Below are 57,406 nucleotides of genomic sequence, written 5' to 3'. Positions count from 1 at the left end.
CTTGCTTGCTCAAGTGAGACCAGGCGCGGGTGAGCCTGGGCAGGCTGTATTGCAACCGTGCGAGATCGACCTGCAACCGCGCTTCCTTCGTGTGCGCACGGGCGTTGAAAATATCCAGAATCACTTCCTGCCGGTCGATCACAGCCATGCCGGTGAGTTTTTCCAGATTACGCTGCTGGGCGGGAGTGAGTTCGTTGTCGAAAATAATGACGTCGAGTTCGTGTGCCTTGGCCTTGTCGGCGATCTCCTGCGCTTTGCCGGTGCCGATATACATGTGGGCCTGCGGCTTGAGGATGCGCACGAGCATTTTCTCCAGCACGGGCACGCCGAGCGTATCGACGAGCGCCTCTAATTCCTCCAGCAGGCTCTCCGCCTCGGTGGCGCTTTCGCGTGCGGTAAACACGCTCACGAGCATGGCGCGGGTGACTTTGTCGGGCTTGGCAACGATGTCGTGCATAGGGCCAAATAGACCACAAAATCGCTGCCAGCGACATGAGGAAATCCACTGAAAGGGTTGTCATCCGTGGTGGCCTCGATAACTTTTAAGGGGTGTCCCACTCTCCGCCAACCATTCTGGAAACGATTCGCGCCTGGACTGTGGAGACACCGGACCAGGAGGCGCTCGTCTTTCTGGCAGCGAATGGAAACGTCGAACGACTCACCTACGCCGAGTTGCAGTCGCATGTGGAAACGCGCGCCGTGCTCCTGCGCGAGCTTCCCTTGCAAAGCCGGGTGGGACTGCTCGCGCCACACGGACCGGAGTTTTTGCTGGAAGCGCTGGCCATTCTCACAGCGGGTCATTGCCTGGTGCCGATCAGCCGTCAGCTCACCAGAAGCCAACGCGATGAACTCGCTGAACGCGCCGGAATTCATGCCTGGCGCGATGTGGAAAAAGACGGTCTGATCATTGACTCCGGCAAACCCATCGATCTGGCGGCGGACGAGGATTTTCGCGCACTGTCACCGGCGTATCTGCGGTTCACTTCCGGCAGCACCGGGCAGCGAAAAGGCGTGCTTCTGAGCCATCCGACGATTCTGGAGCGCACGGCGGCTGCGAATACGCGGCTACAAATTTCCCCCGCCGACCGTGTGCTTTGCCTGCTGCCGATGGTGGATCATTTCGTCGTCTCGATCCTGCTTTATCTGCGTTACGGCGCGACGATTCTGCTGGTGGAAAATGACGCCGGCGCCGCTGATTTCGCTCAAACTCAAATGGCGACTGTCCTCTACGGCTCGCCCGCGCAGTATCGGGAATTTCACTCGCCGCTGCCACAGGTGCGGCTGGCTGTTTCAACCACCCAAGGGCTGTCCGAACCCGCCGCCCATTCGTTTCTAACTCAAACCGGGCAACCGCTCACGCAGGCGCTCGGCATCATCGAAGCGGGTTTGCTGACGCTGAATGAGGACCGCGCGCGCACCGAACCGCTCCTTGCTGGAGTGCCCATGCCGGATTACCAGCTCACGATCGTCGGAGATCTCGGCGGGGAAATCCATGTCGCCGGTCCCGGTCTGCTCGACGCCTACGTTTCCCCGTGGCGTCCACGCGCCTCGCTGATGACTCTGCACGGATTCCCAACCGGAGATCACGGCTGGCTCGATGAAGCGGGTTGCCTGCATCTGGTCGGTCGTGAAAAAAACCGGATCGAACTTCATGGAGTTCGGTTTTACTGCGAAGAAATCGAGACCTGCGTCAACCAGCATCCCAATGTTTCCGAGAGCCTTGTCTTCCTCAAAGGCAGCGAGTTGCTTGTCCAAGTCGTGACGCAAAATGAAGCCGCGCCAGAGTCGCTCGCGCACGAGATCCACGAGCGACTGGCTCATCTGCGCACCCCAATACGAATCGAAGTCGTCCCTGAACTGCCCCGCACTCCGACTGGGAAAATCGCCCGTCCGCGTCCGGTTTCCTGAATCTATTTCAACACCATTTTCCGCAGGCGCGACGCATCGGTGGCAAACGGATAGCTCATGTTTTTGAGGAAAGTCATGCTGAGATCGCTGCGGCAGACATTTGTATAGGCATACATCAGTTGGAAGCGCGGCGGAATGGCGTTGCGGCTGCCGTAGTGGAAGCAGCGGCTCGAATCGATGAAGAGCACCGAGCCGCGCGGACAGGAAAACACAACGCGTTCGTCCGGTGAAATGTGCCGGTACATTTCCTCATCGGAAACGCGATACGACATGCCGCGTTTGCCGTAATTCATCGCGCGGCAGGCCCGCTCCGAGACGGAATCCGGCAGAAACGTCCACGGGCCGCTCTCCGGTGCGATGTCGCGCACGGCGACGAGCACATAGACGAGCGGAGTGCCATGGATATCGAGGTGATAAAGCTGGCTCTCGCGAAACGGGCCGTTCGCACCGGGGTCGAGGGCGGCATTCGATTCCATGAGGCGGATGCCGCCGGGACGCGTCTTGGCCAATACGGGGACAGTGCCGAGGTAGCGCATGACCGGCTCGAGCACAGCCGACGACGTGATGAAATCCAACACGGCGGGCACCTTTTCGGCGTCCTCGTTAAACCAAAGATTGCGCAGGAAAGGCTGCTGCACGCCACTGAAAGTGCGCCCGCTGCGTTCCTCCACAAGCGCGTCGGCCTGCTCCAGCAAGGCATCGAGATGCGGCAGGCTGAGCGAGGTGTCGAGCGCATACCCGTCTTTGATTTCGATGTGCGACGGACCGGTGGCGCCGTTTTCCCGGAGGAGCGACGCGAGCTTGGTTCGATACGCCTCGGCGTGACGCTCGGCGCGCTCCGCATAACGCCAGCCGTTGTAACGCCGCGCGGCTCCCATGATCGCGTGGGTACCGAAACGTTTCATCGCCTCGTCGGTGATGAAATACCGGCCGGGGCGCTGCAACCACTTGTCCACGGAGCGGCCAAAGCGTTTGGCGAGAGTGGGTCGCGCAGGCGGTTTTACTGGTACTAGCAGGGAAACTGGAGCGCTCATAAAGGCTTGCTGCGGAAACGATGGAACCGCCATCGCCGGGGGAGAAATCTTCCTTATTTTCGGCGGACGGCTTGCCGGGGGAAGCTGTTATCGATCACGTCGCGGACGCGCTCGCCGCTGGTGAGTTGATTCGTGATCAGGTCCATGTTGCGGTCGGGTCCGATGACGATCAGCTCAAATTTTTCCCCATTCAATCCGTAACTCGCGGCCACAGCCTGCGGATCGCGCACGTAGAGAAATGGGATGTCGGATTCCACCACGCCGGGCTCGCTGGTGAAGGCGGCCACGAAGAGCGCCTCGCGTCCGGCATACTGGCGGTAGAGCGGCGCCATTTTCTTGAGCTGCTTTTTGAAAACTTTGGACTTCGGCGATGGCGCGATGATCAGGATCACCGGCTGATTTTTTAGGCCGCTGAGAGCTTTGGAAGTCCCATTGAAGCTTTCCCAGGAAAAATCTGGAGCGAGGCGAACGGCTTCCCCGCGGACTGTGGCAAGCGCAAAAATGAATGTCAGGAAAGTGAGGAAAAGTTTCATAAAATCAGACCCGCATGATCTCGGCTTCCTTCGAGTCGGTGTGCTGGTCGATGGAGGCGACGTATTTGTTGGTGAGTTCCTGGATTTCCTTCTCCATATCGCGCTGCTGGTCCTCGGTAATGTCGCCGCTGGATTTGAGTTTTTTTACTTCGGCGATGCCGTCGCGGCGATTGGAGCGCACGCGGACTCGGGCTTCCTCGGCCATTTGCTTGATGGATTTCACCAGGTCGCGGCGGCGTTCCTCGGAGAGCTCGGGAATGGGCAGGCGAATGAGTTTACCGTCGGAAATGGGGTTGATGCCGAGCTTGGATTCCTTGATGCCGCGCTCGCAGTCCTTCAGGGTGGAGGCGTCGAAGGGCTGGACTACGAGCAGGCGCGGCTCGGGGGTGCTGATGAGGGCGAGTTGCTTGAGTTTCATCATGGTGCCGTAGGCTTCGACATCGACGTTTTCCACGAGGGCGGGCGAGGCTTTTCCAGTGCGGACGCTGGAAAATTCGTGGATCATGTAGTCCACGCTTTTGTCCATGGCGGCCTCGGTTTCAAAGGTGACTTCTTCGGCATTCATAAAGTAGATTACGCTTCTCCGGTGACGAGTGTGCCGATTTTTTCCCCGGCAACGACGCGACGGATGTTTTCGGGCTGGGTCATGTCGAAGACGATGATGGGCACCTTGTTATCCATGCAGAGGCTGAACGCGGTGGAATCCATCACGGACAGCCGTTTGGCGAGGCATTCGGAGTAGGTGACGGTCTGATATTTGACGGCGTCGGGATTTTTCTTCGGGTCGCTGTCGTAGATGCCATCGACTTTGGTGGCCTTGAGAATGACCTCGGCGCGGATCTCGCTGGCGCGCAGGGCGGCGGTGGTGTCGGTGGAGAAAAAGGGGTTTCCGGTGCCGGCTCCGAAGATGACGATGTGACCGTCCTCGAGCTGGCGAATGGCGCGGCGCAAGATGTAGGGCTCAGCGACGTTTTTCATCTCGATGGCGGTGTGCACGCGGGTCGGCACGCCGAGTTGTTCGAGGCTGGACTGGAGCGCGAGGCTGTTAATTACGGTCGCGAGCATGCCCATGAAGTCGGCGGTGGTGCGGTCCATGCCGCGATGGCTGGCGCTGAGGCCGCGCCAGATGTTGCCGCCGCCGATGACGACGGCGATCTCGACGCCGAGGTCGCGCACGGCCTTAATCTGGGTGGCGATGGCGGTGACGATCTGCGGGGAAATATTGTCGCCGCTGCCGGTCTCGCGCAGGGCCTCGCCGCTGACTTTGAGAACAATCCGTTTGTAAATCGAGGAAGCGGGTAACGTCATAAGTTGGGAGAGTGAACTCGAAAAAAAGGAATCAGGAAATCACAAAATCAGGAAAGGCAGGTGTGCGGCCGGAGCGGGTGGCCACGGGTGAAATCGGCCGCTTTCATGCGGGCGCGGCCTTCGAGTTGGATTTCGTTCAGGCAGATGGCGTTTTCGCCGGCGGCGATGATGAGTTGATGGCTCGCCTGTAGGATTTCTCCCGGCCGCCCAGAGTCGAATGCAACTCCGGCCTGGTGGATTTTTAGTTTCTTTCCGTTGGGCAAAAAGGTGAACGCGCCGGGCCAGGGATGCATCGCCCGAATCTGGCGCTCAATAGAAACTGCATCGGAGTTCCAATCGATTCTGCCGGAGTCGCGGTCAAGTTTGCCAGAGACGGTGACGAGTTCGGGCGTTTGCGGCGTGCGGGTGGCACGGTTTTCGGCAAATTGGGCGAGGCCTTCCTCCAGAACGAGCGGGCTGAGAGCGGCGAGCCGGTCGTGCAAAAGGCCGGCGGTGTCGGTGCTGGCGATGGGGATTTCTTTGGCTAGCACCATGTCGCCGGTGTCGAGGCCGACGTCCATGTGCATGAGGGTGATCCCGGTTTTTTCGTCCCCTGCGAGAATGGCGGCGTGGATGGGCGACGCGCCGCGATGTCGGGGAAGGAGCGAGGCGTGGAGGTTGAGGCAGGCGATTTTCGGCAAATCCAGGAGCACTTTGGGCAGGATCTGACCGTAAGCCATGACGATGATAAAGTCGGGGTTGAACGCGGCAAGCGTTTCGATAATTTGCAGCTCACGGATTTTCACGGGCTGCAAAACTGGAATCTGCGCGTCGAGCGCGGTTTGTTTGATGGCCGAAGCCGTCAGAATTTGATGGCGGCCGACGGGTTTATCAGGCTGGGTGACGACGGCGACGACGTCATTTTCCGAGGCGATGAGCCATTGCAGCGAGGGCAGTGCGATCTCGCCGGAGCCCATAAAGAGAACGCGCATGGGATGGCAGAGTGGAATGGAACTCGAACCTTAGATTTTCGGGATGAAAATGCTTTCCGATTCGATGATGTGCAGGATGTCGTAGAGCACTTTGAAGGGTGATTGGTTGGCGTCGATTTTGCGGACGAGCTCAGGCCCGTAATGCTCCAAAAGGGGACGGCTTTCCGCGACATAGGTCTCCAAGCGCTTGCGGATCACGTCCTCATTGGCGTCGTCGAGGCGGTTGTCTTTGAGGGCGCGTTTTCGGAGGCGTTTCGAGAGCTCGTCGTAGTTTCCGATAGACAAATGAAAGACGCGGACGACTTCGATCATGTCCTCCATGATGACGGCCTGCTCGACGTTGCGCGGTATGCCGTCGAGGACGAGGAAGTCGATGTCGGGCTTGAAAGCGTGCGCGCTGACGGCGTCCTTGATGCGGGCTTCCCAAAGTTTGACGGTGACTTCTGCGGGAACCAACTGGCCTTTGCTGGAGTATTCCAGAAATCGCTGGCCAAGTGGCGTGCGGGTGTCGAGGGAGCGAAAAACGTCTCCGCAGGCACAGTGAAAAAATCGCGGGATGGATCCCAAGGTTTTGCCTTGAGTACCTTTGCCGCTGCCGGGAGCACCGAAGATGAGGAATGTTTTATAGCGCATAGTTTAAGGGGGATAGGAAACATTCTCACACCACGGACACCCGAGAAAGAAAAAAGCCCCGCCAGCGAACCGGCGGGGCTTTTTCTTTAAGTGAGGTTTAGCTTAGAACGAGAAACCAAGCTTACCACCGCCGAAGACTTCGTAGTCGTTCGCGAGACCTTCGTCAGTCAACGCGTCGAGAGCCACGGAAACGGCTGCATAAGCGGAGATGGTGACGTTTTTGGTCAGGTGGTAAGGAACGTTCACGCCAGCTTGGAAGTGGTTCCAGTCGTTGGTCGTGCTGTTGTATTCGAAGTCATAGGAAACCAAAGCATACGGATCGATGCTGAGTTTGTCCGCGATGACTGGAATGGAGCTGGCCAGCTTGAATTCGAGGTAGCCACCGTCAAACAGATCCACGTCGTAGTAGAAAGTGAGAGATGGGGTGACGAATGGGATGACGCTGGTGGAGATGCCCACGTTGAACTCGTGAGTGTCTTTGTTGGAGTCAACGCCGTTCGCGTCTGGGAACAAGTAGTAAATGTAACCAGCGCTGAGGGTGACTGGGCCAACGGTCCGGGCGTAGCTCAGATACAGATCGAGCTCGGTGTAGGTGCCGTCTTGCGCACCGTGGCTGCCACGGCCGTTCGGAGTCTCATTGATGGAACTGGCGTACCAGCCACCGATGGTGAATCCGTATTTGTTGTAGTTGATGTCGGCGCTGACGAGGCTGCCGCCTTCAGTGGCACCTGAGCCAGGTCCGCCGCCAAGGATGTTAACGCCACGGAAAATGTACTGGCTGTCATAAGCCAAGGTGACATTTAGGCCGAACGGCTCGCAGGTTTTTTCTTCTACTTTGACCACTTCTTTCGAAGCAGGCGCCTCACCGGCATAGGCCGACGTGGTAAAGCCGAGTGCGGTAAACACGCTGGCTAATGCGATCACTTTCGATGCATTGTTGAATTTCATAGTTTCTCCTAGTTTAGCTATTGTTTAGTTGGTTAAGTTACTCCCGCAAAGGGGGTCCTATACGAGAGTGGGGTTAGTTTTGCCGCGTCAGTAAACACGGTCAAGAATAAATTTTACGGCCAAAAATCGGCCTCCATCCGTATTTGCCGCCGTCGTTACGGCTTTTGGAGCACGCAATTCCCGAGCGAAACCTGCCGCCGGGTCACGTTTTCGAAGAATCCGGAAATGATCACGCTCTCATTCAAAGCTGTGAGCGTGTAACGGCCGCGACGCTCGTCATCGATCACCATTTCGCTGCCGTCTTCCGCCGTAAAAGTGCTTTTCACCGAGCTTGGCGGATGGAACGCCGCACCGATTTGCATGGTACTCCCACCGGTGTTCAGAAACACCTTGAAGCCGCGACCCAAGCCTTCGGAAAACCGGTTTACGGTGCCGGTGACCGAGATGACTTTTCCTTTCAATTGCTGCCTCACCGCCGCTGGATCGTGCGCGCCATAGGCAGCCAGCTCGTCGGCGGTGACGATCGGATGCGCCACGCCCAAAGCCTGCTCCAATGGGCGCGTCGGAGGCAGAGAATGCGCCTGCTGGACTTGCATCGCGGTGAGCTTCGACTTGAGGCTTTCGATTTCAGCCTGAGCCGCCTGGAGCTTTTGCTGGAGCTGGGCCTCCGTCTCGGCGCGCCCAGTTCCAGCCAGCAACACAGCAGCCAAAATGATGGCAAAGATTTTCATGCGAGTGAGAGTCGAATGGCGTGATCACCATCGAACTCGATTGGCGCGTCAGAATTTCTTCGTCACCGAGACGAACGCGAACCGGCCTTCCGACGAGTAGATGTAGCCCGGATAGCCATTTGAGTTGCCCGCAAAACCACTTGCGAATGGCGGTTTTTCATCCGTCACATTGCGCACGCCGAGACTGAGCGTCGTGTCGGCATACCAAGGCTTCGCCCTCAGCTCCGAAGAGCCGCTGGCGATGGCTTTGCCATCTTTGTCGTAGCCGCCGCCTGTCTGCGAAGTCTCCTCCTGGGCATCTTTGCCGAAGGTGTAGGAAAACAGCAGATCCAGCGTGGTCAGCGAATTCACCTCGAACGGAATTCCATTCGGATCCAAGTCCTCGAAGCCGTCGGTGAAGTTCACCGTGGCCACGGCGGAAAAGCTCTTGTAATCGTAAGTCAGCGAGCCGATGCCTTTCCATTTCAGGTAGCCGTCGTCGCCGGTGCCGGTGCTGTCGGTTCCCGAAACCTCGGTCATCGGCAGCGAGCCGTCGGACAAGGTCGTCTTAAAGGAATCGATGTAAGTCGCATTCATCGCGATGGTAAACTTCCCGTATTTCTCCGTTGGAATGACGTATTCCAGCCCAAAGTCGTAACCGCGCACGATGTCGCGCTCGGCGTTGGAATACTGCACATAGATCGTATCGATGTCGTTCGGGTCGTTATTATTCGGATTGTTGTCCGAGTAGCTGGAACCGGGGAAAACCGCGACATTGTCGGTCGGCAGCGGCGATCCCTTGATGAACCGGTTGTAGGCATCCTGTGCGTCGCCCACCACGACTCCAGAACGCTCGATCTGGAAGAAATCCGCCGTGATGGTCAGCCCCGGAATAAACCTCGGCGTGTAAGTGAAACCAGCCGTAAACGCCTCCGAATCCTCGGGATGCAAATCCGGATTTCCCAAGACTGCGACGTTCACCTCGGACGCTTGAATCTTGGAATTTGAATCGCTAACCGGTGTCAGCGAGAAGACGCCCGGCCCGTAGAGTTGATACAAACTCGGCTGTTTGTAGCCCTTGCCGTAGGTTCCGCGAATCGTCAGGTCGTCGAACGTCTGCCAGCGAATGGAAGTGCTCGGCACAAGCACATTGTCCGGCGTGTTGAGGACTTCCTCGTAGCGAAACGAGCCGGTGACTTCCAATGCTTTCACGCCGGGGATTTTGTTTTCCTCGCCGACGATGGGCACGCGGATTTCACCGTAATAGGACGCCGTTTTACGTCCCGCATTGGTCGCAATGGTCGTCGAACCGCCGACCGAGCCGCCAGCCAGATTCAACGCATCGGGCTGCTGGCCGAGGTCCTCGCGGCGAAATTGAGCTCCGAAAGCCACCCCCAGATCGCCGCCGGGCAGCTTGATGAGTTCCGGGTTATTGATGGCCAGATCGGTCGTCCAGAGTTCCGAGGAACCGGTATCCTTCGTCACCGCGCGGGCATAATCAATCGTGGAAGACGCATTCAAAGCTCCGCCGCGACCGCCAAACGGATTGTAAGGCACGGCCACAACTCCGCTGGAGGCGTCGAGAATTTCATTGAACTTCGTCGCGTCAGTCACCCGCGCGGTCGAGGTGGTTTTCACCCGGCTGTAATTCGCGCTCAGGTCGTAGCCCCAGTTGCCCGGAAGATTGCGGCCCTTGATGCCGCCTTGGAAAATAACCGCGTCGGTTTCGTCCTCGTAAACGCGATTGCCAAACTCCGCGAGGCGGAACCGGCTGCTACCCGAGATGTCCTGGTTAAAAGGATTATTCGGGTTGTAAGCGCCCGGCTTGGCGAGGCGGCTCACGGTGCCATCGGCGTTCACGACTGTGCCCGGTCCGGCGAATTGATTCGGACCCGCCACTGTGCCGGGCGCGACCTGCGACGCAGCACCCGTGTCTCCGTCGATCAACGTCAGAATAGGATTCGTCGTGCGCCCTGGGATAACGATACTAATGCCACTCGGATTGGCGAAATTTCCCGTGGCACCAGGGGCGAGTTCATTGCGACTGTAGGAATAATTGTAGCCGCCGGAGCCGTAGAGCGTGGCGGTGTCCTTCAGCAGATCGTGCTCAAAGGTAAACGTGCCGCCGTATTGCTCCTTCTCCGGAAAAGCACCGGCGGTCTGGTTGAAATTGTAGAACGACTGGTTGCCGTCGCCGTAGCGATAAGCTCCGGCGGGCGTCTTGCCAGTGGAGGAATCGGGCGGCGCGGCGATTCCGCTGGAGGCACCCAGAAGCGGATCACCACCTCCAGTGGCCTCGGCGGCGGCAGGACCGGAGATTTCAAAGTTGCCCGGCAATGAATTGGAACTCAAAAACGGCGGCACGCGGGAGTAATCCCGGTCGCGGGCAAAGATGGAGTTGCGATGGTAGTAGCTCACCACGCCGGTGATCCGCGTTTTTTCGGTGACCGTTCCGAAGGCCATGCTGGAAGTGAACTCACTGGAATCCTTGTTCGTGGTATTGCCGTAGGTGCTGTTGATCTCGACACCCTCGAAGTCCTTGCGCAGGTGAATGTTCACTACGCCGGCCACCGCATCGGCTCCGTAAATCGTAGAAGCGCCATCCTTCAAAATCTCGATCGAATCCACTGCCGCCGCCGGAATGGTATTCAAGTCCACGAAACCAATGTCGCCATTCTGCCCAATGGGATAATTGGCCACGCGCCGTCCGTTGATAAGAACCAAAGTCGCATCGGGCCCGAGTCCGCGCAGGGAAACGGAGGTCGCGCCCGGAGTGAAACCGGTGGCGTTGTTGGAAATGGGAACGCCTCCCGCGTTGGCAACGGGAAGCGTTTTCAGGATTTCCGCCGCTGTGCGGTAGGTCGAGCGCTCGATCTCTGCGCGGGTGATGGTTTGCACCGGACGCGGTCCGGCTTCCTCGGCAGTCGGGATGTTTGAGCCGGTCACAATCATGGTGTCCAGCGTGGTTTCATTTCCCGTGTCGGGTGCGGCTGGAGTCTGTGAATGGACCGGAACGATGGTGGCTCCGATGGCCACGGCGAGCGCCAGGCCTGCTAATGGTCGTGTCTTATTTGTCATGTTTTTCCCCTTGGTTTCCCTAACATTGACCTCCGAATGGCTTCGGAAGATTTGGTTAATAGCGTTTCCCGCAACGCCAACCTCTGACTCGATGGCCAAAGATTTGGCTGCGATATCTTTTGTCCGATAAAGACTTCGTCGAACACGCTAGCTCTTATCTTTTATTTCAGATCTGGCCTAACACTAATTGCCGATGTGGCGAAGTTTTTCCGATCAACAGTTTAAGTCAGATCATTCCCCGTGGAATTCCAAGATACTTCGTCTCGACGATCCGAGATTTTCGTCTAAAACAGAGAGACCCCACTTCTTATGAAAAAGCATCCCCTGCCCACCACGATCTATCTCCTCGCCAACGGTGACCTGCGCACCTCCGCCAACCAAAAATGCCAGGCCGCCCAGGCCGCGATGGAGGCGCAGATCATTTCCGCAGTAGAAAACGAGGGTCATGTCGTCCTACGTGCGCACGATTTTGATCCCGAAAAAGGCCACGGCTTCATCGACAGCCAGAAATACGGCATGGAGGTCTTTCGCCACATTCCAAAGGAGGCCCCGCTGATCGTTGCCGAGGCGGTCTGGCAATATTCGCACCATATTTTGCACGGTCTGCTCACGCACAAGGGACCGATTTTGACTCTCGCCAACTGGAGCGGCACCTGGCCCGGACTCGTCGGAATGCTCAATCTCAACGGCTCGCTGACAAAGGCTGGTGTGAAATACAGCACGCTCTGGAGCGAGAACTTTGACGACGAATTTTTCCTCCACGGCCTGCGCCAATGGCTGAAAAAAGGCCACGTCAAGCATCACACCGACCACGTGACGAGCTATCACAAGGCGACCATTCCTGAGGGCGCGAAAAAGATTGGCAAGAAATTCGCCGAACGCCTCCAGCACGAAAAAGCCATCATGGGCATCTTCGACGAGGGCTGCATGGGCATGTACAACGCCATTATTCCCGACGAATTGCTCCACCAGACCGGCGTCTTTAAGGAGCGCCTCAGCCAGTCGGCGCTGTATGCGAAAATGCTCACTGTCACCGACGATGAAGCGCGGAAAGTCTATCTGTGGTACGTCAAAAAAGGAGTGAAATTCCAGTTCGGCAAAAATGAGGAAACCGACCTCACCGAGAAACAAGTCCTGCAGCAGTGCAAAATGTATATCGCCGCCATGCGCATCGCCGACGAATTTGGCTGCGACACCATCGGCATCCAATATCAGCAGGGCCTCAAGGACCTCGCCCCCGCCTCCGATCTCGTCGAGGGCACGCTAAACAACCGAGAGCGTCCGCCCGTTTTCCGCGAGGGGACCAAGATCGAACTCTACCCCGGCGAGGCGCTCCCGCATTTCAACGAGGTGGACGAATGCGCCGGCCTCGACGGGCTCATCACTTACAAGCTCTGGCGTGAACTCGGTTTCCCGGCGGAAAACACCCTGCACGACATCCGTTGGGGCCGCCAATACACCGGACCCGGCAGAAAAGACCTCAACGCCTACGTCTGGGTCTTTCTCATTTCCGGAGCGGCACCGCCCGAGCATTTCGTCGGCGGCTGGAGCGGCACGAGCAGCGAACGCCAGCCCTCTATGTATTTCCGTCTCGGCGGCGGGACGGTCAAAGGCATCAGCAAACCCGGCTGGATCGTCTGGAGCCGCGTCTTCGTGGCCGATGGAAAACTCAAATACGACACCGGCCTCGCGGAGGTCGTCACCTTGCCACCCGAGGAAACGCAGGACCGTTGGAAGCTCACCACGTCGCAATGGCCGATCATGCACACGGTTTTGAAAGGCATCACCCGCGACCAAATGATGGCGCGCCACCAGTCCAATCACATTCAAGTCGTCTATGCGCCCGACAAAAAAGGCGCGATCAAAGGCCTCCACGCCAAAGCCTCCGCAATGCACGAACTCGGCCTCGAAGTCGCCTACTGCGGCGACATTTGATTGGAACTCCCATGACCAAAAACGACATCAAAGACGCCGTCCTCGGTTTGTCCCACGCCGTCGGGCTCGACTCACGCGGACTCGCCATCCTCGGCGAAGGCAACACCTCTGGAAAAATCAGCGACGACTCCTTTTGGGTCAAAGCCAGCGGCACCAATCTGGCCACCCTCAGCGACGCTGGCTTGGTCGAGTGCTCCACCAGCCGCATCCTCCAACTTCTCGAGGAAACCACCCTCAGCGACGAGCAAATCGAGGAGCGCCTGCTCGATTGCCGCGTCGATGCCACCGCCAAAAAACCCAGCGTCGAATGCGTCTTCCACGGCTATCTGCTCACCCTCCCCGGCATCCGCTACGTCGCCCACACCCACCCGATCACGGTCAACCAAATCCTCTGCTCGCCCCACGCCGAGCGCTTCGCCACCACCCGCCTTTTCCCCGATGAAATCGTCTGTTGCGGCAGCGAATCCGTCCTCGTTCCCTACACCGACCCCGGCACCGTGCTCGCCCGCACCATTCGAGAAAAAACCGATGCCTTTCTCCAAAAACACGGCCTGCCACCCCGCGTCATCCTCCTGCAAAACCACGGCGCGATTACTATCGGACCCAGCCCGCAAGCCGCCGAGGCCGCCATGCTCATGCTCGAAAAATCCGCCAAAATCTTCGTCGGAGCAGCCACCATGGGCGGCCCTGTTTCCCTCACCCCGGAAAACGTCCACCGCATCGCCAACCGCATCGACGAGCACTATCGCCAGAAGCAGTTGAACCTCTGAGTCGCCGTCCGTTTTCGGCCAACCAAAGGCGAGTTCGATGCGTTTCTGGGTCATCATTCTTATGTCACTCGCCTCTTTTTCCGACGCAGCCGAGTTGCGCATCTATCTTGGCTGCGAGAAAACGCCCGCCTCGCCTGCGGGTATTTTCCTGAGCGCGCTCAACACGGAAACCGGCGCGCTCCAGCCGCCGAAGCGCGTCGCCACCGCCGACAATCCGAGTTTCATCGCAATCAAGGACGACCACCTCTACTCGGTTTCCGAGGGAAAAACCGGTGCCGTCGTCTCTTGGAGTGTAGGCTCCGACGGCTCCCTTACCCGACTCAACGAGCAATCCACTGGCGGCGAAGGCCCATGTCACGTCTCCATTTCCCCGAGCGGTCGCGTGCTCTTCGCGGCAAATTATTCCAGCGGCAGCCTGGCGGCATTTCCCCTCGAAAAAGATGGCTCCATCGGCGCTCGCTCTGCGTTTATCCAACTCACCGGCTCGGGTCCGAATCCGAAGCGTCAAACCAGCCCGCACGCCCACGGAATCTACTGCGACCCGGCGGAAAAATTCGTTTACGTCACCGACCTCGGCACCGACAGAGTCTGGATTTATCGCCTGAACGCCGACGATGCGACTTTGATTCCACTGGAACCCGGCACCTTGCCGCCCGGCAGTGGACCGCGCCACCTCGCCTTTGCTGGCAACCGAATCTACGTCAATGGCGAGATGGGCCTCGGCGTCACCCTGCTCCAGCGCGATGCCGACACCGGCACGCTGCAAACCGGCCCCACCACCGCCGCGTTTCCGAGTGGAATGGAAGTCCCATCTAACGCTGACACCGCTGAAGTCGTTGTTCATCCCAACGGGAAATTTCTCTATCTGTCCACGCGCGGCTACAGCAGCTTTTCCAGCTTCGCCATTGCGCCGGACGGCTTGCTCACGCTTCTCCAAAACATTCCATCTCCGGTGCAAGGCCCGCGTCATTTCTCCCTCTCTCCTGATGGACGATGGCTGATCGCTGCCGGTCAGCGCGACCACCGCGCAGCCGTCTGTTCCATCGATCCGGCGACGGGAAAAATCCAGCCCCCCGAACACGCCATCGAAGTCCCCGGCCCGGTCTGCGCGATCTTCGCGCCTTAAGCCAACGCGATGGAATCCACCGCCAGCGCCGCGCAGCCGATGATGCCCGCGTCATGGCCCAAAGCCGCCGGAACAATCGTCAGATTATGATGGAAGACGACTCCGGTGCGCCCGGCAATTGCCTGGCGGATCGGAGCAAAAATGAGTTCGCCCGCCTTTGCCACGCCACCGCCGATGACAATGGCATCCGGGTTGAGCAGCCAGACGACGTCGCTTAGAACGACACCGATTTCGGTGCCGATCTCGTGCCAGAGCGCCTGTGCGCGGGTATCGCCAGAGTTGGCGAGTTCTGTCAGTTTTGCCGGCGAGGCATCGGGAAACGCGTCGCCATAAATCGCCTCCATGCGGGCGACAATCTCCCGGTTGCCGACGATTTTTTCAATCGCGCCGGTATTGCCGTAAATTGCCGCCGGCCCCTGCGGATCGTAGTGCATGTGGCCGATTTCACCCGCACCCAGATTCGCCCCGCGATAAAGCTGACCATTCAGAATCAATCCTCCACCGACTCCCGTGCCGAGTGTGATGCAAATCACGTGCGATTTGCCTCGGGCCGCGCCGTATTTCCACTCCCCGTAAGCCATCGCGTTGGCGTCGTTTTCAATGATCGTCGGCAATCCACTGGCGTCCGCAATAATCTGCCGCAGAGGCACTTCGGTCCAGCCGGGCACGTTGGAAAGCTCGTGGACGATGCCGTTCACGCTATCGACGATTCCAGGGAGTCCCATTCCAATGGCGGCGATCTCGGGATGGCTCTGGCGGATGACGGAAATGCCTTCAATGATCGCCGCCGTGATCGCCGCCGGACCGGAGAAATTCTGCGTTTCGATGGGCGCGCCATACGCAACGATGCGCCCTCCGTCGGTGATGCCGGGTTTTACGCTGGTGCCGCCGAAGTCGATGCCGAGTGAGATCATAATGGGTTGCGCAATGCAATGATGCGAAGGCCCTCGAGTGTCAGGTCGGGGTTGACGATTTTCAAGGCGGGAAGTCGTGCGGCGATGAGATTGGCGTAGCCGCCGGTCGCAATGACGTGGAGTTTTTTTGAGCCGAGTTCCATCCGTATCTGGGCGAGAATTTCTTTGACCAAGCCGCGATAACCGTGGATCGCCCCGGCCAGCATGGCGTCGCGCGTGGTGCGTCCGATGGCGGAGACGGGTTCCAGCAAATCGATGCGCGGCAGGAGTGCGGTGCGGTCGTAAAGGTAATCGGTCATGACTTCGAGTCCGGGCGCAATCACGCCGCCGAGATATTTTTTTCCAGACGAAATGATGTCAAAGGTGACGGCTGTTCCGAAGTCCACCACGACGGCGGGAGCTCCATAGATATCGGCAGCGGCGACAGCATTGGCGAGCCGGTCGGCCCCGATGCTGGCGGGTCGCGGGTAATCGATGCCGATGCCAAGCGCGACCTTGTGCGAGAGCTGGAGAATGGGTTGTGAAAAGGTGGTGGTAACGACGGCATTTTTCGCTGGAACGACCGAGCAGAGAACGACGCGGGAGAACTTCCAGCGTGCGACCAGCTTCGACAGTGAGGCTACTTCCAATGCATTCGTGGCGATTTTTTTTCGCTGCAACAGCCGCGTTTCATCCGCCAGCGCGAGCTTGGTGAAGGAGTTGCTAATGTCGATGAGAAGAAGTCTCTGGGGCATGGCGGGGCGTCGGAGTATCAGACGAAGTGGTGAAAAGTTTCACGCTTTATTTCCAGCGAAGCGGCAGATAGAGAGACGCGTGGCATTTGCTGATCTCCCTTTGAAACGCTGGATCCTGCTGGCGACGAACCTCGGTTTTCCCATCGGGCAGGCCATTTTCGGCGCATCGTCGCTGGGGCTCGCGGTGGAAATGGTCGCGCATGGTCTGATGTTTTACGCGTTTGTGGCACCGGGGTGCGGCTGGCTGGTGCCGGTGATAACGCGATTTCGACCAGAAGGAAAGCAGCTCTGGCTGACCATAGACGACGGCCCCATTGACGAAAAAACGAGCCGACTTGCATTGGAATTGTCCCGACGTGGAGCGCGGGCGACTTTCTTTGTCATCGGTCAGCGGCTGGCGAATTATCCTGAAATTGCGCAATCCGTGGCCGGGGCAGGACACACGCTGGCAAACCACACCATGACGCATCCGCTGGCATCGTTTTTTTACCTGTTTCCCCAGGCGCTTGCGCAGGAAATTGATTCGTGCGCCGCGCTTTTGCCCAAGACCGATTCAGCCGAAGGAATGTGGTTTCGCTCTCCGTTTGGGATTAAAAATCTGTTTCTCGAACGCATGCTGGTCGCTCGCAAACTGCGCATGATCGCCTGGTCACTCCGCGCTCACGACGGCTTGATCTGCCGAACAGCTTCCGTCATCCAGAGAATCGTGAATGCGGTACGAACTGGAGATATTATCTTGATGCACGAGCGCGGCTCAGAGAATCTGGACGCGATCCTCGGCGTGGTGGACGAACTGCAACGTCGGGGCTTTTCCTTCGTGATTCCGACCGACGCACAACTGATTCAAGGCTAAATGTTTTACTGGGTTCTCCGATTTTTCAGCCAGGTGGTTTTTTGCCAGACAATGCGCATCAAACACGTCCGTCTGGAGCAAACGCTCAATGCCAGCGGCTGCGTGCTTGCCTGCAGCCATGTGAGCCATCTTGATCCGGTCTGTTTGAGCGTGAAAATGGGGCAGAAAATTTCCTGGATGGCGCGTAAGGAGTTTTATCGAAATCCATTCAGCGCCCGACTGATGAAGGCCGTGGACGCCTTCCCGGTGAATCGTCAGGGCGTAGCCACGAGCGCGATTAAGACAGCTATTTCACGGGTTAAGAATGGAGAGGTCGTTGGCATTTTTCCAGAGGGAGAGGTCAAACAGGGCGGTGAATCCGTCCTGCGCGGCGGCCCCATCAAACAAGGCGTCTGCCTTATTTCCCAACGGACAAATTGCCCGGTGCTGCCCTGCGTCATTCTGGGCACCGACAAGCTCAGCACTTTGCCGCCCTGGCTCCCGATGCTGCGTGGCCGACTTTGGATGATTTACGGCGATCCGATTCATCCCGTTCCCGATCTGCCTCGCCGAGCGCAGCGCGAGCGCATGGCGCTCGACCTAAAAGCTTCATTCGAGTCGCTTTATGCTGAGGCCCGCGAACACTTCCGTCTGCCCGACACCATTCTGCCGTGAATTTTCAGCCCCGATCAATCTACTAACAAGCGATGCCCGACCTACTCATTTTAGAAAATGAACTCGTCCTACTGATTCAGGAACGATTGCTGGAAACCACTCCAGACTTTTCCGCAGCAAGCAATCTCTACGATGCGGGACTCGACTCCATGGCGCTCATGCAGCTTCTCCTGCTCCTCGAAGAAAAATATGGTGTGATGCTGCCCGACACGGATCTCTCGAAGGAGAATTTCAGCACGACGCATCACCTCGCGTCACTGCTGCAAAAGCGGCTTTCCAACTCATAATCAACATGGCACCCGCTGCTGAAGGAACCACCCGCATTCCGGTAAAAATCGCCGACTGCTTCCTGCTCGCTCTGGACGCATTCATGCGCCGAACGGGCCAAGGCGCGCATTTCAGCCAGTCGGTGATTGAGCTTTCTTCCTGCCCGGATTTAATCCGCGTGCGTTCGACTTTGAGTCGATTCACAAAAAAGCACCCGCTGCTTTTTGCGCGACTGAGACGCGATTGGAAAACCTGGCTGCCCTACTGGGAAATCGTTTCCGAAAACAAACGCCCGCCGCTCCCTTTTGGAGTCTGGCACGAGAGCGGATCGGAAGGCCTGCTGGGATTGAAAGTTCCCGAAATCGAAGACGGCGCCACCTTCTTGGAAGACCGTCTCAGCCAATCCGTCAGTGCAGATGGCCTGCCCTTCAATGCAAGACTCGACATCGTCGAAAAGCGAGACGGTCGATACTTGGTAGCGTTCACTTGGTCGCATCGAGTGATTGATGGCAAAGGCGCGGAATTGCTCCTGACGGAGTTTGGCAAATTGTGTGACGGAGTGGATGAAGCTTACGATTACAAGGAAACACCGCGCTCCAAAACCACACTCACGGAAAAACGCCAGCACGCGCACGCGTTGCTCGTCCGCTTCGATGAACTGGCCGCCCTGGGTGTCCATTCCCTGGGCGGACCAGAACCGAAACCGGGCGCGTGCCGATTTCAAGTTTTGACGCTGAATTCATCTGACTCAGCGAAAGTTCGAACACGAGCCGACCAACTTTGCGGCCCGCTTTTTTCACTTCCATACTACCTCGCCTGCGCGAGTCGTGCCCATGCCACTGTCTTCCGAAGCCGTGGAAAAGATCCGAGCTGCTATGTTTCAGGCGTGCCGATCCAAGCTCGAAAACGCGGTGCGCGCGGTCCGCTTTTCCACAACCAGGTCAGCGTCTTTTTCTTCGCCTGCCTGCGCCAGGACATCAGCTCCATGGAGTTGGCCGCAGCGGCGTTGAAAAAGCAGTTCACCGAAATGACGCGTCAAAAACTGGATGAATCATTCACCACCATGCTCGAGATCATGATGCGAATGCCGTCCTGGCTTTTCATGCGAATTGTTCGCTGGCAATTCCAGGGTGAGATCAATTCCTTCTTTTATTCGCACACCGGCGTATTCGCGCCCGAGATGACTACTTTTGCCGGGGCTGGCATTGAAAACGCCTGGCATTTGCCCTGTCTCGGACGTCCCCCTGGAACTGGTGTCTTCTTTAGCGAGCGGAATGAAAAACTAACCATCACCCTTTCCTGGCGAGAAGGTTGTTTGAGTGAGCAGGAGCGTGTTTTGATGACAACGCAAATAATTGAGGATCTGCTGGGATCCCCTCAACCAAGACTAGCGAATGCAGTGTGACGTGCTGGTTGCAGGCGGTGGTAGCGCAGGTCTGGCTGCTGCAATCTCCGCCGCGCGCGCAGGAGCGAAAACCCTGCTCGTCGAGCACGGTGGTTCGCTTGGAGGAATGGCGACGGCCTCGCTCGTGCATTCCATTTGCGGCCTTTATCGCATCACATCCGAGAAGGAGACTGCCTGGGCCAATCCAGGCTTTCCCAAAGAATTTGCGGTGAGTCTCATTGAAATGGGGGGCGCGCGCGGTCCGATTCAGATGGGGCGGGTCGATGTTTTGTTGACTGATCCAACCGCGTTTTCTCTGCTGGCTGACACACTTGTTTTGGCAACTCCCAATTTGCAAATGCGCCTCCACAGCACCATAATCCGGGCTGATTCGAACCTAACTCAACTGGAGATGCATACTCGGGGGCGCACGGAAATCATCCGCCCTCAAGCTGTCGTGGACGCCACCGGCGACGGAACGGTGGCCTCCCTGGCCGGTGCCGCCTTCGAGCAAACGTCTGCGGAAAAAATGCAGCGTTCCGCATTCATTTTTGGCCTCCAAGGTATTGCGGATAATTTTCTCACTGACGATGCACGCCTCAAAATTTCCCGCAATATTGCCGCCGCTGTGCAAGCTGGAAATCTAACTCAAACGGCACTGGGAGCCACTCTTCGATCCTCTGGACGTAGAGCCGAAGCTTATGTTAGCATCGACCTGCCGGGATTGCCGAATTACGATCCTCTGGATGCCGCTTGCCTGACCCAACTGGAAATCGAAGGTCGGTTAACAGCCGCTGCGTTAGCGCTCTTTTTAAAAGAACACGTAGCAGGATTTGGTGAAAGTTTTATCTCCCTTTTTCCACTTCGAGTCGGAGTTCGAGAGAGCCGAAGAATCACCGGGCGCTATTGTCTCGAAGCCGCCGACCTGGAGAATGGCGCGACCTTTTCTGACGCTGTTGCGCTGGCCACCTGGCCCATGGAGCTCCGCGAAACAGCCACCGGTCCCCGGCTGCGTTATCATGCCGGCAATCGTCCATGTGAGATTCCACTTCGGGCCCTGCAAGCACGGGATCGCGCCAACCTTTTTATGGCTGGACGATGCATCTCCGCGAGCCATGAGGCGCAAGCTTCCATCCGCGTAATCGGCACCTGTCTAGCCACCGGAGAAGCGGCCGGGATTGCCGCCGCAAAACTCGTGCGATGAATATTGTTGAGCATATATTTCAGAACGCAGCCGGCGACTCCGTTGCCCTAATTTCTGAATCTCAAGAAATTACCTACGCACAACTCGCTAATTTGGTTGATGTCGCCGCCTGCAACTTTCGGCTCATTACAGCACAACGCATTGGCTTGGATTGCCCCAATGGAATCGCTCATGTCGTTCTCGCCCTAGCCATTGTTAAAGCCGGAAAGTGTCTCGTGCCGCTGGCCAGCGAATTAGTTCAGCGCGAGCGCGAGGACCTCATTCAGAAAACAGGAGTTGGAGCCATCGTAAAAGCAAATGGAAGCATCCAGAAATTGGAAATCCAGCACCCGCTGGGATTTGACGAGGAGGAGCTGGCCAAGCTAAATCCGGCCTTCATTCGTTTCAGCTCCGGCACCACGGGCAATAGCAAAGGCATCGTTCTTTCGCACCAAAGTTTGTTGGAGCGCATCACCGCAGCTAATGCTGGATTGGAAATTCAGTCAACGGATCGCATTGTCTGGATTCTTCCGATGGCGCATCATTTTGCCGTATCGATTATCCTCTACCTTTGGCGAGGAGCGACGACGATCATAGTGTCATCGCATCTCGCTGAAGATGTTCTTTCCGCTGCCATACAACATAGGGGCACAGTGATCTACGGTGCGCCATTTCATCATGCCTTGCTGGCTGCCGAGACTTCCGGACGCCCCTGGCCGAGTTTGCGACTGGCCGTTTCCACCGCTGCCGCTTTGCCGCTGGGGACTGCTGAAGCTTTCCAGCAACGCTACGGCGTTCCGTTGTCCCAAGGTCTCGGCGTGATCGAAATCGGACTGCCATTTTTGAACCGCCGCGCGGCAGCCAGCAAGCCCGACTCCATTGGACTTCCATTGCCCTCTTACTCGGCTGAACTGCGTGACGGGCAGCTTTTCGTTCGGGGCCCAGGCATGCTCGATGCATATCTGACTCCGTGGCGCACGCGCTGCGAAATTCTCGAAGACGGATGGTTCTGCACAGGCGATCTCGCACGGGTGGATGCCGAAGGTGATTTTCATCTGGAAGGCCGCTCCCAATCTGTGATTAACGTGGCGGGCATGAAATGTTTTCCAGAAGAAATCGAAGCGGTGTTGAGTTCTCATTCTGAAGTGCGCGCTGTCCGGGTTTCAGGCCGAGTTCATCCCAAGGTTGGTGCGGTGCCCGTCGCAGAAATTGTTCCTAAATTTCTCGAGCGACCACCGTCCGTTGCGACACTGGCCTCACTATGTCGCAGTTCGCTGGCACGCTATAAAGTGCCAGTGGAGTTTCGTTTCGTGGAAGAAATCCCGCTCACCGCGAGTGGCAAAGTCAAACGTGGGGAAGTCTCGTGAAAAAAACGATTGCGATCATCGGCGGCGGCCCGTCCGGCTCGGCTCTGGCAACCTTTTTGGTTCAGGCGGGACATCGTGTAACACTCTTCGACGACGGAAAACGTCCCAACTTAATTGTAGGCGAATCGCTCATTCCGGCGCTCGTTCCAATTCTTAGAAAACTCGGAGTCGAAGAAAACGTTGCCGCCATCGGCATGGTGAAGCCGGGTGTCTCCTTTCTCCTAAACCACGGGGAAAGCATCAATTTCTGTTTCGATCCCGTGAAGAAATGCGGCCTGCCTACTTATGCTTACAACGTGCCCAGGGCGGAGTTTGATCGCATTCTGGCGGATCACGCCGTCGAAGCTGGTGCCATCCGTATTCCGCAGCGGGTGAAACTGGAAATCACCAAGCCCGATCATCTCACTCTCGATGCCGCCACCATTGCTGCCGCTCCTTCTCTGGAAGGAAAACAGCCGGACCTGCTGGTCGATGCCACGGGCCGCAGCCGTCTCTTTGCGCGCAGTTTGGATATTCCTTCCAGGGTGGGTCCTCGCAAAGACGTTGCCTACTTCGCGCATTATGAAAATTGCGAGCAGGAAGGTCCATTGGGCCAGGTGCTGATTGGGCGCATGAAAGCGGGTTGGTCCTGGCGCATTCCACTGCCTGGCCGTCTGTCGATTGGGATTGTTCTCAACAGAGAAGACGCGACCCAGCTTGGCGAGAGTGCGGAGGAACGTCTTGCCAATACCTTGCGCACCGATCCTCATCTTTCTGCTGTAACTAAAAACGCCATCCGCACCACTGAAGTGGCAACTTATTCCAATTATCAACTCGTCTCCGAACGAACTCACGGTCCCGGTTGGGTGATGGCAGGCGACGCTTTCGGCTTTGTCGATCCGATGCTTTCACCGGGTATGTATCTGGCTTTGCGTTCCGCCGAACTGCTTGCGGAAAATCTGAATGATCTGCCCAAGTATTCGGCGCAAATCCATCAGCTTCTCGAAGCTTGGATCGATCTTATTTCCTATTATTACGATGGCCGCATGTTCGCCATGTATCACACGGGTCAGGACATTATCCGTAAATACGATTCCCCGATCACCCGATTATTTAACCGTCATTTGGAATCGAATATCGCGTGCATGGCTTCTGGCGGAACCACCGCTTCCCGCTACGGTCGGAGTCTCATTCAATTCATGGCGCGTCACGGAATCTGGCAAATCGATCCAGCCACACTGGCCATCCATTGATGCAAGCCTGTGCCATTATCGAGAGGATTGCCCGCCGGTATCCCAGCCGGTGGATGCAAGGTTATGTGCGTGGGAAAATCCGCACCGATCCTGCCTACCACATCGCATTGAGCACATTGCGCAATTCACATTTACCCGTGCTGGACATCGGCTGCGGTATGGGATTCCTCTCTTTTTTTCTTCGTGAATGCGGCTTCGCTCCACCCATTATTGGCGTGGATTTCGATGCCCCGAAAATCGCCAGTGCACGAGAAATCGCACACGCCCATTATGAAGATCTGGACTTTCGAGTGGAAGACGCTGCGTCCGTGCAAGACTTTCAGGGAAACGTCGTTCTCCTGGACGTGCTTCAATATCTCCCTCCCGAAAAACAGCACGATCTCTTACGATTACTCCCCAGCCTCATTGCTCCCGGTGGACAATGCATCATTCGCGGAACCCCCAAAGATAGTAGCTGGCGGTTCCGGTTTACCCAATGGGATGACCGGGCCATGCATGCCATTCGCTGGATTAAAAGCCCGGCACTGTATTACCTGAGCAAGGATGAAATCACCGGCCCTTTTCTCCTGCCAGGATTTCGTTCAGAGGTCCGTCCGCTCTGGGGCAGAACCCCATTTAACAGTCATCTCTTTGTATTTGAGCGAACGACTGAGTCGGTTAGCTGCGTGTGATGGCCAGACCTGTTTGCGAAATGCCAAACTCCACGAATCGCGCAGTTGCATTCGGTGGGCGCGTGGTTAAATCCATTCGTAGTGCCTGGGCTGCAGACGCGTCATTGGCAAAGAAAAGCAGGTAACCCCCGCCGCCGGCTCCAAGTAATTTTGCGGCTGAGATGTGCGGCTGCGCACGCACCAAGATGGCCTGCACTTGGGGCGGATTGGTGCCTGCGTCGAGTGCTTGATTTAATTCCCAACTATGGCGAACTGCCGCGCAGAGAGTGTCCCAATTTCCTGATTGCAGCGCATCGAAAGTCTGATGACCATGAGTACGAATGGCATCGAGTTGATCCAGATGTTTGCGTGAGTTGAGGAACATTCCGCGAACAATTTCCTGGAGGATGTTTTTGGCCATACGCGTGATCCCGGTGTAATAAAGCAGGATCGTATTGTTTCGCAGGCCTTGCTCGAAAAGGTGCTCCGGCAGCCAGCGAATGCCCGGCCGCTGCATGATTCCGGGCTCTGTCTCTATGATTTTAATCCCGCGATGCAAGCCTCCTGCCTGATCCTGCCAACCACCGCCGGTCGTGAGGAGTTGCTCAAGTGCCAGACTACGCTGAAAGAGAGTCTGGCGATCCCAGCCGAGTCCGCAGAGCTCACTGAGAGCCCCTAAAGTGGTGGCCGAAAGAATGCTGCTAGTGCCCAGTCCAGAACCCTTTGGAGCGGCGGAAAGAAAGGTCAACTCGATGCCGCCGCCGAAATCTCGGAGCTGTTCTCGAAGACTTGAATACTGCCCTGTGGAATGAAATTTCGGCAGGAAACCAGCCAGAGCGAGAGCAGCCTTGGCGAGGGAAAAATCCGCTTGAGGCTGGTCGAACTCCGATATTTCCTCATAAGTCGAAAGCCTTCTTTCGATGCCTAGATCGATCGATCTCAAAATAATTGCCAGCGTCGGTGAAAGCTTGGCAAAGACTTGGATGGGAGGTTGCCCATTCAAATTGACAGCCACATTTACAACGGCCCCACCATATTCGAGGCAGTAGGGCGGCGTGTCGCTCCAGCCGCCTGCCAGATCGAGCCGCACCGGACTTCGAGCCCAAATGATTTGGTCATCGAGAATATTCCGCACGGGAGCTGCGGGACTTAGAAGCGACTCTTCCACGACCAAGTCGCGCATCGTTTGAAAAGCCGCTCTTTCATGCGACTGCCAGTCGTCATTACCTTGGCGTCGAAGAACAGCGGCGCGAAAACTTTTCTCGTGAATGGCATCCATCGCATCGAGTTGTGGGGATTCCGGAATGCTTGGCAAATACTGTGCGAACGTGGCTGCAGTCGAATCCAGGTCGAGTTTGAAAAAAGAGTTCCAGCGGTTGTTCTGAATAAAGGCACCGAGCACCTGGCTTAGGTTTTGCTGCCGTTGCAAATAGACACGATGTAGCGCTGCCACATTACAAATGGCTTCAGCAGAAAGACGCTGGCTGGCCAGATAGGCTGCGCGTTGTGTAGCGCGCGTTTTCCGGTTGGGATCGAAAAGCCACTGAATGAAATCACTGTCGATTTGCTCCTCTTTCACAACTGGAAAAAGGGCCGTCTGCTGAATGTCGGATCTAGGTGATATGCCGGCATCTGCTAGAGAAATGCCGCGATCCTCAAACCATTTTCCAGCCGACTCACCCAGCCAGCAGGTCTGCGGATCGGAGACAGTTCCCTTAAATGGATCGTCAATATGATAGGGCCTAATAGCGAAGTGCTCCTCTCCAATGGGCACCATATCCAGACATTGTCCGCGCTGAAGTGTCAGGCTCCAAGCATTCGGAGGAATCCCAGTTAGGACGTGCTCGCTCGATATTTTCCAAGTCGATGGGATTGTCGCATTCTCCACCCATAGAGTGTGATTTTCCTGCCTCCGCAGGGGCATGGAAAAATGCGAATTGAGGACGTGCTGATCGGGATGCGGTTGGCGGCCATTCCAGCCGGGTTGGCTGCCGGCTTGCTCCCTGTTTTCAATGGCGGAGACGGATTCAATCAACTGACGGCCAGTGCCGAGATGATAAAATTCTGCGCCGGGCAATGCGACCACTGCACTGCTCAACGAATTGATCTTCGTATCTTGCACAGTTGGATTTTTACCGAGGGCCAGACCCATGCCGGCATAGAGTTCATAAAAATCTGGATGACCTGCCGGGAATATCTGCCCGTCCCATCCGCAGCATTCAAAGAGCACTTCCACAGTACGTTGGCTCAAGAGCCACATGCCTGTATCGACCAGATAAAAATGCTCGGCTGAACGTGCTTGAATTTCGTCTGCGGTCGGTTTTTGCAGAAAGAAATCCAGCACACCCGGCTGGTCGCGTCGGCTAAAGAAAACCCCGAAATCCGACGCAACCTCTGGGCGCACCCACATGCCCAATCCCAAAACATCCACTTCGGGAAATGGCGGTAAGGTTTTGTCAAATCGCAGATGCACATCCCCACTCGTCACCAGCACCCGGTGGCCGGCAGGCGCATGAGTCAGCACGCTCTCATAGGCCGGAAGCTGCACATCCAGCAGGGTCTGGTCGAGACGCTGACCGGGGACGCCGCGTAGTGCCTTAAAAGGCAGCATTATCTTGCCCACCGCAGCGTAGGCGGGCAGACGGCGGCTTTGTCCGCCAGCCATCAGGAGAAGTTTTTTCGACTGATTTAGCCAGGAAGAAAAATCGACTGACCCGTGATTTTGCGCCCACGCGTTCTGCAAAAGATGAGCCACTCCGCCACCCGAGCCGAGTTTGCTATTCGCCGGGTCCGCAGCAGCGATCCATTGTGGCGCCGCTTTGTTTTCCAAGTCCGCAAAAGCCGCTGCCATGGCTGGTGGCAAGGACAGCAGATATTGCAGCGGGCTCGATTGCGGCACGATCATTACATCGAGAGACCACCGTCAACCGTCAGCACTTGGCCCGTGATGTAGCGCGCCTCGGCGGATGCTAAAAACGCTACTGCGCTGGCGATGTCGTCCGGCTCTCCAAAGCTGGCCAATGGGATCTGCGTTTGCACCATTTTTTTCAAATCGTCCGTTAACACATCGGTCATGTCGGTGGTGATGAATCCCGGAGCGATCACGTTCACAGTCACTCCGCGGCTGGCCACTTCGCGTGCGAGTGATTTGCTGAGTCCGATCAAACCCGCCTTGCTCGCACCGTAATTCACCTGGCCGGCAGTGCCCATCAGACCGCTAACACTGCTGATATTAATGATACGTCCCTTGCCAGATTTCATGATCGGGCGGAGCAGCGGCTGGATAAAATTAAAAGCGCCTTTCAGATTTGTATCGAGCACCACATCCCAGTCTTCCTCGGACAGACGCAAGGCCAGCCGGTCGCGAGTCACTCCGGCATTATTTACGAGCACATCGACCTGACCGAAATCTTTGGCGATCTGTTGGGCGGCGGCGGCGCTGGCGGCATGATCAGCCACATCGACCGCGTAGGCACGAGCGGCTTCGGGAAACTGCGCATTGATCGCGTCGGCGACTTTTTGTGAGTTGGCTTCCGTTCGACTGACGACCGCGACTTTCGCACCCTCGGAAGCGAGACGTTGGGCAATGGCGGCACCGATTCCTCGGCCCGCTCCAGTGATGACGGCGACTGTGTTGGTAAATCTCATAGGTTGAAATTCTAATCACGAACTGTCCGTCATGGACACGAATAATTTCCGGCCAGTCAGACCCACGGACACGCCTGCAAAGCCTCGGCCACTCCCAGTCCGGCAATCTGACTCGCAATGTGACCGCCCGCAGTTTTCACCGTGGCCTTCACTTCCGGGATCGAGTTTGATGGACATGCAACCCAGCGCGCAGCGCTGCCGTCGAGCATGGGCAGGTCGTTGTGATTATCGCCTGCGGCAAAGGTTCCTTCACGGCTGATGCCGAGCAACCGCGCGAGTTCGAGCAGCGCACTGCCTTTGTCGTAATCGACGTGACAAAAACGAAGATAAACGCTGTTTCGCTGCCAGTTGACATCGGGCAGATTCACCCGCAATTTTTCCAACCAGGCGACCGCCTCATCCATCTGGCTTTCATTCAGCGCAATGATGCCTTCGATATCGTTGTCGGTCCTTTGCAGCATCATGCCGCGCTGACGAGATGCGTAGGTGCTGAGTTGCGAATAAATCTCCCGCGCCTCCATGTGCAGTCGGGCATGAGCCTCAGCGCAGCGACGATTCCAATCTCCAAAATCCTCCCAAGAATTCACACCGCGCCGGTGTACCGCGCGTTCCGTCGTGATGATGTAATTTGGCTGAATGGGAAAATTAGGAGCTGTCAGTGCATCCTCTAGTTGTGGAATGGAGCGGCCCGTATTGATCGCCCAGATGAGTCCTCTTTTTTGCCAGTCTCCCACCAGATCGAAGAAGGGCTGCGCAGATTCGACGTCGAGCCCCCAGTCAAGAATTGTGCCGTCGAAGTCGGTGCTGAGAAGCTGGATCGGCAGGGACATACGCGTGTTATTCGCCGCCAAGCTGGAAGTTGATATTGATGATGTATTCCTTGCCGGTAGGCGGAGCGGGGAAACGTTTGATCGTCCCGAGAAACGCTTTCACCGACTCATCGACGATCTCGTTACCGGAGGAATTTTTCACGGTGTAGCTCTCCAGCGTACCAGTTTTGGAAATCGTCAAAGTCATCGTAGTGACGAATTTTTGATCCACTTTAAGTTGCGAGACTGGCTGCTCCCACGTGTCGCATTTCATTTTAATCGCTTGGTTATAAGCGTCCAGCAAACCGGGGTCTGTGCCGGAGCCGGACCCAGCACCCTTTCCAGTTCCCACGCCATCTCCCTCACCGCCTCCACTGCCGGTGCCTTTACCGGGGCCAGTTCCAGAACCCTCGCCAGCACCTTTTCCATTGGATTTGGACTCGCCTGTGACTGCATCCGCGCCGGACTTCTCTCCGGGTGTTTTCTCCTCTCCAGAATCACCACGCAATGCTTTTAACGCCGCTGTTTTTTTGGTCGCCGTTTCAGGATCATCGACGATGGGCTTTTTCACTGCTTTTGGCAAAGGCGACTTCTTTGGTTTGGTCTCAGAATCCTCCGCTGGAGTGGGTTTCTTCTTAGGAGTTGGACTGGGCGATTTCTTGGGAGTTGGTGACGGGGTTTTCTTTGGCGTTGGGCTTGAAGTGACGCTCGGCTTTGGTTTGGGCGTTGCCGTTGGCTTCGGAGTCAGCTTGGGTGTTGGAGTTGGAGTGGAAAGATTCAGCCCATCGTCCACGGGTGGCGGAGTCGCAGGCGGGGGCGTCGGTTCGGGAGTGGCCGGTTCAGGGGTGGGAATGGGCGTCGGCTCTGGCGTGGACTTTTCCTGGTCGGGAGTGGAATCCTTTTTGGCGAATGCCGCAGGATCAACCCACGTAACCTTGTCTCCACCACCACCGCCTCCAGAATTTCCTTCCCGACCGAAATGGAAGATCAGAAAAACGGCTGCCAAGTGAGCCAGTGCGATAAGAACCAGGTTGCGTCGGAAACGCCATTTATCACTCATTGGGGCTGGGTGACGACGCCAACTTTGCTGATTTTTAGCTTCTGCAAAACGTCCATTACATCGACGAATTTTTGCACCGGCAATTCTTTGTGCGGGCGGACGACGACAGCGATGTTGGGTTTCTTGGCCATGATTTCGCGCAACGCATCTGGCAGACTGTCGAGGCTCACTGCGGTGTTATTCAATTTCACCACGCTGTTTTTATCGATGGAAATGGTCTGCACCTGGCTGGGCTCGATGGCTTTGCTGGCCGTGGCGGAAGTCGGCACGACTAGATCGATGCTGTTCTCGAGCAGCGGCGTGGTGACCATGAAAATGACCAGCAGCACGAAGCACAGATCGAGCATGGGCGTGACGTTGATCTCGCTCAGCGTGTGGAAGCTGTTTTTGTCGGAATAACGACGCATGGCCTGTTAGCGGTGCGGGATAAACGGCAGCGAACGCGATCCATGGTCCACGTAACGATGCTCAAACTCAGAGGCGAGTTCAGCGGAAAAATTATCCATTTCCACGGTGAGCCCGCGGATGCTGGTGACTAAAAAATTGTAGCCAAACATGGCTGGAATCGCGACAAGCAATCCAGTCACCGTCGTGATCAGCGCACCCGAAACACCCGGGGCCATAGCGGCCAAAGTGGCCGAGCCAGCTTCGGCGACTCCGGTAAAAGTATCCATCACGCCCCAGACCGTGCCGAGAAGACCGAGGAACGGCGCACCGGAAACAGCCGTCGCCAGTAAAATCATCTGCGACTCGATTTTTAGGGCGGTTTCGCCAACGGCGCGCTCCATCGCGCTGGTGACAACGCGCATTTGAGCAGGAGTGACTTTGTCGGCGTTTTCGAGGCGGGCGCGAAAAGTTTCATCGACCTCGGCGGACCCTAGCAATTGGAAGGTCATTTCTTTGCAACCCGCCTTGTAAACAGCAAAAACCGGCGCTCCCTCGAACTTCAGCCGAGCCTCGAAAATATTCAGCGGAGCACGGTTGGACCGAAAGAGATCGAGGAATTTTCCGCTCTGCTTTTTGGCGAAAACAATCGTTCTCAGCTTGGTGATCATGATCGACCAACTGAAGATCGATCCGATAAAAAGCGCCGCCAGCACGGCCTTGCCAGCGGGGTTGGATTCCTGCAAAGCGAACTCCAAGGCGTTTGCGGCTAACAAGATGGACATCAGCGGATTCAATACGTCACCGAGCCAGAAAATGCGACGAAGATTTTAGGAAACGGGATAGGAAGCCATCGTTTGCTGGTGCCGATTGACATGAAGGTTTCCCGACAATGCAAAGTCAGGAAGTGGCTGGAGAGGGATTTGAACCCCCGACACGAGGATTTTCAGTCCTCTGCTCTACCAACTGAGCTATCCAGCCGTTGAAGGACCATTAGAAAAGGGCAGACCAGCCTCTTCCGCAAGTTCTTTTTCGGAAACACTCCGATAAACATCCAACTCCCACTTGGCCACACAGATAAACCTTGTCTTTCACTGGCTGATCTACCAACCATCACATATTTTATGAAACTCGCCGCCAACATCGCCGGAGCCCTTCTGGGACTCGCTTTCATCGCCTTCTCCCTCATGTTTCTCCTTAACATGATGCCCCAACAACCAGCCCCACCGTTAGGGTCGCCTGTCGCTTTGTTCATGGGCGCACTGGTGCCGACTGGCTACTTTGCGCTTGTGAAAGTGGTCGAACTGATTGGCGGCATCCTAGTCGCCATCCCACGCACGCGTAACTTCGGGCTGCTTTTCCTTGGCCCAGTCATTGTTAACATCCTAGCCTTCCACATTTTCCTGACGAACTGCGCCCAGCTCTTCGATCCCGTGCTGATCCTCATCGTCGTGCTCACCGCGTTCTTGCTCTGGGCAGGACGTAAAGAATTTGCTGGTCTGGTAAATCGAAACTAAGCGGCTTCCAAGGGAGTGAGACTCCGCTTGTGCGGGTTAGCGGCGGATTTTTTTTTCTTCCCCAGCCGTTGCTGGAAATTTTCCAGATACAGATAAAGCAACGGGGTGATGTAGAGGGTGACCATTTGGGAAATGACCAGCCCGCCGACCACAGCCAAGCCCAGCGGACGGCGAACGTCGCCGCCGGCACCGAGTCCGAGCGCTATCGGCAGAGTTCCGGCCATCGCGGCAAGAGTGGTCATGAGGATCGGACGAAACCGGGTGAGGCAGGCTTCGAAAATGGCTTCGGAGGGCGATTTGTTGCCGTTGCGCTGCGCCTCAAGGGCGAAGTCGATCATCATGATGGCGTTTTTCTTCACAATGCCGATGAGCATGAGGAGACCGACGAAGCCATAAACATTTAACTCAGCACGAAAAATGAGCAGCGTCAGGAGCGCGCCGAATCCGGCTGACGGCAACCCCGACAGGATTGTAATCGGATGAATGAAACTTTCGTAGAGGACTCCCAGAATGATGTAGATGAGCAAAAATGCTGCCACCAATAATAATCCAAGTCCGGCCAGGGAGCTGGTAAACGCCTGCGCGGTGCCTTGAAACTGACTGCTAATTTGTGGGTCGAGTTGCTGCTGCGCCGTGCGTTCGATTTGTGGCACCACATCACCCAAAGACACGCCGGGGGCCAAGTCGAATGACAAAGTGACAGCTGGCAATTGCCCCAGATGCTGCACCGAGAGCGGTCCCACTTCTGTGCGAAGTTGTGTGAACGCGCTGAGTGGAATCAGGCGTCCGCTGGTCGAGTTCACATAAAGCCGGGTGAGATCGACCGCGTCGCGTTTGTAAGGATCGGCGAGTTCGAGGATCACACGGTATTGATCATTCGGAGTGTAGATCGTGGAAATCTGGCGCGCGCCATAAGCACTGCCGAGGGTGGTTTCAATCTGCGCCGCGCTCACGCCCAGAGTCGCGGCACGATCCCGATCTATGGAGACCAGAACTTGCGGACTGGAAATCTGCAGGTCAGTCGTCACATCCACCAAACCGGAAATCTGGCGCATGGCGGCTTCCATTTTTCCGGCCGCGCCATAGAGTTGGCCGAGGTCGGGTCCAAAGAGTGTGAATTGATAAAGGCTCTTCGTCTGCGCACCGCCAATACGAATCGTGGGCGGGTTTTGTGGAAAGACTTTCAGGCCAACAATGCCGGCAAATTCTTTGCGCATTTGCCGGATGATTTCATCAACCTTGGGTCGTTCGTGACGGTCCTTCAACGTGATGATGAGACGACCGGTATTTACCGAGCCACCCGAGCCACCGCCAATGCGCGAGAGATAGGCGGCAACCGCTGGATTGCGACCCACGATGTCGGCGGCTTGCTGCTGCAACTCGATAAGCTTTTCAAATGAGACGCCTTGTTCCGCTTCCGTGGAAATTGTAATGCGACCCGTGTCTTCGGTAGGAAGAAATCCCTTGGGCACCAGCGTGAAAAGCCACGCGGTGGCCAGCGCCATCAAGATCGCCACGACGGCGACGATCATTTGATTTTTGAAGGCCCAATGCAGCGTCGATTCGTATCGGGAGACGAGTCCATCGAAGACATTTTCAAACCAATTGTAGAGTCGGTTGTGCTTTTCGTTTTCTGGATGCGGTTTTAAAAACCGGCTGCACAACATTGGCGTCAGAGAGAGAGAAATAAATCCCGACAGGAGAATGGCGACTGCAATGGTGACTGCAAATTCGTTCAGCAGTCGTCCCAAAATTCCGCCCATGAAAAGCACGGGAATAAACACAGCGGCCAGCGAAAGCGTCATCGACAAAATCGTGAAGCCAATCTCCCGTCCGCCCTTTAATGCGGCATCCATCGGGGGGTCTCCTTGCTCGATGTAGCGAACAATATTTTCCAGCACCACGATGGCATCATCCACCACAAAACCGACGGCAAGAATTACCGCCATCAGCGAGAAGTTGTTCATGCTAAACCCCAGCAGATACATCACCGCAAAAGTCCCGATGATGGACAACGGAATGGCGGTGCTCGGAATGAGCGTCGCGCGCAAGTTGCGGAGAAAAAGAAATATGACCAAGACCACCAAAACAATGGCGAGGATGAGGGTGAATTGCACGTCGTGGAGCGACTCACGGATGGCAATGGATCGGTCTTGAAGGATCTCAAGATGAACTCCGGCTGGGAGTTGTTTTTGAAACGTCGGAAGCAACTTACGGATTTCGTCGATGAGTTGCACCGTGTTGGCACCGGGCTGGCGTTGCACGGCTAAAACGATGCCGCGAGTTTTGTTATACCAGCTTAGATTTTTATCGTTCTCGACTCCGTCCGTGACATGCGCCACTTCCTCCAAACGAACGGGGAGTCCGCCACGATAGGCGACGATCAGCTTGCGATATTGTCCCGCTGTGGTGAGCTGACCGTTGGTCTTGATCGTTCTGGATTTAACACCCGCATCCAGTTCACCGGTGGCCAGGTTTGAATTTCCGCCGCGGATGGATTGCTCAATCGTATCCAGTGCCAGGCCTCGGGTGGCGAGCTGGCGTGGGTCGAGTTCCACTCGAACAGCAAATTTTTGCTCACCATAAACATCCACCTGCGCAACACCAGACACCGTCGAAAGTCGTTGCCCCACCAGCGTCTCGGCATATTCGTTGACCTTGGTCAGCGGCAATGTTTCCGAGTAGGCCGCAAGCAGTAAAACTGGAAAATCCGCTGGGTTCACCTTGCGATAGGAAGGCGGGCTGGTAAGATCCGTGGGCAAGTCGCGCTGGGCTTGGGAAATGGCCGACTGCACATCCTGCGCGGCTGCATCGATGTCGCGCGAAAGGTTGAATTGAATTGTGATCGTCGTGCTGCCGAGCGCGCTTGAGGACGTCATGGAATCGATTCCGGGAATGGCGGAAAATCGTTTTTCCAATGGAGTCGCGACCGATGAAGCCATCGTCTCAGGACTCGCGCCGGGCAGATTGGCCGAGACGCTAATCGTCGGAAAATCCACGCTCGGCAGATCGCTCACCGGCAGCTTCACATACGAGAGCAACCCGAATCCAAGTATGGCCAGCATTACCAAAGTGGTGGCGATGGGACGTCGGACAAAAAGTTCGGTCAGGTTCATCCGTGTCGAAAATTACGAATTTGTGGCCGTGTTCGGCGCTGTGGCGAGAACCGGCACTTCGCTGGGAGCAGCCACTTCTTTGGGGGCCACTTTCGCACCCGGATTCACGCGAAGCTGCCCATTAGAGATGACCATTTCTCCAGCCTTCAAACCGCTGCGGACAATGGTGAGATTTCCGTAAGTGCGGGTGACGTCGACCTTTCGGAGCGACACTTTATTCTCCTGCACCACGAGAACTTGGGATCCGTTTTGCGCGTCCATGATCGCGGTCGTGGGCACCACGAGGCAGTCTTTTTCCTCCCTCAAGCGCAGGGCCAGATCGACAAATTGACCGGGCCAGATTTTCTCACTTTCGTTGGTCAACCGCGCTTTCAAAGCAATCGTCCCCGTGTCGCGGTCCACCATGTTGTCAATGAAATCCAGAGCACCTCGGCCGAGTTCCTCGTTGGTTTGAGAATTCCGGACGATCACTGTTAGGGAGCCTTTCTGCGCAGCATTACGCACTTCGGGCAAATCGCTTTCAGGAAGAGAAAACGTCACGTGTATCGGCTGAATTTGGTTGATGACCGCCAGCATGTCCGTGTTGGCCTGAATGATGTTTCCCTCCTTAAAAAGCGCCGCGCCAATCCGGCCAGTGATGGGCGATTTGACCTCTGTCCATTCGCGGGAAAGTTTGGCCTCGTCCAGATCGGCCTTACGCGCCTGCAAGTCGGCCTTGAGCGAATTGGCGGTCGTCCGATACTGGGCGAGCTGCTCCTTGGATGCCGCCCCCTGACCGGTAAGACCCGAGTAACGTTCGAGCTGCAATTCAGCGTTGGCCGCGTTCACCTGGGTCGAGGCGAGGTTGGCTTGTGCCCGATCAATCGCCACATCGAACGGTCTCGGATCAATGGAAAAAAGCACATCGCCTTGCTGAACCACCGCGCCTTCGGTAAAATGAACTTTCGTAATTTCTCCCAGCACGCGCGCCTTGAGCTGCACCGTGGCGAGCGCTTGCGCAGATCCGATGGCAGGCAGATCGAGCGGCACCGTTTCCTGCAGAACCCGCGTGACCTCGACCGGAACAGGCGGCGCTCCCATTGGTTTATTCTCGGGAGAACATCCTGCGGCGAAACAAACAAGGATGGCTAGGAAGCGGGATCGTTTCGTCATGTGCAGTATCTACGTTTAACCCTTGGACGCGGGATGTGTTGCAGCTAAATTCCGTTGAAATGGGCAAGACTCTAAATCGTCTCATCGTCGCTTCCAGCGAAACCTCCGCCGATCTCCGATATGTGACGAAATTTCTGGTCAGCGATCCGGTTATTTTCCTGGAGCAAGGCGGCAGGCGCACCTTGGTGCTCAGCGATCTGGAGATCGACCGTGGAAAACGCGAGGCTGAAGTGGATGAAATCGTCGCGCTGTCCGCTCTCAATAAAAAGCTGAGTTCAGAGGGATCAGAGCCGACATTTCGGGATGCTGTTGCTGGTTTTCTGAAGTCTCGGCGTGTGAAAAAAGCCATAGTCCCAGAGGATTTTCCACTTGGCTTGGCGCAGTTTCTTGTTGGCCAGGGAATCACGCTGAATGTGCAAGACGGCTTGTTTTATCCCGAACGCGAATTCAAATCGGCGGCGGAACTCAAGTTGATCAAACAAGCCCTTCATATCACTGAAACTGGAATGGCACGAGGCATGGAAGTGCTGCGAGCCAGCGAGATCGGCAAGGCCAATGCGCTTTGTTGGGGTGGAAAAACACTGACTTCCGAAATCCTCCGCGCAGAGATTGACAGCGCCATTTTGCGCGTAGGCGGGTTGCCTGCCAACACCATTGTTGCCGGTGGCAACCAGGCTTGTGATCCACACGAGCGCGGCAGCGGACCGCTCAAGGCTAACAGCCTGATCATTTTGGATATTTTCCCACGCGACGCCAAAACGGGGTATTTCGGTGATATGACTCGCACCGTAATCCGTGGCCGCGCCAGCGACGCGCAACGCCAGCTCTGGACAGTCGCGCTGGGGGGACAAAAGCTCGCGCTCAAAGCGATGAAACCCGGCGTCGATGGCGCCAAACTGCACGAGAAAGTAAAAGCCTTCTTTACAGAAAGCGGTTATCCCACCGAGCAGCGAAACGATCGCTGGTGCGGTTTTTTCCATGGCACGGGTCATGGACTGGGCTTGGACATTCACGAAATCCCTCGCTTCTCGCAGGCCGTTTTCCAACCCGGGCAGGTGCTCACGGTCGAGCCCGGTCTGTATTATTACGGCCTCGGCGGCGTCCGTCATGAGGACGTCGTCACGATCACGGAGAATGGGATCAAACTCCTTTCCACACATCCCAAGCCACTGGAATTATGAAGCTGGTCATAGCCGCCACCGGCGCGTCAGGCTCGATTTACCTGCAACGCCTTCTTGATCAAATCGACTGCGCTGCTAACGAGGTTCATCTCGTTCTCAGTGCGTATTCCCGGCAGGTCGTCAGCGAGGAGATTGGCTCGTTACGCGTCCCGTCCGGAGTGGAGCAGCACTCAGACAAAACCATGAATGTGCCGTTCGCCAGCGGGTCGTCCTTGTTCGACGCCATGGTCATCATCCCCTGCTCCATGGGGACTTTGAGTCGAATCGCACACGGAACGAGCGAGAGTCTTATCCTCAGGTCAGCCGACGTTTTTTTGAAGGAGCGTCGGCCACTCATTCTCGTCCCGCGGGAAACACCGTGGAGTCTCATTCATGCGCGAAACGTTGTGAGTGTGATGGAAGCTGGAGCGATCGTCATGCCTGCGATGCCTTCATTCTACAGCCGACCGGAAACCTTCGACGCACTGGCAGATACCGTGGTGCATCGCGTGCTGGATCAACTCCACCTCCCTGTCCCGCAGGCCTATCGCTGGAAGATCGAGCCTGAATGAAAATTCGTCTGCCGGAAAAAAGAGTGGCCGGTTTCATTGCGAGTTTCATTCGACTGCTGGCACTGACCATCCGCGTGAAGATTGAAGACCCCAATGGATTCTTGGCTGGCCCACCTTCCGGCCCCGCTATTTGCATTGTCTGGCACAATCGAATCCTTGGTCTGGTCATCGCCGGGTTTCCCAGAACTGGATTGGTCCCCATGACCGTCCTCACCAGTCCCAGTCGCGACGGCGAACTTCTCGCCCAAGTCATGCATCAATTTGGACTTCAGTCCGTTCGAGGCTCCAGCAAAAAACGTGGCGCGGCAGCCTTGCTCGAACTCCGTGAACACTTCCGCGCCGGACGCACTTTGATCATCACGCCGGATGGACCACGTGGGCCGATCTACACCTTGAGCCCTGGCGTTCTGCTTCTCGCACAAAAAACAGGGGCACCCATTCTCAAGACACATGTCGCATTTTCCAACAGCCGCCGTCTGAAAAGTTGGGACCGTTTTCACATCCCGCTGCCTTTCTCGAAAGTCACCATTCGAATCGAACCCGGCGAGGTTTTTTTGCCCACTCACTCCAGTGAAGAATTTGAACTTCAGCGCGTCAGACTGGAAAATCAGCTTAAGACGGGCGAACTGTGAACGTTCATGTCCAGCAGCCTTCTCGTCGCCGAAAACCTTCTTTTCGACTCACGCCTTGCCCTTTTTCACTGCACCGAACGCTGGCTGGCGATTGCCGATTTGCATTATGGTTACGAACTCAGCCTGCGCGCTTCCGGGGCGCTTTTTCCGGACTTGGGAATGGGGCACATCGAGCAGAATGTCGCTTCGCTCGTTACTGATTATCGACCAGAGGTCGTTCTCTTTTTAGGCGATCTGGTTCATACGCCTGCCGCAACTGCGGCGTTCAAGCAATGGCTCGCCACTCTCGCCGAATCGATTCCGCAACTCATTTTGATTCGTGGAAATCACGACCGCCGGCTCAAGACATTTCCGCTGCACGACCACTGGCGCAGCGGCAGCCAGCTCTTTCATCACGGACACGAATCCATTGAAACTAAGCTTGGCGACATCGTCTTTAGCGGGCATCTGCATCCGGCTCATTTCGTCTCTGACCAAGCTGGGTTTCATCAAAATCTACCCGCTCTCTGCCGCACGTCGGGTGGCTGGATTCTCCCGGCTTTTTCCCCATGGGCGGCGGGCGGCGTTCCCATTGATGTGGAAATCCTCGACCGCTGGGTTTCCAATCAAAAGAAAATCTGGCGAGTCAAATAGCGCCCGTGACGTTTCCCTGAGAATCGTTTGTCCTAGATTCTTCTCCACTCTGCCGATAGCTCTCTTCACCGATGAAAAAAAAGCTCCTCCTCATCTTCCAGGTTTTGGTTAGCCTGGGATTGCTGGTGTGGCTGTTTCGCAAGCAGGAGCTCCGGGCGCAATTCATCGAAGTCGTCACCCACGCACATCCAGGCTGGCTGGCTGCTGGACTGCTCATTGCGGGCATCGGAAATTTTCTTGGCCTGTTTCGCTGGGGCATTTTTGTGAGAATGCTTGGACTTCAAGTAAACTCGCGTGACGTTTTTCGCATAGGGCTCGTGGGTTTGTTTTTTAATAATTTTCTCGTGGGTGCCGTTGGCGGTGATGCGGTGAAAGTCATCTGGCTCTCGGCCAGAGGTCACAAGAAATCCCTCGCGCTCATGTCGGTCGCCATGGACCGCATGAGCGGGATTATGGCCCTGATTTTTTGCTCGCTGCTTTTCATAACACCCCGACTCGACTGGCTCCGCCAGGACCCAACTGTGGCCAGCCTGACCCGTGTCATTTGCATCTATCTTTTCTCCATTGCATTTCTCTTTACCGTCTCGTTGCTAGTCGCCTCGAAAGGCATTGCGAAACACATCCCGTCGTGGGGCCCGGGCAGGTCGCAAATGATGGAATTGGAAGCCGCCTACCGTCAATACATTGAACACTGGCGGCAGGCTCTGATCGCGGCAGGCGTTTCCGTTTTCATGTTCGTCGCCTATTTCATGACGTTTTACTGCTCGGCACGGGCCTTCCAAGTCCAGGTGCCGGTGCTGGATTTTCTGGCGTTCATGCCGACTGTGGACATTATCGCAGCGTTGCCACTGAGCGTGGGAGGCTTTGGCGTTCGCGAGCATTTGTTCACGGTACTGCTGGGAAACTTAAGTCACGTCGAAGCCGCTCCAGCCGTCTTAGTTTCTCTCGGTGGAGCCTTGCTGACCATGGTCTGGGGACTCGGCGGTTTGCTGGTACTGCCATCGTATCGCGTGGCGGCTCTGCAGGCAGGGCCGGAAGTCGCGCCTTGAGCCAGGCAGCTCACCGCGTATAAGTAGCTCATGCTACCACTGATCAAACGTCCGCGCCGTCTGCGGGAAAATAGCGTTCTACGCGAAATGATCAGTGAAACACGCCTCGCGGCAAACCAGTTTATCCAACCGCTTTTCGTCTCAGAAAACATAAGCGCACGGAAGCCTATCGTCAGTATGCCCGGGATTTTTCAGCTTCCCTTGAGTGAGATTGAAATGGAAGTCATGTCACTTGCCAAAGCCGGAGTGTGTGGCGTGTTGTTATTTGGAATCCCAGCCGGAAAAGATGCCGGTGCCACAGGTGCCTATGCTGCCGATGGCATTGTGCAAAATGCCGTCCGTGCCATTAAAAAAGCTGTGCCGGAAATGTTTGTGATTACCGACGTATGCCTCTGCGAATATATGTCGCACGGACACTGCGGCATCGTTCATGAGGACCACGGAAAGTTCTCCGTGTTGAATGATGCATCGGTCGAGATTCTCGCCAAGGTCGCAGTCTCTCACGCGCGGGCCGGAGCTGACATGATCGCGCCCAGCGACATGATGGATGGCCGCATCGGAGCCATCCGCAGTGCGCTGGATACCGCAAACTTCGCACATCTTCCAATCATGAGTTATGCGGCGAAATTTTGCTCCGCCATGTATGGCCCTTTTCGTGAGGCGGCCGAAAGCGCACCGCTTTTTGGAGACCGTCGCAGTTATCAGATGGACCCGGCGAATGCATTGGAGGCACTCCGCGAAACCGAGTTGGACATCGCCGAGGGAGCCGACATTGTGATGGTCAAGCCGGGGTTGCCCTATCTCGATATTCTGTGGCGCGTGAAGGAAAAATTCCAGCTTCCGACTGCCGTTTATAATGTTAGCGGGGAATACGCCATGGTCAAAGCCGCTGTCACCAATGGCTGGCTGGATGAGCGGCGAGTCGTGCTGGAAACCATGACCGCCTTCCGCCGTGCCGGAGCTGATTTGATTATTACTTATTGGGCAGCGCAGATTCCAAGCTGGCTGGCGGAGCAAAAATAATTTCGCAACTTTACCAGCCCATTCGAGTTTCTCCACATAGTTACCCATTACATAACTATGAAACTCAAATCCATCCTGCTCACCACTTGTCTGACAGCCACCACGCTGCTCGTTCAACCCAACCTGCAATCCCAGACTGCCTCGCCGTCTCCATCGCGCACTCCTGGTGCTCCACCTAAATTCGGTCCCGAAGATCACCCGCGCGGCGGAGGCAAACCAGGCGGTGAAGGCCGCCGCGGAATGCGCAATCCCGAGGAACGCATTGCCCATCTAAAGGAAGTTCTCGGCCTCACACCCGAACAGGAAACGAAGATACGTGAAATCCTCAAAACTGAGGGCGACCAAATCCGCGCTGAACGTCTGGCCAACAAAGGCACCAAGCCCGATCCAGAGGCGCGTCGCGCCAAATGGAAAGCCGAGCGTGAGAAGATTGAAACTGCCATCAAAGCCGTTCTCACTCCCGAGCAAGTGACCAAATTTGAAGCCATGAAAAAGGAACGCAAAGAGCGCGGTCCACGGCCCGACAGCTCTCCCAAACCTTAATTCGAGTTTGATTCCACTCAGAAAAGCCGCACTCTCGGGTGCGGCTTTTTTGTTGCGAAAAAGGCGGCTTCATTTTCTGCCTCGCGTGCGATTCACTGTTGCCGCATGAAAACCGTCCTGCTTCTCGTCATCTCCAACCTCTTCATGAATCTCGCCTGGTATGGACATCTGAAGTTTAAGGCAGCGCCGCTCTGGATGGCGATTCTAGTGAGCTGGGGCCTGGCTCTTTTCGAATATATGTTTCAGGTTCCGGCGAATCGACTCGGCTCCAAACATTGGGATGTGGCTCAACTGAAAATTCTTCAGGAAGCCCTTACGCTCGGCGTATTCTGCATCGTGGCGTGGTTCATGTTCGGCACGCAATTCTGGAAGTGGAATTACCTCTGCGCCTATGTCTGCATTATGGGAGCCGTCTTTTTTGCCTTCAAATTCTGATCATCTGATTTGTAAACTTTACCTCTTAACATGGCTCAATTTCCCCAAGAACAATCCGACTCCGGTGAATTTCAGCGCCAGGGTGATGCCTTCCGCAACTGGGTCCGTCGTGACGACCGCGCGGAATTTGCAGCCGAGTCTGAGCGTTATCATCTCTACGTTTCGCTCGCCTGCCCGTGGGCGCACCGGACGATTATCATGCGTCAATTGAAAGGACTCGAAGACGTTATCGGCATGACGGTCGTCAATCCTGTTCGCGACGAACGCGGCTGGGCGTTCCGCGATGGACCAGGTCATTCCACAGACCCGATCAACGGCTTCCAGTTCCTCAGCGAAGCGTATCGCGCGACGGACTCAAACTACGATTCGCGCGTCACGGTCCCGGTGCTCTGGGATAAGAAGACGAGCCGGATCGTGAGCAACTCCGATGACGACATTTTGCGGATGTTAAGCAGCGAGTTTGCCGACTTCGCAAAGAACACTGCAGACTTCTATCCCGAGGATCTGCGGAATAAAATTGACGACATTAATTCCCTGATTTACGACACGGTGAACAATGGCGTTTACCAGGCTGGGTTTGCCACAAGTCAGCGCGCCTACGAGACGGCGGCTTGGGCAGTTTTCGATACATTGAATCAGCTCGAAGTCCTACTCGGCAGCCGGCGCTACCTTTTTGGGCAGCGTCAGACTGAAGCCGACTGGCGACTTTTCCCGACGTTGATTCGCTTTGACGAAGTCTATCACGGGCACTTCAAATGCAATCTTCGCCGGCTGGTCGATTACCCGAATCTTTTCGCTTACACGCGCGATCTTTACCAGCAGGACGACGTGAGCGCGACGGTGAATTTCGATCACATCAAGCGGCATTATTATCAGACGCACGATGATATCAATCCAACTCGCATCGTGCCGATTGGCCCCATGGTGGACTTCCATGCGCCGCATCAGCGCGGCAATTTATAAACTCATCCACCGCTATGAAAAAATTTCTCCTCCAAGTCATCTGCCTTCTGCTCGCCTTTGTTTCCATGCTGCGCGCGGCCGCGCCTTCCTCACCGCTCGATCCTGGGAAATTGCTGAAGACGATTCGCGTCGCCTGCGTGGGCGACAGCATCACGCAAGGAGTCGGCGCGGAGAATGGAAAGTCCTATCCCTCGCAGCTTCAAGAACTCCTCGGCGACGACTGGGAAGTGGGCAATTTCGGTGTCAGCGCACGGACGCTGCTTCGCAAGGGCGACTTCCCATATTGGAAGGAAAATGCTTTCCGCCAAGCGCAGGATTTCCAGCCCGATGCGGTGATCATCATGCTCGGGACCAACGACACGAAGCCGCAAAACTGGACGCACAAAGACGAGTTCGCCGCTGACTACACCGACCTCATCCAGACCTTTCTCGCGCTGCCCACTCACCCACGCGTGTTCGTTTGCAGACCCGTCCCCGTGCCGGAGCCGGGGAATTTTGGCATCAACGAAACCAACATTCAGGAGGAAATCAAGATGCTCGACCGCATCATTGAAGCCCAGCCCGCAACCCTCATCGACATGCACGCCGCCCTCGCCGATCATCCAGAATTATTTCCGGATCGAGTGCATCCCAACACAACTGGGGCCGGACTGATGGCGCAGGCTGCCTTTGAAGCTCTCACCGGAAAAAAACCGGAGCCGCCACTGGCCATTCGCACCAACAGCCTCTTTCGTTCCCATGCCGTGCTGCAGCGTGGGATCGATCATCCCGTCTGGGGAACGGCTCCTGATGGAACCGATGTGACAGTGGAATTTGCGGGGCAAAAGATCTCTACCGTCGCGCGTGATGGCCGATGGAAAGTGAATTTGCGCCCACTGGCCGTCAGCGATCAGCCACGCGAAATGATCGTCTCCAGTCCGGCAGGAAAAATAGTTCTGCGCGACATCCTCGTGGGCGATGTCTGGCTCGCCAGCGGGCAATCCAACATGGAGCGCCAGCTCGGTCCTCGTCCTCCGCAGCAGGAACTCACTGGCTGGAAAGAGGAGGTTGCCTCGGCGAACTATCCGCTCATACGACAGTTCTACGTGCCTCAGAAAATGGCAGCAGGTGCTGTGTCCGATGTGAATGGCCGCTGGGCGGTTTGCACGCCCGAGACCGCCAGCCAGTTTACTGCGGTTGGCTACTACTTTGCGCGGGATGTTTTCAAAGCCATCCATGTTCCCATTGGCATCCTGCATTCCTCCTGGGGCGGCACGCCTGCCGAAGCCTGGACGAGTCCCGAGGCGCTCAAAAACCTTCCTGAGTTTAAGGAAATGATGGAGGCTATGGATGCAACGCAGTCTGGCCGGCCTCCGAAAGATGTGCGCGGCGAATGGTTGGCGAAAAACGATCCCGGCTCCACCCCTGGCCACGGTTGGGAAATGGCTGAATTCACTCCCTCCGACTGGCAGGCTGCGGAGTTGCCCGCGACTCTGGATCACATGGGACAGGCTAATTTCCACGGTGTGATCTGGTTCCGACGCGAGTTCGATCTGCCTGCGGAAGCCGAAGGGAAGCCTGCGCTTTTGCACCTCGGAAAATTGGACGACGAAGATACCACATGGATCAATGGCCAGCGCGTGGGTGCCACCAACTCATGGCAAAATAACCGCGATTATGCCATTCCGGCCGGAGCGATGCATTCGGGTAAGAACGTCATCACGGTTCGTCTGGTGAACGTCGCCGGAAACGGCGGCTGGCTCGTCGCTCCGAACGAACTCAAACTCGACTTCACCGGGACTGCCCTCCCTCCTGTGATGCTCTCCGGCCAGTGGAATTACCGCACTTCCACCAGTTTCACCAACGGCCCCGCCTGGGTCATGACCTCTGGTGGCCCCGGTCAATATCAGCCGGGCAACCTCTTTCGGTCCATGCTCGCGCCGCTTATTCCTTATCCAATTCGTGGCGTCGTCTGGTATCAGGGTGAGGCTAACTCCGCTCGCGCCAGCATCTATCGCCGACTCTTTCCAGCCATGATAAATGACTGGAGGCAACGCTGGAACATCGGTCCATTTTTATTTCTCTACGTGCAAATCGCACCGCATAAAGACATGAGCCCGGAGATTCGCGAGGCGCAATTTCTCACCCTAAAACAGCTTCCCAATCTCGCCATGGCAGTCATCACCGATCACGGCGACGCCAACGACATTCACCCCTCCCAGAAGGAACCCGTCGGCCAGCGTCTCGCCATGGCGGCGCGTGCTTTGGAGTATGGGGAAAAGATCGAATACTCCGGCCCGCTCTATGAATCCGTCGCCTTTGCCGGGAACAAGGCGACAATTCAGTTCAGTCATTTGGGCTCGGGTTTGATGGCCCAGGATGGCCCGCTGAAAGGTTTCACCATTTCTGGTGCGGATAAGAATTTCATTCCCGCGCAAGCCGAGATTCAGGGCGACAGCGTCTTGGTCTGGAGCGATGCCGTGGTCGCTCCGGCAGCGGTGCGGTATGGCTGGTCCAATGTTCCCGACGTCAATTTCTTTAATAAAGAGGGCCTGCCCGCGTCGCCTTTTCGCACCGATCCAGATTAAACTAAGAAAACCCATCGCTCCCGCGTTCTCCCCATCATGAAGCACACCCTCGCCGCCCTCGCCCTCGCTGTCTCCAGCACGCTCGCTCAACCTGCTCCCTCCCAGCCGGGAGTCGCGCTCACGATCTACAACCAAAACTTCGGCGTCGTTCGCGAGACGCGCCAACTCTCCATCACTGACGGCACAGTGCGCTTTCAGGATGTGGCGAAACAGATCGATCCCACCAGTGTGCATTTCCTTTCGCTAACTGATCCCGACGCGAAGGTGCTCGAGCAAAACTACGAATACGATCTCGTTTCCGCCGATAAGTTGCTGGAGAAATACATCGACCGCGACATCACGGTGAAGACGGCGGGCGGTGCGATTTACACTGGGAAATTGCAGAGCTTCGATCCGGGTCAGATCGTATTGGCGCAGGCAGACAACAAAGGTCTCGCCATGATCCAGCGCCCGCAAAACGTCGTGGACATCCAGTTTGGTTCGCTGCCCGATGGGCTCATCACACGCCCGTCGCTCGTCTGGAAAGTGGCCACCGCCAAGCCCGGCGATCAGATGGTCGAGATCGCCTACCAGACCCAGGGCATCAGTTGGAATGCGGACTACAATCTCGTTCTTTCCGGCGATGAAAAACAGGCTGATCTCGGCGGCTGGGTGACGATCACCAATCAGTCCGGCGCCACTTACCGGGACGCCCGGCTCAAACTCGTCGCAGGCGACGTGCATCGCGTGCAGCCAAATGCGAGAATGGAGAAAGCTCCCATGGCCTTGGACGCTGTAGCCGCAGAAGCCCCCACTGGCTTCGAGGAAAAGTCCTTCTTCGAATATCACCTCTACACCCTCGGACGCCCTGCGACGGTGGCCGAAAATCAGACGAAACAAATCGAACTCCTCTCTGCCGCCGCCATTCCGCTGAAGAAGATTTACCTCTACGACGGGCAGCCCCAGATGCGTTTCTATGGCGGCCTGCAAATGGAGAACGACTTCGGCTCGGAGAACTCCAACAAAAAGGTGAAGGTCTTCTTCGAGATCGCCAATTCCAAGGAAAACCACCTCGGCTTGGCACTGCCCAAGGGCAAAATCCGCATCTCGAAGCGCGATCCGGCGGATAATTCCCTCGAGTTCGTCGGCGAGGACGAAATCGATCACACTCCGAAGAACGAAAAAATCCGCATCACCACCGGCGACGCCTTCGACATCGTCGGCGAGCGCAAGCGGACGAATTTCACCCTTAACACGCGCGGTCACGTGGCCACGGAAAGTTTCGAGATCAAGGTCCGCAACCACAAGGACACCCCGATTGAAGTGCTCGTGAAGGAAACGCTCTACCGCTGGAACCAGTGGGAAATCACCGATTTGAGCGACAAATGGACCAAGGAAGATGCCAATACCATCCACATCCCGGTCACCATCGAAAAAGATGGCGAAAAAGTCGTGACTTATACGGTGAAATATACCTGGTAGAAGTCTGGAACGCTCCGTTAACCTTTGGGAACGCTCCGTTAACCTTTGGGAGCGCTCCGTTTGCCTTGGGGAACGCTCCGTTAGTCGGCGTCTTTCGCGCCGATGAGGTTGGCGGCGGCTTCCCACTTCGCGGAGGCGCGTTCCAGACTCGTGCTGACGGCCATGAGTTCGCGGTTCAGTCGAAAGGCGAGACCGGAGTCGGACTGCGCTTCGCTGGATTCCAGCCGCGCGGACAGGTCGGCCTGCTGTTTCTCCAGAGAAATGACCTCGGCTTCGAGAGCGGCGACTTCTTTTTCTGCCGCGCGCTTGAGGGCGTTGGCGGCGGCGCGCTCGGCTTGGACGCGTTTGCGTTCCTCCCGGACTTCGCGCATGGAGAGTCCTTTGGCGACGACGGGACCGGTTTTCGCCTGCTCGATTTGTTCCATCGGTCGGCCCGAGGTGAGGCCGGCACGCTCGGTGAGAGCGTTGGTTTTATCGAGAAAATACTGGTAGTCGCCGGGGTAGGCTTTGATCGCTCCCGAGTGAATGTGAAGGACGCTGGTGGCGAGCTGGCGGATGAAATACACGTCGTGGCTGATGAATAGGAGCGTACCCTCGTATTGCTTGAGCGCCTCAATGACGGCGTCGATGCTGGCGATGTCGAGGTGGGTGGTCGGCTCATCCATGAGGAGGAGATTCGGCGGATCGAGCAGCAACTTGACGAGAGCGAGGCGGCTTTTTTCTCCACCCGATAACACTGCAACTGGCTTGAAAACGTCGTCGCCGCGGAAGAGGAAGCTGCCGAGGACGGTGCGGGCGGTTTCGTCGGAGACGGGGTGGTCCATGTCCTGGACGGATTGCAGGACGGTGTGTTTCATGTTGAGCATCTCGACGCGGTTTTGCGAGAAGTAGCCGGGCTTCACGTTATGGCCGAGTTCGCGCTCGCCACTTTGAATGTCCATGACGCCTGCGAGGAGCTTGAGGAGGGTCGATTTGCCCGCGCCGTTTGGTCCGCAAAAGACGGTGCGTTGGCCTTTTTCCACGGTGTAATCGAGGCCACGATAGACGACTTGCTCACCGTAGGCATGGCCGACGCCGGTGAGGGAAATGACTTTCTGCCCGCTCTTCGGTGGCGATGGAAAACGGAACCCGATGCTTTTGCCGGCGGCGACGGGAGCCTCGATTTTCTCCATGCGATCGATCTGCTTGAGCTTGCTCTGGGCTTGAGACGCTTTACTGGCCTTGGCGCGAAAACGGTCGGCGAAACGCTGCAAAGTCTCGATTTCTTTCTGCTGATTTTTGTAGGCGGAGAGGAGTTGCTCGTCGCGGGCGACGCTCTGGCCGACGTAGCTGGAGTAATTTCCCTTCCAGCGGGTGAGGCGCGAATGTTTGATCTCGACGATGGAGCCGACGAGCCGGTCGAGGAAATCGCGGTCGTGGGAAATGACGACGATCGCGCCAGGATAACGGCTGAGATATTCGCGGAACCAGACCAATGTTTCCAAGTCGAGGTGGTTCGTCGGCTCATCCAAAATCAGCAAATCCGGTTCCTGCACGAGGAGCCGGGCGAGGTGGGCGCGCATGACCCAACCGCCGCTGAGATGCCGTGCCGGACGGTCGAAATCGCTCTCGCGAAAGGCGAGGCCGTGGAGGATGCGCTTGGCTTTCGGCTCCATCTGGTAATCATCGGGATCGACGTTGTGCGACATGGCGACTTCGAGGACGGTCTCGTCGCCGACGGGGGCAGTTTCCTGCGGGAGAAAGCCGAGCGTGGCGCGTTTGTCGAAACTCACGCTGCCTTCGTCGGGTGAAGTTTCTCCCATGATGAGTGAGATCAAAGTCGATTTGCCGGCTCCGTTCGGGCCGACGAGGCCAATGCGTTCGCCGGTGTTGACTTGGAGCGACGCGTCCTGAAAAAGAGTGCGGCCGCCGTAGGATTTCGAGAGTTTGGAGACGGTGAGCATGGGTAAAAAATGGAGCGTGGATATTCGCGGCAGATGCGCCAATAGTCAAAGGGTGCCCACCATCGACCAGCGTCTCGCCCTCCGCGAGCGGCCTGCGACCCGCGTGGTGATGCGCCAGACGTGGCGCGAGCTGCTTTTTCTCCATTGGAAATTTGAGCCGTCGGAGATCCAGCGACTGCTACCGCCGGGGCTGACGGTGGATACTTTCGACGATGCAGCGTGGGTCGGAATCGTGCCGTTTTTCATGTGCGGAGTCCGGCCTGTCTGGTCGCCATCCGTCCCTGGTTTGTCCAATTTTCTGGAGCTGAATGTGAGAACCTATGTCCATGATAATAATGGAACTCCCGGCGTGTGGTTTTTCTCGCTGGATGCCAGCAATGCGGTGGCTGTCTGGCTCGCACACACTTTTTTCAAGCTGCCCTATTTCCACGCCAGAATGCGGGCGCGGGCGACTCCTGCCACGGTGGATTACTGGTCGCAGCGAGGCGAGTTGGAGCCGGATCATTTCGTCTATCAACCAGTCGGGCCGGTGCGTCTGACGGAACCCGGTTCGCTCGATTTCTTCCTGGTCGAACGCTATCTGCTCTATGCCCATGACGCCGGTCATCTATTTTCCGGGCGCGTGCATCATCCACCGTATGCGTTGCGCGCGGTAAAAGTCCTGGAGCACTCCACTCACCTTCTAACATCCGCCGGGCTGGAGCCGCCCAGCCGCATTTACGATCACGCCATCTATTCCAGCGGAGTCGATGTTAACATCTTTGCGCTGCAACGTTAGTACGCAAACGTCAGGCTGGCCCAATAGCTATGATAGTTCGCTTGCATGCCTTCGGCGGGAGCATCCGGCACGATCTTCACCGATCGAATCAGCCAGCTTCCTGTCTGCTCGATGGGAAATTCGCAGCAGCCTTTGTCATCGGTGATCGCCGTGCTGCTGGTGAGCTTTCCATCCAGCTTGTGGATCGCAGTTACTTTCACTGCGGACACGGGATGACCTTCAAAGAGCACCTTGAACTTTAAGCTAATCAGACCACCCAGATACGGGTTCTCCTTCGGCACAATTTCGTAGTTCTGCCCGACGAGTTTGCTGGCGGTCTGGTTCACATCCCCGCCGACTTGCAGCAATGTCTTCAGGTAGCGCGTGTAAGTTTCGCAGACCGTTTTCTTGGAGGCAGACAATTCTTTCTCGTCGATCACGGCCCCTTCACGCGCGGCATATTCCAAATATTTCGCTCGCCCAAAGCGGATCTCGGAAGCCGTGCGTTCCATCGTTACTAACACCGTTCCCTCCTGGCGCAGCTTGAACATGCATGCCGGCACGCTGTTGTTAGCTCGATGCAAAAGTAAATTCCCAAACTGCCGCGACTGACCATAGTCGCGAAAATCCGCCGTTCGCCCCACCTGCAACGGCTTCTCCTGTCCTTCCGCAAAATTCTTTCCAAACATCAGCCTCACCACCGCCATCTCTTGATTCGCGAGCCGGGTTCGATCCGCCTCCAGCCAGTAGTCATGAGCCTGAAGGCATGGTGCTAACATCACCATAGCCACCAACGCTATCGCCCACCGCAATTGTGCTTCCATGGAATGTTAGTTACTAACAATGCACTCGCTTGTAAATGCTTATCGGCAAACGCTCAATATCTCCCGCAGCACGCCGGCCAGCCGCTCCGCCCCGCTCGTGATCATTCCATGGTGGCTCCCCGGCAAAAAATAATGCCGTATCTCCGGCGCCAGCCCATCCCATGCGGCCAGCATCGACTGGCGGCGACAGAGTGTGTCGTCGGATAAAATCAGGTCCACCGGCACATCGATTCGTCGAGGGCGATAATCACATTCCGCCCAAGCCGCGATCACTGGCCCCTCTCCATATTCATTTAGCCAAGCCGCATCCGCCTCCGACAACACCGGCATCGGGGGCGGCTCTTGCAGGAGGAGTTTGCGGCGAATCCAGGCGAGCTGACCCGCGCGCTCCATCTCTCGAAAGGCGCGCCATTTTTCCATCGTCCCCCAGCCTTTGGAAAAAGCAGGAATGCGTTCCTCCGGCGCTAGCGACGACCGGTTATTCCAACGCCGCCACAGCCGCATCAGTGGGTGCGCCCATTCGGCTTCCAATAAAATCACCCGCTCGACCTCATGGCCGCGATCTCTCAATAGATGGGCCACCTCAAATGCCACTATCGCCGCCGAGCAAAATCCACCGATTACAAACGGCCCGTCTTTTCTAACATTCAGGATGTCCTCTACGTGCCGCTCCGCCATGTTAACAATTGACGCCTCCCAGGGCCGTTCCCGGTAGTCGATCGGAGCCAGCGCATGGAACGGACGGCCCGCTCCTAACAATCGACTCAGTTTCCTGCAATAGAATCCGACTCCCGTCATGTCGCCGTGCAGATAGAAAAACGGTGCGCCATCCCCCGTCTCCACCAGCGGAGTGATGTGCCGGTGGCTCTGCCCTTGTTTGCCCCGCAGAATGGAGCCGACTAACCATTCGATGGTCGGCTGCCGCTCGAAGGGTTCCAGCCCTTGCGGCGTGTGAAAAAGACGCTCGACTTCCATCAGCATGGCGCGAGCGGAATCGCGCGTGCCGCCGAGATCGAAGAAGCCTTCCTGCACATCGATCCGCGTTACGGGCAGATAGCGCAGCCAGAGTTCCGCCAACTCATGATGCAAAATGAGATAGGCTCCGCTCGCATCGTCCGTTCCTTCGCCCTCGCCCAGGCAGCGAGCCATCGCGCGCACCGTGGACGACTCAAAAAGCGCAGCGATGGAAGCCTTGTTTCCCACCTCCTGTCGAATGCGCGTGACGAGTTGCAGTCCTAACAACGAGTCACCGCCGAGATCAAAGAAATCATCCTCGGCCCCGACTTCCGGCACACCGAGAATCTCCGACCAAAGCGCGGCGAGTTGCAGTTCCATGGGAGTCATCGGCTGCGCATCGCGACCCGGCCCGGTGCTTTCAAAAACAGGCGCAGGCAAGGCGGCGCGATCGATTTTTCCATTCGGCAGCAGCGGCCATTCGTTTACTAACACGAAGGCCGACGGCACGGAATGCGCCGGCGATTTCGAGGCAGCGTGCCCGCGCAGCTCTGCCTGCGACGGCGCCGCGGCGTCCTTTTTGAGCAGATAGTAGGCGACTAGTTTTTGATCGTCCGCGCGGTCCTCGCGAACCACCGCCAGCGCCTCGCGCACCGCCCAATGCGACTGGACGATGGCGGCGATCCCCCGCAACTCGATGCGGTGCCCGCGCAGTTTCACCTGGTCGTCGGTACGGCCAAGAAAATAGAGCACGCCATCTGCATCGAAATAACCGAGGTCGCCCGTGCGATAAAGCCGGTCATCCGGGTTAGATGAAAATGGATCACGAATGAATTTCTCCGCTGTCAGTTCCGGTTGATTCCAATAGCCGAGCGCCAGTTGACGGCCACCAATATAAATCTCACCCGCGATCTCCGGAGGCGTGCGGCGCAAGGACGGATTCAGCACATGAATGTTAGTATTCGCCACCGCTCGGCCAATGGGAATGCGGATCAGATTTGCGTGCGGCTGACACACCCAACGCGTGACTTGGATGGTGGTCTCCGTCGGTCCGTAAACGTTGTCGATCGGAATGGAGAAAATGGCCGAGAATCGATCCACCAACTCCTGCGTGATCAATTCACCACCGACCAGCACCTGTCGCATCGAGCGGCAATTTTCCACTCCCGGCTCCTGTAGAAATGCTTCTAACATCGAAGGTAGAAAATCCAGCAGGGTAATTCCATGACGCTGGATCAACGAGACTAGATATGCTGGGTCGGACTGGCCGCCTGGCCGTGCGAGAATAACTTGCCCTCCACCGATCAGCGGCCAGAAAATTTCAAAGACAGAAATATCAAAGCTGAATGGAGCCTTTTGCAAAAACCGGTCCGCCGATGTTAGATGATAGGTATCCTGCAGCCAGAAAAGTTGATTGCAAATGGCGCGATGCGGCACGACCACACCCTTTGGGCGTCCTGTGGTGCCGGACGTATAGATGACGTAGGCCGGATCGGACGGCTGCAAATCCACCGGGGTCTGGAAATCCGGGCTGGTGCTTTCTAATGTTAGCTGGTCCGTATCCACGTGAATAATTTTTGCGGAACCAGTTTCCAGACAAGAAACAAGACCCTCCTTGGTTAGAAGGACCGCCACTTGCGAATCCTCAATCATGTAAGCCACGCGTTCCGCCGGATAATCGGGATCGATCGGAACGTAGGCAGCGCCCGCTTTGAGAATCGCTAGAAGACTCACCATCATTTCCAGGGAACGCTCCATGGCCACGCCGACAAGTTGGCCGCGACTCACACCGGCGGAAGCTAATTTGATCGCCAATCGATTCGCCAGACCATCGAGCTGGACATAGGTTAGGCTCTCTTCCCCTTGTAATACTGCGACCGCATCGGGTGTGCGCTCTACTTGCATCCGAAGAAGATCTGTCAGACAAACGTCTTCAGGATAGTCGGGTGTCATTCGTTGGGAACGTTAGCTGACAAAAAATTTGCCAGTTCCTGTTTATTTGAAAAATCGCGATGCGAGTTTTTGGTTAGACAGGCAAAGCCGGAACCAATAGCCGCGCCATTCAGGACACAGGCATCCGTCTGGCATTCTTCCATTTGCCGGATTGCTTTTTGCGAAGCTTCCTCAGTGGTGCCGGAGAGTTCGTATTTCCAGCCGGTGATGCGGGCATGGGGGAAAAGCCGGCGTAGTTTCACAATCACTTTGCCCGCGGGTTTCAATCGAATGTTCAAGATGGGAATGGAACTCCCGATTTTATCTTCTAACAATGGACGCCCCATGTCGTCCATGATGGATGTGACTTCAAAATCCGTCAACGCAGCCGCATGGAAGACCTGATGAACCACCCGGCTTTCCGCTATTCTCCGGAGCATGGTTAGGAGATCGGAATTTGAGAAAAAAGATTCGACTTTCATGCCTATCGGCGGACGAAATGTGGCTCCCTCGCCTCGCAGACAGATCACCTCGTGACCAGATGTGTGCAGAGCTTCTGCTAACAGCGTGCCTAGCTCTCCAGTGGAGAAATTTGTGATGCGGCGCACGGCATCGATCCGGGTGGAAGCCGGCCCGCAGGTGACTAGGCAGGTGCTCATGCAAGGGAGGTTTTCAAAAGTGTCACTTCCCCTGAGGAGATGACCGTTTCAGCACCGGACTTCTGCCGCACCCGCAAGCCGCCACCCACGTCTAGTCCGGTCACAATCCCAGTTACACTATGGTCTCCCAGCTTTGCTGTGATGGGTTTTTCTAACAATACACTGCGACTCCCGCACTCGGCGATAATGGAATCTAACTCAGCAGGCAATGTTAGATAAATGGCGTCCAGTTCATTCAACAGCGCCGCAGCGAGTTCTATTCGATTCACGGCGTTGGTGGCAAACATTCCGATGAAACCCGCCCTGTCACGCAGTTCCTCCGGGAAATCCAACGTGGTTTGCGAGACGTTCAGGCCGATGCCGATCACGATGAACTTTTTGCCGGCCTCGCAAAGAATTCCAGCGACTTTTTTTCCGTCGATCTGAATGTCGTTGGGCCATTTGATGCCGACTGAGTGCGTTGTTAGTCGCTCAAGAACCCGCGCCATTGCCACGGCGGCCACCAGGCTGATGCGCGATACGTTGGACCAGTCGGGACGCAGCAATATGGAGAAGGTGAGGCTCTGACCCGGATGGGAGTTCCATTGTCTTCCTAGGCGGCCACGGCCTTGGGTTTGTGAATCTGCGAATACAACAAGACCTTCCGGCGCGCCCTTGTTTCCGAATTGCTGGGCGACATCGTTGGTCGAAGTCACCTCAGGATAATAATAGAACGGATGCCCGATGATTTTGCTGGTTAGCAAAGCACTGACGTCGGTCATGCTAGTTCCAGTGAAAAATCTACTGCCCTGGCTGAATGCGTCAACGCACCGACAGAAATGAAATCGACTCCGGTAGCGGCGATGGCAGCGACGGTTTCCAGATTGACTCCACCGCTGGCCTCCAGCAGGACGCGGCCCGAGGTTAGCCAGACAGCCGTGCGCAACTCGTCGAGCGACATGTTGTCGAGCAGAATGACGTCCACCTGGGTCAATGTTAGAAATGCGGCGACCTGTTCGAGATTGTCGACCTCGAGTTCGATGCGAATGTTAGGATGCGCCGCCTTGAAGCGATGAATGGCCGCTTGCAAATGAGTTACGTAGGGATCGGAGAGGAGGTGGTTGTCCTTCACCATCACCATGTCGTAAAGGCCGATGCGGTGATTGGTTCCTCCGCCTGCCTTGACGGCAGCTTTTTCTAACATCCGAAGTCCAGGCGTGGTTTTTCTAGTGTCTAGGATGCGGGCGTTGGTTCCAGCGACGGCCTGCACATAGCGCTGCGTGAGTGTGGCGACGCCGGAGAGGCGCTGGAGGAAGTTTAACGCGACTCGTTCCGCTGTTAATATGGAGGCGGTTTTGCCATGAATGGTTAGAACGGTGTCGCCATGTTCCAGATGGTCTCCGTCGGCACGTTGCGTCTGAACGTCGAGAGTGGCATCGACCTGGCAAAATGTTTCAGCGGCAGTGGCAATTCCAGCCAGGGTGCAGGTTTCCTTGGCAAAGATTCTAGCGGATGTTTTAGCCTTGCGATCTATGAAGTATTGTGCGGTGAGATCGCCGCTGCCGATGTCTTCGGCGAGTGCCAGTGCAATGGGATCGTGCATGAGGTTAGAACAAAGCGGGTTCCGGCGCGCGGTAGATGGAGCGTCCGCGCACGAATGTTTCCAGCACGTTGCCTGAGTTCGCCCGATAAACGCAAAGGGCCAGAAGGTCTTCGGGTGAAATGTCGGGGCCGCTGTTGGAGAGTTTGTGGTAGGGAAGCAGGCTGGCGATGTCCAGCACGGCCAAGTCGGCGTCTTTTCCAGTGTGCAGCGTGCCGATGTTAGGTAGTTTACCTAGAGCGTCCGCACCGCCGGCGGTGGCGAGGTGAAACGCCTCGGCGGTGGTGATCGGAGTTAGATTTTTATCGTAGAAGGAGCGGGCTTGTTGCGACTCGACGGATGCGCGCATGACCTGCCACATGTTAATCTCCGGCCCAGCGGCCACGTCGGAGCCCAAGCCAAGGGTAATGCCGCGCTGGCGCCACGTGTTGACTGGCATGATTCCGCTGCCGAGGAATAGATTGGAAGTGGGGCAGTGCGCGATGCGGCTTTTTCGTTCGGCGATGACGCTGGTCTCGCGTTCCGAAAGATGAATGCCGTGACCGAGCAAGGTTTTCGGTCCTAACAATCCGCATTGATCGTAAACGTCGGTGTAGTCTTTGCTGTTAGGAAAAAGGTGCCGCACCATTTCGATCTCACCCAAGTTTTCCGAGAGATGCGTCTGCACATAAGTATTGTACTCCGATGCAATTTCGGCGGCGCCGCGCAGCATTTTTTCGGAACAGCTAACAGCGAATCGCGGGCTGACTGCGTAGTCGAGCAGACCGTCATTTTTTCCGTTCCATTTTTTCGCCAGCCGCTCGGTTTCTAACAAGGAAATGGAGACGACTTTGCGCGGTTGCAGGGAACCGTATGAGCCGACATCCATCATGACTTTGCCGATCATGGCGCGGATGCCTTTCTTCTCGGCGGCGACAAAGGCAGCATCGCAGCTATCCTCGTAAATCGCGGTGAAGAGTCCAATACTGGTCGTGCCGTGGCGCGCCACTTCGTCGAAGAATTGGGCGGACTGTTTTCTAGCTTTTGCGCCGGTGAATTCCTTCTCCACTGGAAAGATGTGCTGACGCAGCCACGGCAGCAGTTCACCGCCCGCCTTGGCGACCGAGGGATACTGCGGCAGATGCGCGTGGCCATCGATCAGCCCAGGAATGATGAGCGTGTGCGGTCCGTGCAGCCAGCGGAGCTTGTGCGGTCGCGGCTTTTTTTTTAAAGTGTCGTAGTCGCCGACGTCGGTAATTTTTCCATCCTCGATAACCAGTGCTCCATCGCGCCAACTGCGCAGGGAGCCAAACTTCGGGGCGTCGATCAGGTAACCGCGAATCCCGAATGCCGTGATGTTAGACATGGTAACAATCGACCGTGACCCTACTTGAAAAGTTTTTCCAGGGAAGGATCGGGCTGTGCGCCGAGTTCGACAGCCTTGCGATAACAGTCGCGGGCCTTGTCGAGCGACGGCGGCTCGCTGGTGGCGTAGATGACCGCGAGATTGAACCAGGCGTCGGGGTAGTTGGCGTTAAGCGTGGTGGCTTTTTCCAGCTCTTTTACGGCGGCCTCGAACCAGCCTTTCTGACTGGCAGCAATTCCTAGATAGTTGTGAGCGGTGGCGCTGCTCGGGTCGATGGTGACAGCCTGCGTGAGTGACTCGATGGCTTTCTCAAATTTACCCTGGCGATAGTAAACGATGCCGAGCGTGCAGTTCACAAAGAAATCTTTCGGCGCAATAGCGACAGCTTTGGTGAGAGCCTTCTCGGACTGCGGAAGCTTGCCGGCTTTGTAGTTGACCACGCCGAGGTTAGAAAGCGCGTAAAGATTGTTAGGATCGTCGTTGAGGATCTCGTTGTA

General features: G+C 56.5%; 53 protein-coding genes and 1 tRNA gene (2 of these 54 cut by a window edge). 25 read left to right on the top strand and 29 right to left on the bottom strand.

Going from position 1 to position 57,406, the window contains the following annotated elements:
• Positions 1-457 carry the start of a GTPase HflX gene (gene hflX, locus ABIT76_03060; GenBank protein MEO7932117.1) on the bottom strand. It extends 857 nt beyond the left edge of the window, so the window shows 457 of its 1,314 coding nt (coding positions 1-457); the start codon lies at positions 455-457; its stop codon lies beyond the left edge, outside the window.
• Positions 458-549: 92 nt separating this feature from the next.
• On the opposite strand from hflX, the gene ABIT76_03055 reads away from it, so the two are divergent.
• Positions 550-1,908: a class I adenylate-forming enzyme family protein gene (locus ABIT76_03055; protein ID MEO7932116.1), complete on the top strand. Its 1,359-nt coding sequence runs from the start codon at positions 550-552 to the stop codon at positions 1,906-1,908.
• Positions 1,909-1,910: 2 nt separating this feature from the next.
• On the opposite strand, the gene ABIT76_03050 is transcribed toward ABIT76_03055, so the two are convergent.
• The 9 genes from ABIT76_03050 to ABIT76_03010 all read right to left on the bottom strand — a co-directional run bounded on the left by ABIT76_03050 (position 1,911) and on the right by ABIT76_03010 (position 11,123).
• Positions 1,911-2,942: a hypothetical protein gene (locus ABIT76_03050; protein ID MEO7932115.1), complete on the bottom strand. Its 1,032-nt coding sequence runs from the start codon at positions 2,940-2,942 to the stop codon at positions 1,911-1,913.
• A 53-nt stretch (positions 2,943-2,995) separates the two neighbouring features.
• Positions 2,996-3,475, bottom strand: coding sequence for a redoxin domain-containing protein (locus ABIT76_03045; GenBank protein ID MEO7932114.1), 480 nt, complete (start codon positions 3,473-3,475; stop codon positions 2,996-2,998).
• Between the two features lie 4 nt (positions 3,476-3,479).
• A complete protein-coding gene (frr, locus tag ABIT76_03040) occupies positions 3,480-4,040 on the bottom strand; it encodes a ribosome recycling factor (GenBank protein ID MEO7932113.1) in 561 nt (186 codons plus the stop codon).
• Positions 4,041-4,048: 8 nt separating this feature from the next.
• Entirely contained in the window at positions 4,049-4,783 is a 735-nt protein-coding gene (gene pyrH, locus ABIT76_03035) for a UMP kinase (GenBank protein ID MEO7932112.1), read from the bottom strand.
• A gap of 47 nt (positions 4,784-4,830) precedes the next feature.
• Positions 4,831-5,754 (bottom strand): methionyl-tRNA formyltransferase, encoded by a 924-nt coding sequence (gene fmt / locus ABIT76_03030; protein MEO7932111.1) that lies wholly within the window; start codon positions 5,752-5,754, stop codon positions 4,831-4,833.
• Positions 5,755-5,784: 30 nt separating this feature from the next.
• Positions 5,785-6,387, bottom strand: a complete 603-nt coding sequence (locus tag ABIT76_03025; protein MEO7932110.1) for a nucleoside monophosphate kinase — start codon at positions 6,385-6,387, stop codon at positions 5,785-5,787.
• Positions 6,388-6,489: 102 nt separating this feature from the next.
• On the bottom strand, positions 6,490-7,335 hold the full coding sequence (locus tag ABIT76_03020; protein ID MEO7932109.1) for a TorF family putative porin: 846 nt from the start codon (positions 7,333-7,335) through the stop codon (positions 6,490-6,492).
• Positions 7,336-7,490: 155 nt separating this feature from the next.
• On the bottom strand, positions 7,491-8,066 hold the full coding sequence (locus ABIT76_03015) for a hypothetical protein (protein ID MEO7932108.1): 576 nt from the start codon (positions 8,064-8,066) through the stop codon (positions 7,491-7,493).
• Between the two features lie 48 nt (positions 8,067-8,114).
• Entirely contained in the window at positions 8,115-11,123 is a 3,009-nt protein-coding gene (locus tag ABIT76_03010; GenBank protein ID MEO7932107.1) for a TonB-dependent receptor, read from the bottom strand.
• A gap of 309 nt (positions 11,124-11,432) precedes the next feature.
• Between ABIT76_03010 and ABIT76_03005 the strand changes: the two genes are divergently transcribed.
• The 3 genes from ABIT76_03005 to ABIT76_02995 all read left to right on the top strand — a co-directional run bounded on the left by ABIT76_03005 (position 11,433) and on the right by ABIT76_02995 (position 14,954).
• Positions 11,433-13,058, top strand: coding sequence for a fucose isomerase (locus ABIT76_03005; protein MEO7932106.1), 1,626 nt, complete (start codon positions 11,433-11,435; stop codon positions 13,056-13,058).
• Between the two features lie 11 nt (positions 13,059-13,069).
• Positions 13,070-13,828, top strand: a complete 759-nt coding sequence (locus tag ABIT76_03000) for a class II aldolase/adducin family protein (protein MEO7932105.1) — start codon at positions 13,070-13,072, stop codon at positions 13,826-13,828.
• A 61-nt stretch (positions 13,829-13,889) separates the two neighbouring features.
• Positions 13,890-14,954, top strand: a complete 1,065-nt coding sequence (locus ABIT76_02995) for a lactonase family protein (protein ID MEO7932104.1) — start codon at positions 13,890-13,892, stop codon at positions 14,952-14,954.
• Here the strand turns inward: ABIT76_02995 and ABIT76_02990 are convergent.
• Positions 14,951-15,868 carry an ROK family protein gene (locus tag ABIT76_02990; GenBank protein ID MEO7932103.1) on the bottom strand — a complete coding sequence of 306 codons (918 nt, stop codon included), beginning with the start codon at positions 15,866-15,868 and terminating at the stop codon, positions 14,951-14,953. The genes ABIT76_02995 and ABIT76_02990 overlap by 4 nt on opposite strands.
• Complete coding sequence (locus ABIT76_02985) at positions 15,865-16,602, bottom strand: type III pantothenate kinase (protein ID MEO7932102.1); 738 nt, start codon at positions 16,600-16,602, stop codon at positions 15,865-15,867. The genes ABIT76_02990 and ABIT76_02985 overlap by 4 nt, the downstream gene beginning before the upstream one ends.
• On the opposite strand from ABIT76_02985, the gene ABIT76_02980 reads away from it, so the two are divergent.
• The 8 genes from ABIT76_02980 to ABIT76_02945 are packed head-to-tail and all read left to right on the top strand — an operon-like array spanning position 16,559 to position 24,213.
• Positions 16,559-17,455 carry a polysaccharide deacetylase family protein gene (locus ABIT76_02980; protein ID MEO7932101.1) on the top strand — a complete coding sequence of 299 codons (897 nt, stop codon included), beginning with the start codon at positions 16,559-16,561 and terminating at the stop codon, positions 17,453-17,455. The two genes, ABIT76_02985 and ABIT76_02980, sit on opposite strands and share 44 nt — an antisense overlap.
• A gap of 51 nt (positions 17,456-17,506) precedes the next feature.
• Positions 17,507-18,109 (top strand): lysophospholipid acyltransferase family protein, encoded by a 603-nt coding sequence (locus ABIT76_02975; GenBank protein ID MEO7932100.1) that lies wholly within the window; start codon positions 17,507-17,509, stop codon positions 18,107-18,109.
• A gap of 32 nt (positions 18,110-18,141) precedes the next feature.
• Complete coding sequence (locus ABIT76_02970) at positions 18,142-18,396, top strand: acyl carrier protein (protein MEO7932099.1); 255 nt, start codon at positions 18,142-18,144, stop codon at positions 18,394-18,396.
• Positions 18,397-18,401: 5 nt separating this feature from the next.
• Entirely contained in the window at positions 18,402-19,781 is a 1,380-nt protein-coding gene (locus tag ABIT76_02965; GenBank protein ID MEO7932098.1) for a hypothetical protein, read from the top strand.
• Position 19,782: 1 nt separating this feature from the next.
• A complete protein-coding gene (locus ABIT76_02960) occupies positions 19,783-20,964 on the top strand; it encodes an FAD-dependent oxidoreductase (GenBank protein MEO7932097.1) in 1,182 nt (393 codons plus the stop codon).
• Positions 20,961-22,310: a fatty acid--CoA ligase family protein gene (locus tag ABIT76_02955; protein ID MEO7932096.1), complete on the top strand. Its 1,350-nt coding sequence runs from the start codon at positions 20,961-20,963 to the stop codon at positions 22,308-22,310. Before ABIT76_02960 ends, ABIT76_02955 begins: the two co-directional genes overlap by 4 nt.
• Positions 22,307-23,542, top strand: a complete 1,236-nt coding sequence (locus tag ABIT76_02950; protein ID MEO7932095.1) for an NAD(P)/FAD-dependent oxidoreductase — start codon at positions 22,307-22,309, stop codon at positions 23,540-23,542. The genes ABIT76_02955 and ABIT76_02950 overlap by 4 nt, the downstream gene beginning before the upstream one ends.
• A 53-nt stretch (positions 23,543-23,595) precedes the next feature.
• The gene (locus ABIT76_02945; GenBank protein ID MEO7932094.1) at positions 23,596-24,213 is read left to right on the top strand and encodes a class I SAM-dependent methyltransferase; all 618 of its coding nucleotides are present in this window, start codon (positions 23,596-23,598) and stop codon (positions 24,211-24,213) included.
• Here ABIT76_02945 and ABIT76_02940 read toward each other — a convergent pair.
• From ABIT76_02940 to ABIT76_02910, 7 genes are all read right to left on the bottom strand, one after another.
• A complete protein-coding gene (locus ABIT76_02940) occupies positions 24,200-27,097 on the bottom strand; it encodes a bifunctional fucokinase/fucose-1-phosphate guanylyltransferase (protein MEO7932093.1) in 2,898 nt (965 codons plus the stop codon). The two genes, ABIT76_02945 and ABIT76_02940, sit on opposite strands and share 14 nt — an antisense overlap.
• Entirely contained in the window at positions 27,097-27,840 is a 744-nt protein-coding gene (gene fabG, locus ABIT76_02935) for a 3-oxoacyl-[acyl-carrier-protein] reductase (GenBank protein ID MEO7932092.1), read from the bottom strand. The genes ABIT76_02940 and fabG overlap by 1 nt, the downstream gene beginning before the upstream one ends.
• Positions 27,841-27,896: 56 nt before the next feature.
• Positions 27,897-28,670: an HAD hydrolase family protein gene (locus ABIT76_02930; protein ID MEO7932091.1), complete on the bottom strand. Its 774-nt coding sequence runs from the start codon at positions 28,668-28,670 to the stop codon at positions 27,897-27,899.
• 7 nt (positions 28,671-28,677) lie between these two features.
• Positions 28,678-29,709 carry a TonB C-terminal domain-containing protein gene (locus ABIT76_02925; protein MEO7932090.1) on the bottom strand — a complete coding sequence of 344 codons (1,032 nt, stop codon included), beginning with the start codon at positions 29,707-29,709 and terminating at the stop codon, positions 28,678-28,680.
• Positions 29,706-30,116, bottom strand: coding sequence for a biopolymer transporter ExbD (locus ABIT76_02920; GenBank protein ID MEO7932089.1), 411 nt, complete (start codon positions 30,114-30,116; stop codon positions 29,706-29,708). Before ABIT76_02920 ends, ABIT76_02925 begins: the two co-directional genes overlap by 4 nt.
• 6 nt (positions 30,117-30,122) lie before the next feature.
• Positions 30,123-30,878 (bottom strand): MotA/TolQ/ExbB proton channel family protein, encoded by a 756-nt coding sequence (locus tag ABIT76_02915; GenBank protein ID MEO7932088.1) that lies wholly within the window; start codon positions 30,876-30,878, stop codon positions 30,123-30,125.
• Positions 30,879-31,001: 123 nt separating this feature from the next.
• A tRNA-Phe gene (locus ABIT76_02910) sits at positions 31,002-31,074 on the bottom strand.
• 143 nt (positions 31,075-31,217) lie between these two features.
• Here ABIT76_02910 and ABIT76_02905 point away from each other — a divergent pair.
• Positions 31,218-31,610, top strand: coding sequence for a hypothetical protein (locus ABIT76_02905; GenBank protein MEO7932087.1), 393 nt, complete (start codon positions 31,218-31,220; stop codon positions 31,608-31,610).
• On the opposite strand, the gene ABIT76_02900 is transcribed toward ABIT76_02905, so the two are convergent.
• Positions 31,607-34,726 (bottom strand): efflux RND transporter permease subunit, encoded by a 3,120-nt coding sequence (locus ABIT76_02900; GenBank protein ID MEO7932086.1) that lies wholly within the window; start codon positions 34,724-34,726, stop codon positions 31,607-31,609. The genes ABIT76_02905 and ABIT76_02900 overlap by 4 nt on opposite strands.
• Positions 34,727-34,738: 12 nt before the next feature.
• Positions 34,739-35,806, bottom strand: a complete 1,068-nt coding sequence (locus ABIT76_02895) for an efflux RND transporter periplasmic adaptor subunit (protein MEO7932085.1) — start codon at positions 35,804-35,806, stop codon at positions 34,739-34,741.
• Positions 35,807-35,937: 131 nt separating this feature from the next.
• Between ABIT76_02895 and ABIT76_02890 the strand changes: the two genes are divergently transcribed.
• From ABIT76_02890 to ABIT76_02840, 11 genes are all read left to right on the top strand, one after another.
• Complete coding sequence (locus ABIT76_02890) at positions 35,938-37,059, top strand: Xaa-Pro peptidase family protein (GenBank protein MEO7932084.1); 1,122 nt, start codon at positions 35,938-35,940, stop codon at positions 37,057-37,059.
• The gene (locus ABIT76_02885) at positions 37,056-37,610 is read left to right on the top strand and encodes a UbiX family flavin prenyltransferase (protein MEO7932083.1); all 555 of its coding nucleotides are present in this window, start codon (positions 37,056-37,058) and stop codon (positions 37,608-37,610) included. Before ABIT76_02890 ends, ABIT76_02885 begins: the two co-directional genes overlap by 4 nt.
• Positions 37,607-38,242, top strand: coding sequence for a lysophospholipid acyltransferase family protein (locus ABIT76_02880; GenBank protein MEO7932082.1), 636 nt, complete (start codon positions 37,607-37,609; stop codon positions 38,240-38,242). Before ABIT76_02885 ends, ABIT76_02880 begins: the two co-directional genes overlap by 4 nt.
• Before the next feature lie 6 nt (positions 38,243-38,248).
• Complete coding sequence (locus tag ABIT76_02875; protein MEO7932081.1) at positions 38,249-38,875, top strand: metallophosphoesterase; 627 nt, start codon at positions 38,249-38,251, stop codon at positions 38,873-38,875.
• A gap of 71 nt (positions 38,876-38,946) precedes the next feature.
• On the top strand, positions 38,947-39,924 hold the full coding sequence (locus ABIT76_02870; GenBank protein MEO7932080.1) for a lysylphosphatidylglycerol synthase transmembrane domain-containing protein: 978 nt from the start codon (positions 38,947-38,949) through the stop codon (positions 39,922-39,924).
• A gap of 30 nt (positions 39,925-39,954) precedes the next feature.
• A complete protein-coding gene (gene hemB, locus ABIT76_02865) occupies positions 39,955-40,947 on the top strand; it encodes a porphobilinogen synthase (GenBank protein MEO7932079.1) in 993 nt (330 codons plus the stop codon).
• A gap of 57 nt (positions 40,948-41,004) precedes the next feature.
• Positions 41,005-41,490: a hypothetical protein gene (locus ABIT76_02860; protein MEO7932078.1), complete on the top strand. Its 486-nt coding sequence runs from the start codon at positions 41,005-41,007 to the stop codon at positions 41,488-41,490.
• 105 nt (positions 41,491-41,595) lie between these two features.
• Positions 41,596-41,925 carry a DMT family protein gene (locus ABIT76_02855; GenBank protein ID MEO7932077.1) on the top strand — a complete coding sequence of 110 codons (330 nt, stop codon included), beginning with the start codon at positions 41,596-41,598 and terminating at the stop codon, positions 41,923-41,925.
• A 30-nt stretch (positions 41,926-41,955) separates the two neighbouring features.
• Positions 41,956-42,888, top strand: coding sequence for a glutathione S-transferase family protein (locus tag ABIT76_02850; protein MEO7932076.1), 933 nt, complete (start codon positions 41,956-41,958; stop codon positions 42,886-42,888).
• Positions 42,889-42,902: 14 nt separating this feature from the next.
• Positions 42,903-45,455, top strand: a complete 2,553-nt coding sequence (locus ABIT76_02845) for a GDSL-type esterase/lipase family protein (protein ID MEO7932075.1) — start codon at positions 42,903-42,905, stop codon at positions 45,453-45,455.
• Between the two features lie 36 nt (positions 45,456-45,491).
• Positions 45,492-46,916: a DUF4139 domain-containing protein gene (locus ABIT76_02840; protein ID MEO7932074.1), complete on the top strand. Its 1,425-nt coding sequence runs from the start codon at positions 45,492-45,494 to the stop codon at positions 46,914-46,916.
• 80 nt (positions 46,917-46,996) lie between these two features.
• Here ABIT76_02840 and ABIT76_02835 read toward each other — a convergent pair whose 3' ends face one another.
• Positions 46,997-48,859: an ABC-F family ATP-binding cassette domain-containing protein gene (locus ABIT76_02835; protein ID MEO7932073.1), complete on the bottom strand. Its 1,863-nt coding sequence runs from the start codon at positions 48,857-48,859 to the stop codon at positions 46,997-46,999.
• A gap of 52 nt (positions 48,860-48,911) precedes the next feature.
• Between ABIT76_02835 and ABIT76_02830 the strand changes: the two genes are divergently transcribed.
• Positions 48,912-49,637, top strand: a complete 726-nt coding sequence (locus ABIT76_02830; GenBank protein ID MEO7932072.1) for a DUF2071 domain-containing protein — start codon at positions 48,912-48,914, stop codon at positions 49,635-49,637.
• Here the strand turns inward: ABIT76_02830 and ABIT76_02825 are convergent.
• The 7 genes in view from ABIT76_02825 to ABIT76_02795 are tightly spaced (at most 44 nt apart) and all read right to left on the bottom strand, a layout consistent with a single transcriptional unit that may run on beyond the window.
• Positions 49,634-50,440 carry a DUF4198 domain-containing protein gene (locus ABIT76_02825; GenBank protein MEO7932071.1) on the bottom strand — a complete coding sequence of 269 codons (807 nt, stop codon included), beginning with the start codon at positions 50,438-50,440 and terminating at the stop codon, positions 49,634-49,636. The genes ABIT76_02830 and ABIT76_02825 overlap by 4 nt on opposite strands.
• 39 nt (positions 50,441-50,479) lie before the next feature.
• Positions 50,480-53,299, bottom strand: coding sequence for an amino acid adenylation domain-containing protein (locus ABIT76_02820; protein MEO7932070.1), 2,820 nt, complete (start codon positions 53,297-53,299; stop codon positions 50,480-50,482).
• 44 nt (positions 53,300-53,343) lie between these two features.
• On the bottom strand, positions 53,344-53,985 hold the full coding sequence (locus ABIT76_02815; protein MEO7932069.1) for a phosphopantothenoylcysteine decarboxylase: 642 nt from the start codon (positions 53,983-53,985) through the stop codon (positions 53,344-53,346).
• Complete coding sequence (locus ABIT76_02810) at positions 53,982-54,746, bottom strand: biotin--[acetyl-CoA-carboxylase] ligase (GenBank protein MEO7932068.1); 765 nt, start codon at positions 54,744-54,746, stop codon at positions 53,982-53,984. The genes ABIT76_02815 and ABIT76_02810 overlap by 4 nt, the downstream gene beginning before the upstream one ends.
• A complete protein-coding gene (nadC, locus tag ABIT76_02805) occupies positions 54,743-55,567 on the bottom strand; it encodes a carboxylating nicotinate-nucleotide diphosphorylase (GenBank protein MEO7932067.1) in 825 nt (274 codons plus the stop codon). The genes ABIT76_02810 and nadC overlap by 4 nt, the downstream gene beginning before the upstream one ends.
• 4 nt (positions 55,568-55,571) lie before the next feature.
• Positions 55,572-56,909, bottom strand: a complete 1,338-nt coding sequence (gene guaD / locus ABIT76_02800; GenBank protein ID MEO7932066.1) for a guanine deaminase — start codon at positions 56,907-56,909, stop codon at positions 55,572-55,574.
• Between the two features lie 20 nt (positions 56,910-56,929).
• Positions 56,930-57,406: the 3' end of a tetratricopeptide repeat protein gene (locus ABIT76_02795; GenBank protein ID MEO7932065.1), read on the bottom strand. Its footprint extends 1,647 nt past the window's final position; only the last 477 of its 2,124 coding nucleotides appear in the window; its start codon lies beyond the right edge, outside the window — the gene reads right to left on this strand; the stop codon is at positions 56,930-56,932.

It is taken from the genome of Chthoniobacterales bacterium (assembly GCA_039930045.1).
Taxonomy (GTDB): domain Bacteria; phylum Verrucomicrobiota; class Verrucomicrobiia; order Chthoniobacterales; family DASVRZ01; genus DASVRZ01.
The sequence above is the reverse complement of the archived record's forward strand: the minus strand, read 5'-3'. Positions and strand labels throughout refer to the sequence as shown.

Bases quoted from the DNA above. Each gene is read 5' to 3' on its own strand.
- ABIT76_02985 (MEO7932102.1), bottom strand. From the start codon at position 16,602: ATGCCCCAGAGACTTCTTCTCATCGACATTAGCAACTCCTTCACCAAG.
- ABIT76_02905 (MEO7932087.1), top strand. From the start codon at position 31,218: ATGAAACTCGCCGCCAACATCGCCGGAGCCCTTCTGGGACTCGCTTTC.
- ABIT76_03005 (MEO7932106.1), top strand. From the start codon at position 11,433: ATGAAAAAGCATCCCCTGCCCACCACGATCTATCTCCTCGCCAACGGT.
- ABIT76_02970 (MEO7932099.1), top strand. From the start codon at position 18,142: ATGCCCGACCTACTCATTTTAGAAAATGAACTCGTCCTACTGATTCAG.
- ABIT76_02895 (MEO7932085.1), bottom strand. From the start codon at position 35,806: ATGGGAGCGCCGCCTGTTCCGGTCGAGGTCACGCGGGTTCTGCAGGAA.
- ABIT76_02870 (MEO7932080.1), top strand. From the start codon at position 38,947: ATGAAAAAAAAGCTCCTCCTCATCTTCCAGGTTTTGGTTAGCCTGGGA.
- ABIT76_02860 (MEO7932078.1), top strand. From the start codon at position 41,005: ATGAAACTCAAATCCATCCTGCTCACCACTTGTCTGACAGCCACCACG.
- ABIT76_03000 (MEO7932105.1), top strand. From the start codon at position 13,070: ATGACCAAAAACGACATCAAAGACGCCGTCCTCGGTTTGTCCCACGCC.
- ABIT76_02900 (MEO7932086.1), bottom strand. From the start codon at position 34,726: ATGAACCTGACCGAACTTTTTGTCCGACGTCCCATCGCCACCACTTTG.
- ABIT76_02920 (MEO7932089.1), bottom strand. From the start codon at position 30,116: ATGCGTCGTTATTCCGACAAAAACAGCTTCCACACGCTGAGCGAGATC.
- ABIT76_02855 (MEO7932077.1), top strand. From the start codon at position 41,596: ATGAAAACCGTCCTGCTTCTCGTCATCTCCAACCTCTTCATGAATCTC.
- pyrH (MEO7932112.1), bottom strand. From the start codon at position 4,783: ATGACGTTACCCGCTTCCTCGATTTACAAACGGATTGTTCTCAAAGTC.
- ABIT76_02990 (MEO7932103.1), bottom strand. From the start codon at position 15,868: ATGATCTCACTCGGCATCGACTTCGGCGGCACCAGCGTAAAACCCGGC.
- ABIT76_02850 (MEO7932076.1), top strand. From the start codon at position 41,956: ATGGCTCAATTTCCCCAAGAACAATCCGACTCCGGTGAATTTCAGCGC.
- ABIT76_02880 (MEO7932082.1), top strand. From the start codon at position 37,607: ATGAAAATTCGTCTGCCGGAAAAAAGAGTGGCCGGTTTCATTGCGAGT.
- ABIT76_02835 (MEO7932073.1), bottom strand. From the start codon at position 48,859: ATGCTCACCGTCTCCAAACTCTCGAAATCCTACGGCGGCCGCACTCTT.
- ABIT76_02945 (MEO7932094.1), top strand. From the start codon at position 23,596: ATGCAAGGTTATGTGCGTGGGAAAATCCGCACCGATCCTGCCTACCAC.
- ABIT76_02875 (MEO7932081.1), top strand. From the start codon at position 38,249: ATGTCCAGCAGCCTTCTCGTCGCCGAAAACCTTCTTTTCGACTCACGC.
- ABIT76_02810 (MEO7932068.1), bottom strand. From the start codon at position 54,746: ATGACCGACGTCAGTGCTTTGCTAACCAGCAAAATCATCGGGCATCCG.
- ABIT76_02825 (MEO7932071.1), bottom strand. From the start codon at position 50,440: ATGGAAGCACAATTGCGGTGGGCGATAGCGTTGGTGGCTATGGTGATG.
- nadC (MEO7932067.1), bottom strand. From the start codon at position 55,567: ATGCACGATCCCATTGCACTGGCACTCGCCGAAGACATCGGCAGCGGC.
- ABIT76_02995 (MEO7932104.1), top strand. From the start codon at position 13,890: ATGTCACTCGCCTCTTTTTCCGACGCAGCCGAGTTGCGCATCTATCTT.
- fmt (MEO7932111.1), bottom strand. From the start codon at position 5,754: ATGCGCGTTCTCTTTATGGGCTCCGGCGAGATCGCACTGCCCTCGCTG.
- ABIT76_02925 (MEO7932090.1), bottom strand. From the start codon at position 29,709: ATGAGTGATAAATGGCGTTTCCGACGCAACCTGGTTCTTATCGCACTG.
- ABIT76_03010 (MEO7932107.1), bottom strand. From the start codon at position 11,123: ATGACAAATAAGACACGACCATTAGCAGGCCTGGCGCTCGCCGTGGCC.
- hemB (MEO7932079.1), top strand. From the start codon at position 39,955: ATGCTACCACTGATCAAACGTCCGCGCCGTCTGCGGGAAAATAGCGTT.
- ABIT76_02915 (MEO7932088.1), bottom strand. From the start codon at position 30,878: ATGTCCATCTTGTTAGCCGCAAACGCCTTGGAGTTCGCTTTGCAGGAA.
- ABIT76_03025 (MEO7932110.1), bottom strand. From the start codon at position 6,387: ATGCGCTATAAAACATTCCTCATCTTCGGTGCTCCCGGCAGCGGCAAA.
- ABIT76_02940 (MEO7932093.1), bottom strand. From the start codon at position 27,097: ATGATCGTGCCGCAATCGAGCCCGCTGCAATATCTGCTGTCCTTGCCA.
- ABIT76_02965 (MEO7932098.1), top strand. From the start codon at position 18,402: ATGGCACCCGCTGCTGAAGGAACCACCCGCATTCCGGTAAAAATCGCC.
- ABIT76_02975 (MEO7932100.1), top strand. From the start codon at position 17,507: ATGCGCATCAAACACGTCCGTCTGGAGCAAACGCTCAATGCCAGCGGC.
- ABIT76_03045 (MEO7932114.1), bottom strand. From the start codon at position 3,475: ATGAAACTTTTCCTCACTTTCCTGACATTCATTTTTGCGCTTGCCACA.
- frr (MEO7932113.1), bottom strand. From the start codon at position 4,040: ATGAATGCCGAAGAAGTCACCTTTGAAACCGAGGCCGCCATGGACAAA.
- guaD (MEO7932066.1), bottom strand. From the start codon at position 56,909: ATGTCTAACATCACGGCATTCGGGATTCGCGGTTACCTGATCGACGCC.
- ABIT76_02890 (MEO7932084.1), top strand. From the start codon at position 35,938: ATGGGCAAGACTCTAAATCGTCTCATCGTCGCTTCCAGCGAAACCTCC.
- ABIT76_02955 (MEO7932096.1), top strand. From the start codon at position 20,961: ATGAATATTGTTGAGCATATATTTCAGAACGCAGCCGGCGACTCCGTT.
- fabG (MEO7932092.1), bottom strand. From the start codon at position 27,840: ATGAGATTTACCAACACAGTCGCCGTCATCACTGGAGCGGGCCGAGGA.
- ABIT76_02815 (MEO7932069.1), bottom strand. From the start codon at position 53,985: ATGAGCACCTGCCTAGTCACCTGCGGGCCGGCTTCCACCCGGATCGAT.
- ABIT76_03020 (MEO7932109.1), bottom strand. From the start codon at position 7,335: ATGAAATTCAACAATGCATCGAAAGTGATCGCATTAGCCAGCGTGTTT.
- ABIT76_02930 (MEO7932091.1), bottom strand. From the start codon at position 28,670: ATGTCCCTGCCGATCCAGCTTCTCAGCACCGACTTCGACGGCACAATT.
- ABIT76_02885 (MEO7932083.1), top strand. From the start codon at position 37,056: ATGAAGCTGGTCATAGCCGCCACCGGCGCGTCAGGCTCGATTTACCTG.
- ABIT76_02820 (MEO7932070.1), bottom strand. From the start codon at position 53,299: ATGCAAGTAGAGCGCACACCCGATGCGGTCGCAGTATTACAAGGGGAA.
- ABIT76_02845 (MEO7932075.1), top strand. From the start codon at position 42,903: ATGAAAAAATTTCTCCTCCAAGTCATCTGCCTTCTGCTCGCCTTTGTT.
- ABIT76_03015 (MEO7932108.1), bottom strand. From the start codon at position 8,066: ATGAAAATCTTTGCCATCATTTTGGCTGCTGTGTTGCTGGCTGGAACT.
- ABIT76_03050 (MEO7932115.1), bottom strand. From the start codon at position 2,942: ATGAGCGCTCCAGTTTCCCTGCTAGTACCAGTAAAACCGCCTGCGCGA.
- ABIT76_02840 (MEO7932074.1), top strand. From the start codon at position 45,492: ATGAAGCACACCCTCGCCGCCCTCGCCCTCGCTGTCTCCAGCACGCTC.